General features: G+C 42.5%; 46 protein-coding genes, 3 tRNA genes and 1 riboswitch (1 of these 50 running past the window's edge). Of the genes, 43 read left to right on the forward strand and 6 right to left on the reverse strand.

Annotated elements, in window-relative coordinates:
• From DWY31_RS07265 to DWY31_RS07290, 6 genes are all read left to right on the forward strand, one after another.
• Positions 1 to 141: the 3' end of a thiamine pyrophosphate-dependent enzyme gene (locus DWY31_RS07265; protein WP_118519920.1), read on the forward strand. The gene continues 792 nt to the left of window position 1, outside the view; 141 of the gene's 933 nt are visible here — the last part of the coding sequence; its start codon lies beyond the left edge, outside the window; the stop codon is at positions 139 to 141.
• 62 nt (positions 142 to 203) lie between these two features.
• Positions 204 to 311, forward strand: a riboswitch (TPP riboswitch).
• 147 nt (positions 312 to 458) lie between these two features.
• Positions 459 to 656: a sulfur carrier protein ThiS gene (gene thiS / locus DWY31_RS07270; protein WP_021859597.1), complete on the forward strand. Its 198-nt coding sequence runs from the start codon at positions 459 to 461 to the stop codon at positions 654 to 656.
• 134 nt (positions 657 to 790) lie between these two features.
• A complete protein-coding gene (gene thiF / locus DWY31_RS07275) occupies positions 791 to 1,447 on the forward strand; it encodes a sulfur carrier protein ThiS adenylyltransferase ThiF (RefSeq protein ID WP_408640167.1) in 657 nt (218 codons plus the stop codon).
• A gap of 32 nt (positions 1,448 to 1,479) precedes the next feature.
• Entirely contained in the window at positions 1,480 to 2,253 is a 774-nt protein-coding gene (locus DWY31_RS07280) for a thiazole synthase (RefSeq protein WP_021859595.1), read from the forward strand.
• 39 nt (positions 2,254 to 2,292) lie between these two features.
• Complete coding sequence (gene thiH, locus DWY31_RS07285; protein ID WP_021859594.1) at positions 2,293 to 3,507, forward strand: 2-iminoacetate synthase ThiH; 1,215 nt, start codon at positions 2,293 to 2,295, stop codon at positions 3,505 to 3,507.
• 104 nt (positions 3,508 to 3,611) lie between these two features.
• On the forward strand, positions 3,612 to 4,247 hold the full coding sequence (locus DWY31_RS07290) for a thiamine phosphate synthase (RefSeq protein WP_021859593.1): 636 nt from the start codon (positions 3,612 to 3,614) through the stop codon (positions 4,245 to 4,247).
• Between the two features lie 93 nt (positions 4,248 to 4,340).
• Here DWY31_RS07290 and mgtE read toward each other — a convergent pair whose 3' ends face one another.
• Positions 4,341 to 5,735 carry a magnesium transporter gene (mgtE, locus tag DWY31_RS07295; protein ID WP_118519921.1) on the reverse strand — a complete coding sequence of 465 codons (1,395 nt, stop codon included), beginning with the start codon at positions 5,733 to 5,735 and terminating at the stop codon, positions 4,341 to 4,343.
• 482 nt (positions 5,736 to 6,217) lie between these two features.
• On the opposite strand from mgtE, the gene DWY31_RS07300 reads away from it, so the two are divergent.
• Positions 6,218 to 6,772: a carboxymuconolactone decarboxylase family protein gene (locus tag DWY31_RS07300; protein ID WP_021859701.1), complete on the forward strand. Its 555-nt coding sequence runs from the start codon at positions 6,218 to 6,220 to the stop codon at positions 6,770 to 6,772.
• 261 nt (positions 6,773 to 7,033) lie between these two features.
• On the opposite strand, the gene DWY31_RS07305 is transcribed toward DWY31_RS07300, so the two are convergent.
• A tRNA-Leu gene (locus tag DWY31_RS07305) sits at positions 7,034 to 7,117 on the reverse strand.
• A gap of 131 nt (positions 7,118 to 7,248) precedes the next feature.
• The gene (locus DWY31_RS07310) at positions 7,249 to 8,367 is read right to left on the reverse strand and encodes a DUF4317 domain-containing protein (protein WP_118519922.1); all 1,119 of its coding nucleotides are present in this window, start codon (positions 8,365 to 8,367) and stop codon (positions 7,249 to 7,251) included.
• A gap of 247 nt (positions 8,368 to 8,614) precedes the next feature.
• Here DWY31_RS07310 and sdaAB point away from each other — a divergent pair, with 247 nt between their 5' ends.
• Genes sdaAB through DWY31_RS07325 form a run of 3 tightly spaced genes read left to right on the forward strand, consistent with a single transcriptional unit; the run spans position 8,615 to position 10,873 of the window.
• On the forward strand, positions 8,615 to 9,286 hold the full coding sequence (gene sdaAB, locus DWY31_RS07315; protein WP_118288414.1) for an L-serine ammonia-lyase, iron-sulfur-dependent subunit beta: 672 nt from the start codon (positions 8,615 to 8,617) through the stop codon (positions 9,284 to 9,286).
• Between the two features lie 25 nt (positions 9,287 to 9,311).
• Positions 9,312 to 10,181, forward strand: coding sequence for an L-serine ammonia-lyase, iron-sulfur-dependent, subunit alpha (gene sdaAA, locus DWY31_RS07320; RefSeq protein ID WP_118519923.1), 870 nt, complete (start codon positions 9,312 to 9,314; stop codon positions 10,179 to 10,181).
• A gap of 56 nt (positions 10,182 to 10,237) precedes the next feature.
• Positions 10,238 to 10,873: an endonuclease III domain-containing protein gene (locus tag DWY31_RS07325; RefSeq protein ID WP_021859705.1), complete on the forward strand. Its 636-nt coding sequence runs from the start codon at positions 10,238 to 10,240 to the stop codon at positions 10,871 to 10,873.
• Positions 10,874 to 11,099: 226 nt separating this feature from the next.
• Here DWY31_RS07325 and DWY31_RS07330 read toward each other — a convergent pair whose 3' ends face one another.
• Positions 11,100 to 11,336, reverse strand: a complete 237-nt coding sequence (locus DWY31_RS07330) for a hypothetical protein (protein WP_118519924.1) — start codon at positions 11,334 to 11,336, stop codon at positions 11,100 to 11,102.
• A gap of 259 nt (positions 11,337 to 11,595) precedes the next feature.
• Here DWY31_RS07330 and DWY31_RS07335 point away from each other — a divergent pair, with 259 nt between their 5' ends.
• The gene (locus tag DWY31_RS07335) at positions 11,596 to 14,184 is read left to right on the forward strand and encodes a cation-translocating P-type ATPase (protein WP_021859707.1); all 2,589 of its coding nucleotides are present in this window, start codon (positions 11,596 to 11,598) and stop codon (positions 14,182 to 14,184) included.
• Positions 14,185 to 14,248: 64 nt separating this feature from the next.
• Here the strand turns inward: DWY31_RS07335 and yfcE are convergent, their stop codons facing one another.
• Positions 14,249 to 14,794 (reverse strand): phosphodiesterase, encoded by a 546-nt coding sequence (yfcE, locus tag DWY31_RS07340; RefSeq protein ID WP_021859708.1) that lies wholly within the window; start codon positions 14,792 to 14,794, stop codon positions 14,249 to 14,251.
• A gap of 534 nt (positions 14,795 to 15,328) precedes the next feature.
• On the opposite strand from yfcE, the gene DWY31_RS07350 reads away from it, so the two are divergent.
• The 15 genes from DWY31_RS07350 to DWY31_RS07420 all read left to right on the forward strand — a co-directional run bounded on the left by DWY31_RS07350 (position 15,329) and on the right by DWY31_RS07420 (position 29,314).
• Entirely contained in the window at positions 15,329 to 16,129 is an 801-nt protein-coding gene (locus DWY31_RS07350; protein ID WP_117537877.1) for an SDR family NAD(P)-dependent oxidoreductase, read from the forward strand.
• A 216-nt stretch (positions 16,130 to 16,345) separates the two neighbouring features.
• Positions 16,346 to 17,353, forward strand: a complete 1,008-nt coding sequence (locus tag DWY31_RS07355) for a beta-ketoacyl-ACP synthase III (RefSeq protein ID WP_117537848.1) — start codon at positions 16,346 to 16,348, stop codon at positions 17,351 to 17,353.
• A 199-nt stretch (positions 17,354 to 17,552) separates the two neighbouring features.
• Entirely contained in the window at positions 17,553 to 17,777 is a 225-nt protein-coding gene (locus tag DWY31_RS07360) for an acyl carrier protein (RefSeq protein WP_021859711.1), read from the forward strand.
• A gap of 42 nt (positions 17,778 to 17,819) precedes the next feature.
• Positions 17,820 to 18,758, forward strand: a complete 939-nt coding sequence (fabK, locus tag DWY31_RS07365) for an enoyl-[acyl-carrier-protein] reductase FabK (RefSeq protein ID WP_021859712.1) — start codon at positions 17,820 to 17,822, stop codon at positions 18,756 to 18,758.
• Positions 18,751 to 19,677 carry an ACP S-malonyltransferase gene (gene fabD, locus DWY31_RS07370; RefSeq protein ID WP_117537849.1) on the forward strand — a complete coding sequence of 309 codons (927 nt, stop codon included), beginning with the start codon at positions 18,751 to 18,753 and terminating at the stop codon, positions 19,675 to 19,677. Before fabK ends, fabD begins: the two co-directional genes overlap by 8 nt.
• Positions 19,678 to 19,767: 90 nt before the next feature.
• Positions 19,768 to 20,508 carry a 3-oxoacyl-[acyl-carrier-protein] reductase gene (gene fabG / locus DWY31_RS07375; protein WP_118519925.1) on the forward strand — a complete coding sequence of 247 codons (741 nt, stop codon included), beginning with the start codon at positions 19,768 to 19,770 and terminating at the stop codon, positions 20,506 to 20,508.
• A gap of 79 nt (positions 20,509 to 20,587) precedes the next feature.
• Positions 20,588 to 21,829: a beta-ketoacyl-ACP synthase II gene (gene fabF, locus DWY31_RS07380; RefSeq protein ID WP_118519926.1), complete on the forward strand. Its 1,242-nt coding sequence runs from the start codon at positions 20,588 to 20,590 to the stop codon at positions 21,827 to 21,829.
• Between the two features lie 22 nt (positions 21,830 to 21,851).
• Positions 21,852 to 22,328 carry an acetyl-CoA carboxylase biotin carboxyl carrier protein gene (accB, locus tag DWY31_RS07385; protein ID WP_021859716.1) on the forward strand — a complete coding sequence of 159 codons (477 nt, stop codon included), beginning with the start codon at positions 21,852 to 21,854 and terminating at the stop codon, positions 22,326 to 22,328.
• Positions 22,329 to 22,354: 26 nt separating this feature from the next.
• On the forward strand, positions 22,355 to 22,783 hold the full coding sequence (fabZ, locus tag DWY31_RS07390; RefSeq protein WP_021859717.1) for a 3-hydroxyacyl-ACP dehydratase FabZ: 429 nt from the start codon (positions 22,355 to 22,357) through the stop codon (positions 22,781 to 22,783).
• Between the two features lie 10 nt (positions 22,784 to 22,793).
• Positions 22,794 to 24,143, forward strand: a complete 1,350-nt coding sequence (locus tag DWY31_RS07395) for an acetyl-CoA carboxylase biotin carboxylase subunit (RefSeq protein ID WP_117537851.1) — start codon at positions 22,794 to 22,796, stop codon at positions 24,141 to 24,143.
• A 39-nt stretch (positions 24,144 to 24,182) separates the two neighbouring features.
• Entirely contained in the window at positions 24,183 to 26,000 is a 1,818-nt protein-coding gene (locus tag DWY31_RS07400; RefSeq protein WP_117537852.1) for an acetyl-CoA carboxylase carboxyltransferase subunit alpha, read from the forward strand.
• Positions 26,001 to 26,035: 35 nt separating this feature from the next.
• A complete protein-coding gene (locus DWY31_RS07405; RefSeq protein WP_117537853.1) occupies positions 26,036 to 27,154 on the forward strand; it encodes an NAD(P)H-dependent flavin oxidoreductase in 1,119 nt (372 codons plus the stop codon).
• A 107-nt stretch (positions 27,155 to 27,261) separates the two neighbouring features.
• Entirely contained in the window at positions 27,262 to 27,720 is a 459-nt protein-coding gene (locus DWY31_RS07410) for a MarR family winged helix-turn-helix transcriptional regulator (protein WP_021859721.1), read from the forward strand.
• Between the two features lie 85 nt (positions 27,721 to 27,805).
• Positions 27,806 to 28,525 (forward strand): HAD family hydrolase, encoded by a 720-nt coding sequence (locus tag DWY31_RS07415; protein WP_243060480.1) that lies wholly within the window; start codon positions 27,806 to 27,808, stop codon positions 28,523 to 28,525.
• A gap of 54 nt (positions 28,526 to 28,579) precedes the next feature.
• Positions 28,580 to 29,314, forward strand: a complete 735-nt coding sequence (locus DWY31_RS07420; protein ID WP_330411856.1) for an NAD-dependent protein deacylase — start codon at positions 28,580 to 28,582, stop codon at positions 29,312 to 29,314.
• Positions 29,315 to 29,415: 101 nt separating this feature from the next.
• Here the strand turns inward: DWY31_RS07420 and DWY31_RS14270 are convergent, their stop codons facing one another.
• Positions 29,416 to 29,541: a hypothetical protein gene (locus DWY31_RS14270; RefSeq protein ID WP_021859725.1), complete on the reverse strand. Its 126-nt coding sequence runs from the start codon at positions 29,539 to 29,541 to the stop codon at positions 29,416 to 29,418.
• Between the two features lie 130 nt (positions 29,542 to 29,671).
• Between DWY31_RS14270 and DWY31_RS07425 the strand changes: the two genes are divergently transcribed.
• The 17 genes from DWY31_RS07425 (at position 29,672) to DWY31_RS07505 (ending at position 41,824) form a co-directional block, all read left to right on the forward strand.
• Positions 29,672 to 30,142: a winged helix-turn-helix domain-containing protein gene (locus DWY31_RS07425; protein WP_118519927.1), complete on the forward strand. Its 471-nt coding sequence runs from the start codon at positions 29,672 to 29,674 to the stop codon at positions 30,140 to 30,142.
• On the forward strand, positions 30,129 to 31,172 hold the full coding sequence (locus DWY31_RS07430; protein ID WP_118288424.1) for a molybdopterin-binding protein: 1,044 nt from the start codon (positions 30,129 to 30,131) through the stop codon (positions 31,170 to 31,172). Before DWY31_RS07425 ends, DWY31_RS07430 begins: the two co-directional genes overlap by 14 nt.
• Positions 31,172 to 32,287 (forward strand): XdhC family protein, encoded by a 1,116-nt coding sequence (locus tag DWY31_RS07435; protein WP_243060482.1) that lies wholly within the window; start codon positions 31,172 to 31,174, stop codon positions 32,285 to 32,287. The genes DWY31_RS07430 and DWY31_RS07435 overlap by 1 nt, the downstream gene beginning before the upstream one ends.
• Before the next feature lie 84 nt (positions 32,288 to 32,371).
• Complete coding sequence (gene moaA / locus DWY31_RS07440; protein ID WP_118519928.1) at positions 32,372 to 33,337, forward strand: GTP 3',8-cyclase MoaA; 966 nt, start codon at positions 32,372 to 32,374, stop codon at positions 33,335 to 33,337.
• A gap of 4 nt (positions 33,338 to 33,341) precedes the next feature.
• Positions 33,342 to 34,277 (forward strand): MOSC domain-containing protein, encoded by a 936-nt coding sequence (locus DWY31_RS07445; RefSeq protein WP_118519929.1) that lies wholly within the window; start codon positions 33,342 to 33,344, stop codon positions 34,275 to 34,277.
• 125 nt (positions 34,278 to 34,402) lie between these two features.
• Entirely contained in the window at positions 34,403 to 35,266 is an 864-nt protein-coding gene (gene modA / locus DWY31_RS07450; protein WP_118519930.1) for a molybdate ABC transporter substrate-binding protein, read from the forward strand.
• 105 nt (positions 35,267 to 35,371) lie between these two features.
• Positions 35,372 to 36,067, forward strand: a complete 696-nt coding sequence (modB, locus tag DWY31_RS07455) for a molybdate ABC transporter permease subunit (RefSeq protein ID WP_021859732.1) — start codon at positions 35,372 to 35,374, stop codon at positions 36,065 to 36,067.
• 87 nt (positions 36,068 to 36,154) lie between these two features.
• The gene (locus tag DWY31_RS07460) at positions 36,155 to 36,655 is read left to right on the forward strand and encodes a YcxB family protein (protein WP_118288428.1); all 501 of its coding nucleotides are present in this window, start codon (positions 36,155 to 36,157) and stop codon (positions 36,653 to 36,655) included.
• A gap of 17 nt (positions 36,656 to 36,672) precedes the next feature.
• Positions 36,673 to 37,098, forward strand: a complete 426-nt coding sequence (gene tsaE / locus DWY31_RS07465) for a tRNA (adenosine(37)-N6)-threonylcarbamoyltransferase complex ATPase subunit type 1 TsaE (protein ID WP_021859734.1) — start codon at positions 36,673 to 36,675, stop codon at positions 37,096 to 37,098.
• On the forward strand, positions 37,086 to 37,829 hold the full coding sequence (gene tsaB, locus DWY31_RS07470; RefSeq protein ID WP_118519931.1) for a tRNA (adenosine(37)-N6)-threonylcarbamoyltransferase complex dimerization subunit type 1 TsaB: 744 nt from the start codon (positions 37,086 to 37,088) through the stop codon (positions 37,827 to 37,829). The genes tsaE and tsaB overlap by 13 nt, the downstream gene beginning before the upstream one ends.
• 24 nt (positions 37,830 to 37,853) lie before the next feature.
• Positions 37,854 to 38,327, forward strand: coding sequence for a ribosomal protein S18-alanine N-acetyltransferase (rimI, locus tag DWY31_RS07475; RefSeq protein WP_118519932.1), 474 nt, complete (start codon positions 37,854 to 37,856; stop codon positions 38,325 to 38,327).
• A gap of 96 nt (positions 38,328 to 38,423) precedes the next feature.
• On the forward strand, positions 38,424 to 38,663 hold the full coding sequence (locus DWY31_RS07480; protein WP_117537865.1) for a hypothetical protein: 240 nt from the start codon (positions 38,424 to 38,426) through the stop codon (positions 38,661 to 38,663).
• Positions 38,664 to 38,696: 33 nt separating this feature from the next.
• Positions 38,697 to 39,605, forward strand: coding sequence for a ribonuclease Z (locus DWY31_RS07485; protein WP_118519933.1), 909 nt, complete (start codon positions 38,697 to 38,699; stop codon positions 39,603 to 39,605).
• A gap of 37 nt (positions 39,606 to 39,642) precedes the next feature.
• Positions 39,643 to 40,671: a tRNA (adenosine(37)-N6)-threonylcarbamoyltransferase complex transferase subunit TsaD gene (gene tsaD, locus DWY31_RS07490; RefSeq protein ID WP_117537867.1), complete on the forward strand. Its 1,029-nt coding sequence runs from the start codon at positions 39,643 to 39,645 to the stop codon at positions 40,669 to 40,671.
• Positions 40,671 to 41,414 (forward strand): 2-C-methyl-D-erythritol 4-phosphate cytidylyltransferase, encoded by a 744-nt coding sequence (ispD, locus tag DWY31_RS07495; RefSeq protein WP_021859740.1) that lies wholly within the window; start codon positions 40,671 to 40,673, stop codon positions 41,412 to 41,414. The genes tsaD and ispD overlap by 1 nt, the downstream gene beginning before the upstream one ends.
• 160 nt (positions 41,415 to 41,574) lie before the next feature.
• A tRNA-Ser gene (locus DWY31_RS07500) sits at positions 41,575 to 41,660 on the forward strand.
• Positions 41,661 to 41,735: 75 nt separating this feature from the next.
• Positions 41,736 to 41,824, forward strand: a tRNA-Ser gene (locus DWY31_RS07505).
• The last annotated feature ends 219 nt before the right edge of the window (positions 41,825 to 42,043 follow it).

Below are 42,043 nucleotides of genomic sequence, written 5' to 3' on the forward strand. Positions count from 1 at the left end.
AAACTCCCAATCGAAGATTTCTTAAGACCACAGGGAAGATTCAAACATCTTTTCAAGAAAGGCAATGAGTATCTGTTAGAGGCTTTCCAGAAAGAAGTAGACAGAAGATGGGAAGAACTTCAGTTCAGATGCTCCAGATAAGGATGTGATATAAAATATATTTGACAGATCTGTGAAATATATTTATACTAGAGAAGAACAATCAAATAGAACTGGGGAGCTTATGTGATAGGCTGAGAGGAAGTTTAAAACTTCGACCCATATACCTGATTTGGATAATGCCAACGTAGGAACGCAAGGAATATGTTATGAGCGGAAGATACTTTGGTATCTTCCGTTTTTGTTATTAACAGGTATAAAAGATTGAGAGTGAACAAGAGTTCATGAAGGGGCGCACCACCGCGGGTACGTTTCTTTGTGAACTCTTTTTTTCTAAGATTAAAAGGAGGTGCAGTGAAATGATTACAGTAAATGGAAAAGAGATTCAGATGAAACAGTCAATATCTGTTGCTGCTTATCTGGAAAACGCTGGATATCAGATGAAAAGGATTGCGGTAGAGTTAAATGGAGATATTCTTCCGAAATATGAATATTCCGATACGATGTTGAAAGACGGTGATCGTCTGGAAGTTGTGACATTTGTCGGAGGAGGCTAAAGCGGAAGAAAGAGTAGTCCGGGACAAAAAGAGATGAGCACAGGGATTATGACAGTTGCGTGAGGAAACCGATGAGGAAAAAAGTTCCGGACCAAAAAGAGATGAGCCAGGAAGTTAATGACATAAAGGAGAAAATGATGGAAGGACAGACAACAAAGACATTAACAAAAGAAGAGATCCAGGCGGCGTTGGAAGAACGTCATTCGCCGGAGATCCAGAAAAAATTATCTGCCGGACATGTGACAATTGCCGGACTTGGCGGGCTTGGATCAAATGTGGCGTATGCACTTGCAAGAATTGGTGTCGGGCATTTGCACTTGATTGATTTTGACGTAGTGGATATTACGAATCTGAACCGGCAGCAGTACTTTATGGAACATCTTGGAATGTATAAAACCGATGCGTTGAAATCGCTGCTTTTGAAAATTAATCCATATCTTGATATCCGGACAGACTGCGTGAAAGTGACAGAAGAGAATCTGATTTCTCTTTTTGAAGATGCAGGAATTGTATGCGAAGCGTTTGATAATCCAGAAGCAAAAGCAATGCTGGTAAATGGAATTCTACAGCATTTTCCGAAAAAGAAACTGGTATCGGCAACCGGAATGGCAGGCTATGGGAGCAGTAATACAATTCGCACAGAACATCTGATGAAGAACTTTTACCTGTGTGGTGACCGTGTGACAGAGCCAGGTTATGGAAATGGACTGATGGCGCCAAGAGTTGCAATCTGCGCTGCCCATGAAGCAAATATGATCACACGCTTGCTTCTTGGTGAGGAAGAGATATAAATCAAAAAATAATAAGAAAAGAGGACAAACATATGAGTACAAAAGACACATGGAGTTTGGGAGGACACACATTTACATCCAGATTTATTTTAGGATCAGGAAAATTTTCACTGGATCTTGTAAAAGCATGCATTGAAAAAGCAGATGCGCAGATCATTACACTGGCGCTTCGCCGCGCAAATGAAGGCGGACTGGCAAATATTCTGGATTATATTCCGGACAATGTAACATTACTTCCGAATACATCCGGAGCAAGAAATGCAGAAGAAGCTGTCAGAATCGCAAGATTATCAAGAGAAGTTGGATGCGGGGATTTTGTAAAAATCGAAGTTGTCCGCGACTCCAAATATTTATTGCCGGATAATTACGAAACAATAAAAGCAACGGAAATTCTTGCAAAAGAAGGATTTGTAGTTATGCCATATATGTATCCGGATCTGAATGCGGCAAGAGCGCTGGCAGATGCCGGAGCAGCATGCATTATGCCACTTGGAGCGCCGATCGGTTCCAATAAAGGACTTGCGACGAAAGAATTTATACAGATTCTCATTGATGAAATGGATCTACCGATCATCGTGGATGCCGGAATCGGTCGCCCATCACAGGCATGCGAAGCAATGGAAATGGGCGCAGCGGCAGTGATGGCAAATACAGCAATCGCAACAGCAGGTGATGTTCCGGTCATGGCAGAAGCATTTAAGAAAGCAATCGAGGCAGGGCGCAGTGCTTATCTGTCCGGACTTGGAAGAACAATCGAAAGAGGCGCCAGCGCATCCTCTCCGCTTACGGGATTTTTAGAGGATTAATCTTAACAAAAATTGCAAAAATACAAGAAGGTAAAAAAGATGGAAAATCAACATATCAATGAAAGTATATTAAGTGAGGAGATTCTGGAAGATCAGAAGAAAAACAGAATCGATCATATGACATATTTGCCGGGAATGGAAGATATCGGCTCAGAAGTATTGGATCAGGTTGTAGAAGCTATGCAAGCTTACGATTATGATAAATACACGGCGGCAGATGTAAAGCGTGCAATCGCACACACATCCAGAACACCAGAAGATTTTGCGGCGCTTTTATCACCTGCGGCACTTCCGTTTATAGAAGAAATTGCACAGGCAGCAAAAGATGAGACACGTAGACATTTTGGAAACAGTGTGTATATGTTTACGCCGATTTATATTGCAAATTATTGCGAGAATTATTGTATTTACTGTGGATTCAACTGTCACAATAAAATTAACCGTGCGCAGTTAAATGATCAAGAAATTGAGAAAGAAATGCAGGCAATTGCAGAAACTGGATTACAGGAAATTCTCATTCTGACTGGGGAGAGCAGAAGTAAGTCCACAGTGGAATATATCGGAAATGCATGTAGGATTGCAAGAAAATATTTCAAAGTAATCGGACTTGAAATCTATCCGGTCAATTCAGACGAATATGCATATTTACACGAATGTGGTGCAGATTATGTGACCGTATTCCAGGAAACATACAATTCTGATAAATATGAAACATTACATTTGGCAGGACATAAACGTATTTATCCATATCGTGTTAATGCACAGGAGCGTGCTTTAAAAGGTGGCATGCGTGGTGTCGGATTCGGCGCACTTCTGGGATTGGACGATTTCCGCAAAGATGCATTTGCAACCGGATATCATGCATATTTATTACAGAGAAAATATCCACATGCAGAAATTGCATTTTCCTGTCCACGGTTGCGTCCGATCATCAATAACGACCGGATCAACCCGATGGATGTGCATGAGACACAGCTGTTGCAGGTTGTTTGCGCATATCGTCTCTTTATGCCATTTGCAAGCATTACCGTATCAACAAGAGAGTGCGCACGCGTGCGAGATCATCTTGTGGGTATTGCGGCTACTAAGATTTCTGCAGGAGTCAGCACCGGAATCGGAAGCCATGTGGAAGACATCGAGGACAAAGGCGATGATCAGTTTGAAATTTCTGATGGCAGAAGTGTGAAGGAAGTTTATGATGCATTGCTGAAAAATGATCTGCAGCCGGTCATGAGTGATTATATTTATGTATAGAGAATTATAAGATATAAAAAGATTATATTTTCGTAAAGAAATAAAATGCACGAAGCGATTATATTTTATGTGTGAACAAGTAAAAGATATAAAGAGATTATAGTATGTGTAAAGAAATAAAAAATACGGATGATAGATGTACAAATGAGAAAGTGCAAGGGTTTCATGTAGTTGCAGTGACAAACCGTACATTAAGCAAGAGACCATATTTAGAACAGATCCGAAAAATTTGTGAATGGGGACCGGATGCCATAATTTTGCGGGAAAAAGATCTGACCGAAAAAGAATATAAAGATCTTGCAGAGAAAGTGCTGGCAATCTGCAAAGAGTATCAGGTTCCATGTATTTTGCATACATTCTATCAAGTGGCGATGGAATTGCCGTGTGACGGCCTTCATTTGCCACTGCCATTGTTACGGGAAGTGACGGCTGGGAAAAGTGCATCTGGGCGGTGGAGAGAAAAATTTGCGAAACTTGGCACTTCTGTACATTCTGTAGAAGAGGCCATAGAAGCAGAAAAACTCGGTGCAACCTACATAACAGCAGGGCACATTTACGCTACAGACTGCAAAAAAGGGCTGCCGCCGAGAGGCTTGCTCTTTTTACGAGAAGTCTGTGAAGCTGTGGATATTTCTGTATATGGAATCGGTGGAATAAAATTCCACATGGACCAGTGGATAGAATTGGGAAAATGTGGAGCAATTGGTGGGTGTATCATGTCTGGCATGATGAAAATGTAAAAAACCGCAAAAGGGGACGGGGATTTTCTAAAAAATCCCCGTCCCCTTTTGCGGTTGCACCTGTCCCTTTTTAGAAAATCCCCGTCCCCTTTTCTAACCTGCTAAATGCATCAGGTTGATTAAAAGGATCCAACTAAGTCCGTAATAGGATACGACGGCAACAAGGTCGTTGACGGTTGTAATAAGTGGCCCGGATGCGACAGCCGGATCGACATGTATTTTCTTGAAGAAGAGAGGAATACATGTGCCAACGGCGCCGGAAATAACCATTGCCAATAACAGTGAAGCACCGATACAGCCGGAGACTGCATAGGCGAACAAGAAACTCTTTCCTTTGAAAAGTGCAATATACAATCCGATTAATATAAAGGACAGAACACCAAGGATGAAACCATTGGAAAATGCAATTTTCATTTCTTTTAATACAAGTTCAAATTTTTGTTTTCCGGTTAATGACTCGTCCATGAGGACACGAATCGTAACAGCAAGCGACTGTGTACCGACGTTTCCGGCCATATCCAAAATCAGTGACTGGAAACACATAATTAATGTAAGCTGGCTTACAACTGTTTCAAATAATCCGACAACAGAAGAAACAACCATGCCAAGACCTAACAGAACCAGAAGCCACGGAAGACGCTTTTTAATACTCTCGCGCAATGGCTCTTTCAAATCTTCTTCGGCGGTCAATCCGGCGAACTTTGCATAGTCTTCACCCATCTCGTCATCAACCAGGTCTACCATACTCTGGGATGTGATGACACCTAGCAGTTTGTTTTCATTGTCAAGAATCGGGATAGAATCCTCGGAATAATCTTTTAACTTTTCAATACAATCATCAATCAGTTCATTTCCATATACATAAGGATAAGACGTTACGATCAAGTCTTCCAACGGCTGATCCTGTCTTGCGATGATCAGATCTTTCAGATCCATAGCACCATAAAAAGTCTGTTTGTCTGTCACCATAAATATAGTAGAAATATTATCATTTTTTGCCGCCTGGTCAATAAGGCTGCTCATTGCCTGCTTGACCGTGAGATTTTCACGGATCATAATGCAGTTGGTTGTCATTTTGCTACCGATTTCTTCCTCGTCGAAAGAAGCAATAACGGCGATGTCTTTTCTGGCATCATCATCCATCAGTTCGATAAAAAGATTCTTTTTGTCTTTTGGAACCATCTGCAAAACATCTACAACGGCATCTGTTTCCATTGCAGACAAAATTAATGCCGCTTTTTTGACATCAATTTCATTCAAATATTCTGCTGCTTCTTTTTCATCGGTGTGTTCAAAGATATCAGAAAGCATATCCAGGTCGAGAATACGACAAAGTTTGACACGCTCTTTTACGGTCAGTTCCGGAAAAACTTCTGCGAGATCATTCTCGTGGTAGTCTTCCAGTTTGTTTCGCATAATCCCCGGAGAGGTGTTACTCCGGATGATTTTTAGAATTTCCGGTGTGTAATTCTGTGTTTTATTTTCCATTTTTACCTCCAAGTTGCTGTGTGATTTTCAGTTGTTTAAATATCCTTAAGAAATGAATTTGTGCTGTCTTAAGAAATGAAAATCAGGGCATGGAAAATAGAATCAAAAATTATAGAAAACAACAGCATCGACTGTTGCTTGTTTCCGATTCTATATTCTTACTTCGCCCGTGACTATCACAACCGTCCATACTGTTCACCTGCCTTTAAAATAATTTTAGAAATGATTGTTGGAATTATTGCGAAAATTGCAAAATCTCCCGTAGAATATTATAGCCTTTTCGATAATGAGGCGCAAGTGCTTTTGTATGTAAGAGAGAAAATTTACATCGTTTTAACAGAGATACATTCTTAATAATTCAAAAAAAACAAACAAAAAAGTGAGAAAATGTGATTTATGATTGACGGAAAATGTGGAAAGTAGTATTATGTTCCTATAAACCTACTGAAAGAATATGTTATAAAAATGGAGGGCATTAAGAAATGGCAAGAGTAGCATTTACAAATGAAAAAGAAGCTACAGGAAAAGAACTGGAAGCTTATCTTGAGTTAAAGAATCAGGGAAAATTAACAAATATGAAAGAAGCACTGCTTCAGGATTATGCAACATATGACGCATTTATGGGATGGTATACATCCTGGAACAGACTGGTTGAAATTATTGGACAGCGTGCAGCAATTGTTTATGCACATTCTGTATCTTCAACAAACGGATGCCTTCTGTGCTCCTTATTCTTCGTAAGCGATTTAGCAGAGATCGGAATTGATCCATCTAACTTTGAACCAACTGAGAAAGAAGCACTTCTGAAGAGTCTTGCAGAGCAGATCGTTAAGAACCCTACAAAAGTATCTGACGAGACATTTACAGAGTTAAAGAAATATTACACTGACAAAGAGATCGTAGTTATTGTTGGATTTGCATGCCAGATGATGGCAACAAATAATTTCAACTCTGTATTACAGATCGATGTTGACCAGAGACTGATCCCAATCCAGGACAAGTTTGAGCCTGCAACATGGAGAGATGCTATTAAATAAGTTTCGCAGGAAAATAGTAAGGGAACGAAAAAGACTTCATTTTTGGGCGTGCCCAGGGTGAAGTCTTTTGTTTTGTTCGCCAAATACAGATCCTTGTGCAAGCACAAATCTGTACTTGGCTCATCGTATACACAGAGACAAGATACGTTCTCGAGAATCTTACTCTGATTAGCGGTCGCTAAATGCTGTCATGCAAATATGATGCATTTGCTTCGTTGCAATAAAAAAAACTCTTGATTACTCAAGAGTTCTTATCGCTAGTGCGGAGAAAGGGACTTGAACCCTCACAGGATAAACTCCCACTAGAACCTGAATCTAGCGCGTCTGCCATTCCGCCATCTCCGCTCGCTGACAAAAAGTATAATATCACATTCTGGCAGATAATGCAAATGTTTTTTTGCATTATTTTGAAAAAATATGCAAATTTTTATTTGCACTCAATTGCAAAACGAAAGCCCATACTTTTTATCCCATGCTTAATGGACTTCAATTCCATTGACTTCCAGATGTTCATCAATCGGAATAACGAGACATTTCCGTCCGTCAATTTCTCGGGTTTCAACGAGATCAGACCGCTCCGGGTTTACTTTCAGAACAATATCCGGAGTTTCAATCTGGAAAGTCTTTGTGCTTGCAATATTGGCGGCAAGTAATGTCTGTTTTTCGCCGACCACTTCCGCAAACTCCTCATCGAAAGTTTCGAGATGTTCCTGGGAAGCGCCGCTTCTGGCAAGAAGATTCTTCATTTCCGGTTTGCCGAGTTCTAGCGGTTCCGGTGTTTCTTTGGCTTCTTCGATCATTTCATTCAGATTATCGTGAATATTTCTTACAACTTCATAATCACAATCTTCCCCCAGTGTATCACTGATGATCGTTTGGAAAGATGCTTTCTGATCTTTTGCGGTAAGTGGGATCTGGCTTCCGAGAACATTTTCAATGAAGTCCGGCTGCAGCTCTTCTGGTTTCTTGGAGTAATACAGAACTCCGTGAAGATCACTTGCGCGGTCATTAAATGCCGGGAAGAGGAAACCTTTGACAGGTAATTCCACAAACCAGTCGCGGATACGGTCCTCAATATTGTTCGTCTCTGCATTGTATGTAAGCCCCGCTTTGGTAAGATTTACCGGACAGATACTGCACATGATATGTTCATATACAGTATCGGAAGCATCAAACATCTCCAGACCGTCTGAAGATTTGCCCGGCACATCATAGACCGCATGGATCAGTATGATGTAATAATTTTCCGGGTAAATATAATTTTCAATGACCTTATCGTAAAATTCCTCAACCAGAAGATCATCGGTAAGCTTGCTGTCACGGAGCTTTAAGAGAAATTCCTGCGTTCCACCCGGCATCTCCTGCTCTGTCGGAAATTCCATGTTCATCAGATTTTTCCCAAGTGTTCCGGATAACGTATGTTTGAAAATATCAAAATATTTGAAGGCTTCTTCTTCCGGCATGGAAAGAAAAGCCTTTTTCAATTCTGTCTTTTTTTCTTTCTCGTGATCCACATAGCAGCCGCAAATACGTGTAATTGCACAGTTTTCCGGCGTGAACTGCTTGCGGATTTCCAGTACTTCTTTCTTGTTCATAGGTCATACACTCCCTTTTTCAGACTGACTTCAATGTTAGCATATCATGACTTTGTTTACAAGTTTGCAGTGTCAAAATAGATGAATACAGGAGTGGAAAGTGCGGTGAAAATTATGTGATTTTTATAACAAAAAAGAGAAAGAAAATAAGTAGAACGGCGTACAGAAAAAGATTGTAAAGAGAGGTGAGAAAACGTATAATAAGAAGTAGATATGTGTCAAAAAATAGAAAAGAGAGGGTAAAAAAATGGGAAATATCTTTGACATTTTAGGACCGGTTATGATCGGTCCATCAAGCTCCCACACAGCAGGTGCAGCGCGTATCGGTCTTATTGCAAGACAATTGTTCGGGAGACAGCCAGAGAAAGCTACAGTATATCTGCATGGCTCATTTGCTGCAACGGGGAAAGGACACGGAACGGACAAAGCACTGATCGCAGGATTATTGGGGATGCTGCCAGACGATATGCGGATTCCGGTAAGCTTTGATGTAGCAAAAGAAGAAGGCATGGAATTTACAATTGAGAACAAGGACATTAAAGGTGCACACCCGAATACAGCACAGATTGTGATGGAAGCAGAAGGTGTTCCGACGATGAAGATGCAGGCACATTCCATCGGTGGTGGTCGTATCAAAGTCTGCAAGCTGGATGGAATAGACGTGAATTTCAGCGGTGAGACATGCACTTTGATTATTCGAAATATAGATGAACCTGGACGGATCATGGATGTATCAGCAGCACTTTCCAAAGCGGAGATTAATATTGCGACAATGCAGGTATTTCGCGATAAACGTGGAGGCTGTGCGGTAATGGTTGTTGAGACAGATCAGGTGATTCCGAAGGAAGCAATCGAAGATCTGGAGAGTAAGCCGGGAATTATCCGGGTAAAATTCCTGGATCCGAACGGAGTAGAGTAAGAATAGTAAAAGGAGATAGAAGCGTATGTCATATCAATCAATGGAAGAAGCGCAGCTACGCTGCAAAAAAGATGGCCTTCCATTCTGGAAGGCTGTACAGATAGAAGATGCAAATGAAAGAGGAGTTACACTGGAAAACTCCTGGAAACAGATGACAGGTATGTGGCAGTCTATGCTGGAAAACCTGGATGCCTATGAAGAGAATCTGGTTTCACAAAGTGGAATGGTCGGAAAAGACGGCGGTCAGATGGATGCCTACAGAGAGAATGAGAAACCGTTATGTGGCGATTTTATGGCAAAAGTTATGGCAAATGCATTGAAAATGGGCTGTAATAATGCATGCATGAAGAGAATAGTAGCAGCACCGACTGCTGGAGCATGTGGTGTACTTCCGGCAGTTCTTGTTACTTATTACAGAGAGTATCAGGTGCCGGAGGAAACGATGATAGAAGCATTATATGTAGCAGCAGGTCTGGGACAGATCATAGCCAACAGAGCATATCTTGCAGGTGCATCAGGTGGATGTCAGGCTGAGATAGGTTCCGGCTCCGGAATGGCAGCAGGTGCAATCTGTCATGTACGTGGTGGCAACAGTGAAGTGATCGCCAATGCATGTGCAATGGCGCTTAAGAATCTGATGGGACTGGTATGCGATCCGGTAGCGGGACTGGTAGAAGTCCCATGTGTGAAGAGAAATGTCGGAGGTGCAGTGAATGCACTGGCAGCTGCAGATATGGCGCTGGCTGGAATTACAAGTAAGATCCCGATCGATCAGGTGATTGATGCAATGAAAGATGTTGGAGATAAGATGGATGTTACTCTTCGTGAGACGGGTATCGGTGGTGTCGCAGGCACACCGGCAGGACAGGCTGTTGCAGAAAAACTGGGTATGTAATACATCATTCCAAGATTACAGATGATTAGTGATGGCAGCAAGAAGGAGCAGACAGAATGACAAAAAAACAAAGAGCACTTGAAGTAATAGAACGTTTGAAAAAGAGATATCCGGATGCGGACTGTACATTGGACTATGATCAGGCATGGAAGCTACTGGTAAGTGTGAGACTTGCCGCACAGTGTACGGATGCCAGAGTGAATATAGTCGTTGAAACATTGTATGATAAGTATCCGACGGTGAAAGCGCTGGCACAGGCTTCACCGGAAGAGATTGAAGAAATTGTCAGACCATGCGGACTTGGCAAAAGTAAGGCAAGAGATATCAGCGCCTGCATGAAGATTCTGGATGAACAATACGACGGAAATGTACCGGATGATTTTCAAGCGCTTCTGAAACTTCCAGGTGTTGGGCGTAAAAGCGCAAACCTGATTATGGGAGATGTGTTTGGAAAACCTGCGATCGTTACAGATACACACTGTATCCGGCTGTCTAACCGGATCGGACTGGTAGATGGAATCAAAGATCCGAAGAAAGTAGAGATGGAACTATGGAAGATCATCCCTCCGGAAGAAGGAAGTGAGCTCTGCCATCGTCTTGTATATCACGGAAGAGAAGTCTGTACAGCACGGACAACGCCACACTGTGACAGATGCTGCCTGGCAGATATCTGTAAAAAAGTGGGAGTCTGAAGTGTTATGTCGTTTTTGAAGAATGTCAGTGACAGATTCTTCATATATAGCTAAAAGTCAGACTATAAATGTAGTAATAAAAAACAGCACGGTAATATCTGAAAATGAGGGAATTCCTCAGAAAGATATTGCGGTGCTGCTTTTGTATTGCCCTAATACCCGGAGAAAACTGTCAGCGGCAGGCTTTGTAGCTCACTTTAGCATTGCCCGACAGAAACAACAGGTCTTAAGAGTTCATATTTTTCAAGGTTTCCATTAATTCAAGATCGCTGCTTTTTAATTTTACGTTAGTACAGTAATTTTTTCCTTCTGGTGTAGTTACATTTATTTCAATAATAGTTCCTTCTACAAGAGCATCCTGTGATACGGCATTCAAAAACAATGGGAATTTTGGATGATTCCGGCGAAATGTTTCCATGGCATTTTTCATTTTTGATAACATGGTAATCTGATTGAAATTCATAGATGTTCTGTCTCCTTTTCTATTTGCTTTTACGATTATAACGAAGAATGGACAGATAGTCAAAAGATATTTTGTGATAATATTTTAAAGTATGTTATGATAAAACTAAGAAACTATTCACAGAATCTTTAGATTTGCAAATGGAAAAATGTGCTAAGATGATATAGAAGATTGGGGAGAATTGTAGGAGTATACAGTACGGAACAATTCGTATGGCATTTTTTAATCCTAACATAAAATAAAAGGAGGCAGGGACTAAATGAAAAGAAAAAAGCCCGCCGGTTGGAAATATAAAAAAGAAAGACAGAATTACTATAAAAATAAAGGCTATAAGGACGAACCTTTTGATGAAGGAATAACAGAAACATTTACAAAAACAGGTGTTAGAAAGAGAACTACAGACCGTTACGAGCCGGATTATGAGATCGGGCTTTCAGCGGCACAGGTGGCTAAGCACAGAGCAGATGGCTGGTCGAATATAGCGGTAGATCCGCCGTCAAAGACAACAGGAGAAATAATACATGAGAATGTATTTACTTATTTTAACCTGATTTTTCTCGTACTGGCAATTTTACTTTGCCTTGTCGGAGCGTTCAGGGATCTGACATTTCTTCCGGTTATTATTTTTAATACATTGATCGGTATCATACAGGAAGTCCGCGCAAAAAGAGTACTGGATAATCTGAATATGTTAAATGCACCGCATGCCAGTGTGGTAAGAGACGGTAAGATATCCAGAGTAGATGCACAGGAGCTTGTTCTGGATGATATTGTAATTTTTAAAGCGGGAAATCAGATACCGGCAGATGCGATTGTTGTGGCAGGCGAGGTGCAGGTCAATGAGTCGCTGCTTACCGGAGAATCGGATGAGATTACGAAGCAAAAAGGCGACTCACTGATGTCGGGAAGCTTTGTTGTGGCAGGTCAGTGTCATGCAAGACTGGATGCAGTTGGTGCTGATTCGTATATTTCAAAACTGACTCTGGAAGCAAAGCAGATGCAACAGGGTGAACAGTCGGAGATGATCCGTTCTCTTGACAAACTGGTCAAATTTGTCGGAATTGCGTTGATCCCGATTGGAATTGTTTTATTTGTGCAGAGCTTCTTTATGAACCATGATCCGTTCCGGTCAAGTATTACATCTATGGTAGCAGCTGTGATCGGTATGATCCCGGAAGGTTTATACTTGCTTGCAAGTGTTGCGCTGGCAGTAAGTTCCATGAGACTTGCCAGCAAGAAAGTATTGCTGCATGACATGAAGAGTATCGAGACGCTTGCGCGTGTAGATGTATTATGCGTCGATAAGACAGGAACGATTACCGAACCATCTATGTGTGTGAAGCAACTGGTAGCAGTTACAGCAGATGAAAAAGATAATGAAGAAAAAGAAGAAACCGAAGAAAAAGAAATCGGTGAGAAAAAGTCAGCAGGAAAACCAGATGAAAAAGAGCTCCGTACGTTAATTGGAGATTTTGCAAAAGCCATGAGCAATGATAATGCAACAATGGCGGCACTGAAAGAGTATTTCCAGGATAGAAACGGACGAAACGTGGTGAAGGTATTTCCTTTTACATCCGCAGTGAAATACAGTGCAGTGTGTTTGAAGGAAAAGGATGGCACAGAGAATAATTATGTACTTGGCGCACCGGAACTGGTGCTTCGGAAAGATTATGACCAGTGCAGGGATGAGGTCCAGAAATATGCCGGCAAAGGATATCGTGTGCTATTGTTTGGTAAATACGAAGGAGAACTGGACGGAGAACGTCTGAGAGATAAGGTGATTCCTTACGGCTATATTCTTCTGGCAAATCCAATCCGTCAGGAGGCACCGGAAACATTTGCCTATTTTGCAGAACAGGGAGTAGATGTGAAAGTTATTTCCGGTGATAACCCATTGACGGTTTCTGAGGTTGCAAAAGAAGCAGGAATTAAAAATGCAGATCGTTATATTGATGCGTCTACGCTTCGGACAGAAGAAGAGACAGCGGAAGCGATTGCGGAATATACTGTGTTTGGACGTGTTACACCGGCGCAGAAGCGTCAGTTTGTACAGGCTTTGAAAGCCCAGGGAAGAACCGTAGCAATGACGGGAGACGGAGTAAATGATGTACTGGCATTAAAGGATGCGGATTGTAGCGTTGCAATGGCATCCGGAAGTGACGCGGCGGTACAGGCATCACAGGTTGTGCTTCTGGAATCCAATTTTGCCTGTATGCCATCAGTTGTATTGGAAGGAAGACGTGTAGTAAATAATATCCAGAGATCAGCGAGTCTGTTCCTTGTAAAGAACATATTCTCCTTCCTGTTGTCATTGTTCTCGGTTGTATTTATGATTTCTTATCCGCTGGAACCATCACAGGTTTCGCTGATTAGTATGTTTACGATCGGAATACCGGGATTTTTCCTTGCGTTCCAGCCGAATAAAGATATTATTAAAGGACATTTCCTTACAAATGTTGTATTAAAAGCACTTCCGGCGGGGCTTACTGATGTACTTGCAGTTGGGGCACTGGTTGTGTTTGGGCAGGAATTCGGAGTTGGAGCAACGGCTATTTCGACAGCAGCAACTATGCTGCTTGCGGTTGTTGGATTTATGATATTGTACCGGATCTGTCAGCCTTTGAATCTTCTGCGCGGAATTGTGTGGATTGGGTCCATGACAGGTCTCATCCTCTGCAGTATCTTCCTGCCAAAGCTGTTTGCAATCACAGGGATGTCAGAAAAATGCATTATGTTGTTTGTGATTTTTTCCATTGCAACAGAACCGGTACTTCGTTATCTGACACTGTTAGTCAGTGGAATGCGTAATTTATATAGAAGAGTGTTTAAGAAAGAACAGAAAAATTAAGAAAAAAATAGATCGTGCCAGACAATGAGGTTGGACGCGATCTATTTTTTAATTTAAATTATTATTAAACCTTTTGGAGTGGCATAGGAATCTCTGCCCCATCAAGTTTTTTCCAGTGGAATTCACCGTCATAGATCATATACCCATGTGCAGAATTTTCCTTTGGAATAGAGACAGATCCCGGATTCATGTAAATGAAAGTTCCATTATCCTGGTGTGCAGGAATGTGTGTGTGTCCGTTTAAGAGAATGTCACCTTTTTTTAACATCGGTGGATTCTTCGGATTGTGATGATGACCATGGGTGGCGAAAATCGTATGTCCATCCAGTTCCAGGAAACCGTAGTCGGCAAGGATCGGGAATTCCAGAACCATCTGGTCAACCTCTGTATCGCAGTTCCCACGGACACAGAGCAGATGTTCTTTCATCGGATTCAACATAGCGATACATTCCTTTGGGTTATAATCTTTCGGAAGATCGTTACGTGGTCCATGATATAAAATATCGCCAAGAAGAAGCAGACGGTCTGCTTCTTCTTTTTTATATGCTTCCAGCATTTTTTTGCAGTAATAAGCTGAACCGTGAATATCGGATGCAATCATTAATTTCATTTTGTTACCTCATCTTTTCTTAAATTCTACCCCATATTCGCATATCGTGAAGCTAATGCTTTCTTTTTATGCTCATATCGAGGCGGGTCATAAAGCCATAAAACCGCTCTTGTGTAACATATCGTGTTTTCAGACTTTTGACCCTGACATCATACTTTATTGTAACAAGCTGGGGGACAAATGAAAAGAAAAATAAAGCAGATATTCAGGTGGGGATGGAATAAATAAGTATTCAAATGGCAATTTTCTAACAATAAGAAAGATTAGTAAAAAATTAACAAATATGACTGAAAATAAACGAAATTGTATATTGAATTCGCAGGAGCGATTTGCTATTATACTCTTATACCTTTCGCGCTGGGGAAGCGCAGTTGCCCATTTCGGGAAGTGTGCAGCCAGGATATGAAGCTGCTTAAGGGGAACTCGAAAGGACGAGAAGAAGACCACTCCACAGTGCAGGAGAGATAACTTGCAGGTGCCGTGACAGAAGGTATGGATCAGAAAAGACATAACGCACAGAAAGGAGTTAAAACTATGGGATTTTTAACAGGAAAAACAGCAATCATTACAGGAGGAGGACGCGCTGTATTAAGTGATGGAAGTTGCGGATCGATCGGATATGGTATTGCAACTGCTTATGCAAAAGAGGGCGCTAATCTTGTTATTACCGGAAGAAATGTAAAGAAGCTGGAAGATGCAAAAGAAGAATTAGAGAGATTATACGGAATTGAAGTGCTGCCGGTACAGGCAGATGTGAACGCCGGAGCGGACAATCAGGCGGCAGTTCAGAATGTAGTAAAACAGACAGTTGACAAATTTGGAAGAATTGATGTACTGATCAACAATGCACAGGCATCTGCTTCGGGTGTAACACTTGCAGATCACACAACAGAGCAGTTTGACCTTGCAGTATATTCCGGACTTTATGCAGTATTCTATTATATGAAAGCATGCTATCCTTACCTGAAAGAGACTAAAGGTTCAGTAATCAACTTCGCTTCCGGAGCAGGATTGTTTGGCAACTATGGACAGTGTGCGTATGCGGCTGCAAAAGAAGGTATCCGTGGACTTACAAGAGTTGCAGCAACAGAATGGGGAGCAGATGGAATCAATGTCAATATTGTTTGCCCGCTTGCATGGACAGCACAGTTAGAGAATTTCCAGAAAGCATATCCTGACGCATTTAAGGCAAATGTTAAGATGCCGCCGGCAGGACACTACGGAGACGTTGAGAAAGAGATCGGACGTGCATGCGTACAGCTTGCTTCTCCGGATTTTAAATATATGAATGGTGAGACAATTACATTGGAAGGTGGAATGGGACAGAGACCATAATTGGTTGATGTGTACATACAGTTCAAACCCACCGCCGGTTTTGGAAATATCTCCTGACCGGCGGTGGGGTAATTTTTTAGGATAATATAATTTGAATATCAAAATACTTGACAAACAAAGGAAAAGAATATATACTTTGAAAGTCAAAATAATTCGTCGGAGATAAAATGCGATGTCACGATCTGTCTTCCGGCGGAAATATACAGAGGAATGAACATGATTGGAAGAATAACAGGAACGGGTTCTTATATCCCGTCATATTGTATGGATAATAACGACATTGCAAAATTAGTAGAAACCAGTGATGAATGGATTCAGGAACGCACCGGCGTGGCAAGGCGGCACATTATCACGAATGAGACAACCGTATCAATGGCAGCAGAGGCAGGAAAGCGTGCACTGGAAAATGCAAATGTCAGACCGGAAGAAGTAGATCTGATCCTTGTATCAACAATTTCTTCGAATGTAATACTTCCGTGTGCGGCATGTGAAGTGCAGAAAGAAATAGGTGCGTTAAATGCAACTTGTTTTGATTTAAGCGCAGCATGTACCGGATTTGTACTGGCATATAATACGGCAGCAGCTTATATTGCGGCAGGAATGTACCAGACAGTACTGGTTATTGGAAGTGAGAGCCTGTCGAATCTGACAAATTGGGAAGACCGTGGGACATGCATTTTATTCGGAGACGGAGCGGGAGCGGCAGTTGTACAGGCGTATGACGCACAGAATGAGGAAATAACGACAGACAGAATGTATTTTCCGGTGACACATTCCGATGGGAAAAGCGGAAAAGCACTTACGCTAAAGAGCAGACATGATGCAAATGGCCTTACAAAAAAGATCGATAAGGAAACAGTATTTGATGAAGAACATTTCATGCAGATGGACGGACAGGCAGTATTTAAATTTGCTGTAAAAAAAGTGCCAGAAGTCATAACGGAGACGCTCGAAAAGAACAAATTAAAGAAAGAAAACATCGCATGCTATATTTTGCACCAGGCAAATCGAAGAATCATTGAAGCGGTTGCCAGGAGACTGGATGAACCGATAGAAAAATTCCCAATGAATCTTAAGGAGTATGGCAATACATCTTCTGCCAGTATCCCGATTTTGCTGGACGAATGTAACCGTAAAGGGAAATTAAAGAGTGGCAGTAAAATTGTACTTGCCGGCTTTGGCGCAGGACTGACATGGGGTGCGACAATCATTCAGTGGTCATAGCATTTGGAATAATCAATCAGTGCAGTTTCGGCAGGCGACCGTATAAGGTCGAAATATCACAGAGATATAAAGAGCTGGAAAATTCCACCTTTATATAAAACGCCGGGAGAACATGACATCACAGGGAAGACTGCTTAGAAGATCTCCCAGCAGTATTTATAAGAACAGAAAAATAATGAAGATGAAGGAGAACAGACATATGTTAGAGAAAATTAAAGCGTTAGTAGCAGAAAACCTTGGAGTGGAAGAAAGCAAAATTACAGAGAACTCTTCTTTCAAAGAAGATCTGGGAGCGGATTCTCTTGACCTTTTTGAGATGGTCATGGGACTGGAAGAGGAATTTGAAATTGAAATCCCGACAGAAGATCTGGAACAGATCGTAACAGTTGGAGATGTTGTGAAATATATCGAAGCACATAAATAAAACAAGTGGCACAAAGTACAAATAAGTAAGTGAGGTTGAACTATGCAGACAGAAGTAACCAGATTATTAGAAATCGAATATCCGATTATTCAGGGCGGTATGGCATGGGTGGCAGAATACCATCTGGCGGCTGGCGTTTCAAATGCCGGAGGTCTTGGCATCATAGGTGCTGCATCTGCTCCGGCTGACTGGGTAAGAGAGCAGGTCAGAGAAGCAAAGAAGCTGACTGACAAGCCATTTGGAGTCAATATTATGCTGATGAGTCCATATGCAGATGAAGTAGCCAGAGTGATTGTTGAAGAAGGCGTAAAAGTTGTGACAACAGGAGCGGGCAGTCCTGAAAAATATATGAAAATGTGGAAAGAAGCCGGCGTGAAGGTCATTCCGGTGGTTGCTTCTGTCGCACTTGCGAAGAGAATGGAACGCTGCGGTGCAGATGCAGTCGTAGCAGAAGGATGCGAAGCCGGCGGACATATCGGAGAAAATACAACGATGGTACTTGTTCCGCAGATCGCAGATGCGGTGAAGATTCCGGTGATCGCAGCCGGAGGGATCGCAGATGGAAGAGGAATTGCAGCAGCATTCATGCTGGGCGCAGAAGGTGTACAGATGGGGACGCATTTCGTAGTCACAGATGAGTCGCAGGTACACGATAATTACAAAGAGCGGATTATCAAAGCGAAGGATATTGATTCTCGTGTGACAGGAAGAACGACCGGACATCCGGTGCGAGCGCTTCGCAATGATATGACAAAGAAATATATAGAATTGGAAAATAAGGGTGCAGGCTTCGAAGAACTGGAACATCTGACACTTGGAGGTTTAAGAAAAGCAGTTGTAGACGGAGATGTGAAAAATGGAAGTGTCATGGCAGGTCAGATTGCAGGAATGGTAAAAGAAAGAATGTCCTGTCAGGCATTGATCCAGAAACTGGTGAAAGAGACCGATGAATTGATCGGAGGGAAAGGATTTTATGAGTAAAACAGCATTTATCTTTCCAGGACAGGGAGCGCAGAAAGCCGGAATGGGAGCTGATTTTTATGAAAACAGCGAACTGGCGGCGAAGATTTACGATGAAGCAGCAGAACATCTGGGAATAGATATGAAGGCGCTTTGCTTTGAAAAAAATGAGAAGCTTGACGTTACAGAATATACACAGGCGGCAATGGTGACAACATGCCTTGCTATGGAGAGAGTATTGGAAAATGCAGGTGTAAAACCGGATGTAACAGCCGGTCTGAGCCTGGGAGAATATACAGCCATTGCTGTGGCTGGCGGAATGACAGATCAGGATGCCATCCGTTTAGTCAGAAAAAGAGGAATACTGATGCAGAATACGGTGCCGGCGGGCGAAGGAGCCATGTGTGCAGTGATGGCGCTGGATGCGCAGAAGATTGAAAATGTCATTGCAGACATTTCCGGTGTGACGGTCGCAAATTATAACTGTCCGGGACAGATTGTTATTACGGGCGAAAAAAACAGTGTAGAAAAAGCAGCGGAGAAATTAAAAGAAGCAGGTGCAAAACGGACCATTCTTTTAAATGTAAGCGGACCATTTCATTCGCCGATGCTGAAACCAGCAGGTGAAGAGCTGGAAAAAGAATTAGAACAGACAGAATTACATCCGCTTGCCATTCCGTACTATACAAATGTAACTGCGAAAAAAGTAGAGGACATCAGAGAAACAAAGGCACTGTTAAAGGAACAGGTAAGTGCACCGGTCCGCTGGATGCAGAGTGTAGAGCAGATGATCGCCGATGGTGTCGATACATTTGTGGAGATCGGTCCGGGAAGAACGCTGGCAGGATTTCTTCGTAAGATCAACCGGGATGTTGCCGTATACAATGTAGCGGCATGGGAAGATGTTGATAAAGTTGCAGAAATGCTTTCCGGAAAATAACAGAAAAAAATTGGAACAGGTTTATACAAAAAAACAGACAGAAAAATTTGAAACAGGTTCATATAAAACAGGCAGAAAGCGAGGATATATATGCTGGAAGGAAAAGTGGCGGTTGTCACAGGCGCATCCCGCGGAATCGGGAAAGCGATTGCGTTAAAACTGGCATCCCAGGGAGCAAAAGTTGTGATCAATTACAACGGTTCAGAAGAAAAAGCAAAAGAAGTGCAGGCGCAGATTGAAACAGAAGGCGGAAAAGCAGTGATTTACCGGTGTGATGTTTCAGATTATGGTGCATGTCAGACATTTATACAGGATGTAATAAAGACAGAAGGAAGTATGGATATTCTTGTAAACAATGCAGGAATTACAAGAGATGGCCTGCTGATGAAAATGTCAGAAGAAGATTTTGACAGGGTGATCGATACAAATTTAAAAGGTGCTTTTCACACGATCCGGTTTGCGGCACGTCAGATGCTGAAACAGAGAAGTGGAAGGATCATTAACATGGCATCCATTGTAGGCGTGACAGGAAATGCCGGACAGGCAAATTATGCTGCATCGAAAGCAGGCGTGATCGGACTGACAAAAGCGACAGCAAGAGAACTGGCATCCAGAGGAATCACAGTCAATGCAGTTGCACCGGGATTTATTGAGACGGATATGACAGCAGTGCTCCCGGAAAAAGTAAAAGAAGCATCGGTATCGCAGATTCCACTTGGGAAATTCGGTTCGCCGGAGCAGGTAGCATCTGCAGTCGCATTTCTTGCGTCCTCTGATGCAGCTTATATTACCGGACAAGTGCTCCATGTGGACGGCGGCATGGTGATGTAAGCAGGAAGAAAAAGAGCATGGCAGTGATTACAGACGTGACAAAGATACAAGTGTGTAATGGCATAAAGGAGAAAAGAATTTGAAGAGACGAGTAGTAGTGACCGGACTTGGCGCAGTAACTCCGATTGGAAATACGATAGAAGAGTTCTGGATGGGAATTAAAGAAGGAAAAGTCGGGATCGGAGAGATTACGAAATTCGATACCACAGATTATAAAGTGAAGATCGCAGCTGAAGTGAAAGATTTCGTAGCAAAAGAGCGGATGGATTTTAAAGCTGCAAAGCGAATGGAACCATTTTCCCAGTATGCAGTGGCAGCTGCAAAAGAGGCATGTGAGGATGCAGGATTTGATATTACAAAAGAAGATCCGTTCCGTGCAGGTGTGATCATTGGTTCCGGAATCGGAAGCCTGCAGGAAGTAGAGAAAGAATACGATAAAATCAAAACCCGCGGACCGGGACGTGTGAATCCGTTAATGGTGCCACTGATGATTTCCAATATGGCAGCAGGAAATGTTTCGATTCAGCTTGGATTCCGCGGAAAATGTACGAATGTTGTGACTGCATGTGCATCTGGGACAAACTGTATCGGTGATGCATTCCGCGCAATCCAGTACGGCGATGCAGATGTTATGGTGGCAGGTGGAACAGAGAGCTGTATCTGTCCGACCGGAGTAGCAGGATTTACAAGTCTGACAGCATTGTCTACATCAACAGATCCAATGCGCGCATCCATTCCGTTTGACAAAAATAGGGATGGATTCGTACTTGGTGAAGGCGCGGGAGTGGTGTTCTTGGAGGAACTGGAGCATGCCAAAAAACGAGGCGCGAAGATTTATGCGGAAATCGCAGGATATGGAGCAACTGGAGATGCCTACCACATTACTTCACCGGCAGAAGACGGAAGCGGTGCAGCCAAAGCGATGGAACTTGCAATGGAAGAAGGAAATGTAACGCCGGAGCAGATTGATTATATCAATGCACACGGGACAAGTACACATCACAATGATCTGTTTGAAACACGCGCGATTAAGCTGGCACTTGGAGATGAAGCAGCTAAAAATGTAGTGGTAAATTCGACCAAATCTATGATCGGACATTTATTAGGAGCAGCAGGTGGCGTAGAGTGTGTCGTCTGTGTGAAAACGATACAGGATGGATTTATCCATCAGACAGTGGGAACTACCGAGACAGATGAAGAGTGTGATCTGGATTATGCAGTAGGTGCGCCGGTAGAGAAAGACGTAAATTATGTGCTGACCAATTCACTGGGATTTGGTGGACATAATGCAACACTGTTGTTGAAACGTTATGAAGGATAATACTGGAAAGCGAGAGAATAACATGGAATTTCAGAATCTGATTACATTGATTGAGTCCGTGTCAGCATCTGATCTGACCGAACTGAAATATGAAGAAAATGGTGTGAAGATAAAACTCAGTAAAAAAGAAAGAAAAGTGCAGACGATCCAGGTATCAGAGGCACTGACATCCGAGACGGCAGCTCTTACGGCAGGCAGAAATGAAAAGGATATTCAAAGTACCGGTACAGGCAAAGAAAATGTAAATGAAGAAAACGTGCCGGCGGGAAAAGTAGTTGCATCCCCGCTTGTCGGAACTTTTTATGTAGCACCTGCGGAAGATGCGGAAGCATTTGTACAAATCGGAGATACGGTGAAAAAAGGACAGACGCTGGCGATCGTAGAAGCGATGAAACTGATGAATGAGATTGAGAGTGACTACGATGGAACGGTTGCGGAAGTTCTGGTAGAGAACGGAGCACCGGTAGAATACGGACAGCCATTATTCCGCATTATTTAGGAAAAAGAGTCTCACAGGAGGAACAGATGAAACATTTAGATATAGCAGAAATTCAGGAAATTATTCCACACAGACATCCATTTTTACTTCTGGATTACATTGAAGATTATGAGCCGGGCGAATATGCCATTGGATATAAATGTGTAACTTACAGGGAAGATTTTTTCGCCGGACATTTCCCGGGACAGCCGGTCATGCCGGGAGTATTGCAGATTGAAGCTCTGGCACAGGCAGGTGCGGTTGCGATTTTAAGTGTACCGGAAAATAAAGGAAAGATTGCATTTTTCGGCGGAATAAATAAATGTAAATTCCGCGGAAAGGTACTGCCGGGTGACAAATTAAAATTAGAGACACGGATCATTAAAAAGAAAGGTCCGGTAGGTGTCGGAGAGGCAGTTGCAAGTGTAGACGGTAAAGTTGTTGCAAGTGCAGAACTGACATTTATGATTGGATAGGTGAGCATGTATGATTAAGAAAATTCTGATCGCAAACCGCGGGGAGATCGCAGTTCGCATCATTCGTGCGTGCCGGGAAATGGGAATTGAAACGGTTGCGGTGTACTCAGAAGCAGATAAAGAAGCATTACATACAAAACTTGCAGATGAAGCAGTCTGCATCGGTCCGGCTCCGTCGAAAGACAGTTATCTGAGCATGGACCGCATTATTAGCGCAACTATTATAACCGGTGCAGATGCCATTCATCCGGGATTTGGTTTTTTATCCGAGAATAGTAAATTCGCAAAATTATGTGAAGACTGTGGCATTACATTTATCGGTCCGGATTCCGATGTAATCTCGAGACTGGGAAATAAGCAGGAAGCAAGAAATACAATGACAGCGGCTGGTGTACCGGTGATTCCGGGAAGTACAGAAGCAATTTATGATGTAGAGACAGGCGCAAAAACAGCTGCCGAAATCGGTTATCCGGTCATTGTCAAGGCAGCGCTTGGCGGTGGCGGAAAAGGAATGCGTGTTGCAGATACGCCGGAAGAGTTTGAAAATGCATTTCAGACAGCGCAGAAAGAAACAGAGATGGCATTTGGGGATAACACAATGTATATCGAACATTTTGTGGAAAATCCCAGACACATTGAATTTCAGATCCTTGCAGACAAATATGGAAATGTCATTCATCTGGGAGAACGAGATTGCTCTATTCAGAGAAATCATCAGAAAATGATCGAGGAATCGCCGTCGATTGCACTTAACAGCAAATTGCGGGAAAAGATGGGATATGCGGCAGTTACGGCGGCAAAAGCAGCCGGATATGAGAATGCCGGAACGATTGAATTTCTGCTGGAGAAAAACGGGAATTTTTATTTTATGGAAATGAATACCCGTATCCAGGTGGAACATCCGGTGACTGAATGGGTTACAGGGATTGACCTGGTCAAGGAGCAGATTCGGATCGCATCAGGGGAAAAACTTTCTTATAAACAGGAAGATGTTCACTTAAGCGGACATGCAATTGAATGCCGGATCAATGCAGAAAATCCGGAAAAAGGCTTCCGTCCGTCTCCGGGTACAATTACGGATATGTATCTTCCGGGAGGCAAAGGAATCCGCATCGATTCAGCAATTTACAGCGGATATACGATTCCACCATATTATGATTCCATGGTTGCCAAGCTGGTCGTATGGGCAAAAAACAGAAAAGAAGCCATTCGGAAAATGCAGAGTGCACTGGGGGAAATTATTATCGAAGGAATTGATACAAATGTAGATTACCAGTATGAGATTCTGCATCATCCGGATTATTTAAAAGGCAATATTGACATTGGGTTTATTGAAAATATGCAGGTGAAAGCACAGTAACACAAAGCATAAGGATAGAGATAATAAAGGTGACATTTTATGAAACTGGACAATATGTTTAAAAAGACCAGGCAGATTTCTGGAAGAAAAAATTATATTCATCTGGGTGGCAGAAAACCGGAAGTGCCGGAAGGATTATTGCGCAAATGCAACAAATGCGGCGGTGCAATTATAGCGGAAGATGTAAAAAGAGAGTATTTTATCTGCCCGAAATGCGGAGGGTATTTCCGTGTGCATGCATACCGCAGGATAGAAATGATCGCAGATGAAAATTCCTTTGAAGAGTGGGATATGGATCTTCAGACAGAGAATCCACTTGATTATAAAGGCTATGAAGAAAAAATTGAAAAACTGCAGGAAAAGACAGGACTTAGGGAAGCCGTTGTAACAGGAAAAGCAACGATTCTTGGACAACCCGCCGTACTGGCAGTCTGCGATGGCAGATTTATGATGGCAAGTATGGGAGAAATTGTCGGAGAAAAAATTACAAGAGCAGTAGAACGCGCCACAAGGCAGGAATTGCCGGTTATTATATTTGCATGTTCCGGAGGTGCCAGAATGCAGGAAGGAATCGTGTCCCTTATGCAAATGGCGAAGACATCCGCAGCATTGAAGCGTCACAGCGATGCGGGACTTTTATACATCAGTGTCTTGACAGATCCAACAACCGGTGGTGTAACTGCAAGTTTTGCAATGCTGGGAGATATTATACTGGCAGAACCAAAGGCACTGATCGGCTTTGCAGGGCCGCGTGTGATTGAGCAGACAATCGGACAGAAACTGCCAAAAGGTTTCCAACGTTCGGAATTTCTGCTGGAGCATGGATTTATTGATCAGATCGTAGAACGTCCAAAGATGCGGGAGACATTAGGCAGAATTCTGGAATTTCACGGGAAAGTGCAGACTGACATAGAAGATACAATAGATAAGACGGCAGGGGAGACAGCAAGTCAGACAGGAGATCAGGCGGTAGACCGGGCAACAGGTAAGATGGTAAGTAAGACAACGGTTCATACAGCGGATGAGATAAAGAGTAATGACTCAGAAGATATCGTAGATATGGCACAGACTCAGAAGATAAATGCATGGGACCGCGTCCTTCTGTCCCGTAGGAAAAACCGTCCGGTTGGCAGTGACTACATACGGATGCTGTTCCAGGACTTCACAGAATTTCACGGAGACCGTCTCTATGGAGATGATCCGGCGATCATTGGCGGGATCGCATATTTTAAAGAGCGACCGGTGACTGTGATCGCACAGGAAAAAGGAACAAACACCAAAGAAAATATTATGCGCAATTTTGCTATGCCATCCCCGGAAGGCTACAGGAAAGCATTGCGTCTTATGAAACAGGCAGAAAAATTCCACCGTCCGGTAATCTGTTTTGTAGATACACCGGGAGCATTTTGTGGACTGGAAGCAGAAGAACGTGGACAGGGAGAAGCAATTGCGAGAAATTTATATGAACTTTCCGGTTTAAAAACGCCGGTACTCTCAATTGTGATCGGTGAAGGTGGAAGTGGCGGAGCACTTGCGCTGGCAGTCGCAGATGAAGTGTGGATGCTGGAAAATTCCATTTATTCGATTCTTTCACCGGAAGGATTTGCAAGCATTTTGTGGAAAGACAGCACGAAAGCAAAAGAAGCGGCAAAAGTGATGAAGCTGACAGCAGATGATCTGAAGAAAATGGGCGTGATTGAATGTGTGCTGGAAGAGCCGGAACAATATACGGTACAGACGATGAAACCAGTTGCAGATCAGCTCCGGGGAAAAGTAGAGGCGTTTATAGAAAATTATGAGCAAATGCCGGAGCAAAAACTGACAGAACACAGATATCAGCGTTTCCGTAAGATGTAAGGAAACACAGATATTTGCACATTAAGGAGCAAAATATGGACTATAAACCATTAAAAATAGGAAATTTGACAGCAAAAGTTCCAGTGATACAAGGTGGAATGGGAATCGGGATCAGCCTTGGAAATCTTGCCGGAACTGTTGCAAAAGTGGGCGGCATAGGGATTATCTCTGCCGCCCAGATTGGTTTTAAAGAAGCGGATTTTGATCAGAATCCGGAAAAAGCCAATTTAAGAACGATTCAGAAAGAATACGAGAAAGCGAGAAAGATTGCGCCGGACGGCGTGATTGGTTTTAATATCATGGTAGCAATGCGCCACTATGAAAAATATGTAGAAGCGGCGATACAGGCAGGTACAGATCTTATTATTTCCGGAGCAGGACTTCCGATGGATCTGCCGAAAATAGCAGGAGCAAGTCAGGTGAAACTTGCGCCGATCGTTTCGTCAGAAAAATCCGCACGTGTGATTTTCAGATATTGGGAGAAAAAATATAAACGGCAGCCGGATCTGGTAGTAATAGAAGGACCGCTCGCAGGTGGACACCTCGGATTTTCTGTGGAAGAATTGGAAATGTATGAAGCAGAATGTGGAAATCTGTGCCATGGTTCTGTAAATAGCGGATCTGAAAATCGTGGGAAAAAGAAATATGAAGATGAAGTCAGAAAGATTCTGGAAACAGTGAAAATTTACGAAGAAAAATGCGATCATGAAATTCCGGTTGTACTCGCCGGCGGTATAGATGATGCGTCAAAAGTGAAAGAAGCATTTGCACTTGGAGTGGACGGCGTACAGGTTGCAACAAGGTTTGTGACAACGAAAGAATGTGATGCGGATATTCGTTATAAACAGGCGTATCTGGATGCAAAGAAAGAAGATATTGTAATTGTGAAAAGCCCGGTGGGCATGCCGGGGCGGGCAATATTAAATTCATTTCAGAAAAAGGTGCGTGCCGGTGAGAAAATCCCACACAGTCCATGTCACGGATGTCTGCACAAATGCAATCCAGCAGAAATTCCGTATTGTATTACAGATGCGTTGATCCATGCTGCTAAAGGAGAAGTGGAAGATGCACTTTTATTTTGTGGTGCAAATGCATATAAGGCGACGAAAATAGAAACGGTTGAAGAGGTGATACAAGATTTGTTTAAGGCTTGATTCTGCCTGGAGTGATGGATATAATAAAAGTATGAGAAGTTGCCTGAATGAAGGCAGCCAAGGAAGGGCACGGGAGGAAAGTGCCAGGGAATGAAGAGGGATAAAACATGGAAGATGCTTACAAGGTGATCAATGACACGTTAGTTTCGCTGATCAATGAGATATGGCGCTTAGAGGAAAAAGCCATCATTACCGAAGAATTTAAAGATATTTCGAACAACGATATGCATGTTATTGAGGCAATCGGACTTGGAGAAGGTGGCAATATGTCTTCGATAGCCAGAAAGCTAAATGTAACGGTCGGAACATTAACGACAGCAATGAACAGCCTTGTGAACAAAAAGTACGTGACCAGACAGCGCAGCGAAAAAGACAGAAGAGTTGTATTTGTGAAATTGACAGAGCGTGGAGAACGTGCTTACCATCACCATGCAGATTATCACAGACAGATGACAGAGGCAATTTTGGACAAATTGGATGAAAAAGAATTGCCGGTACTCATCAAGACGTTGGATGCATTGTCAGAATTTTTTAACGGATACAGCGAAGAGCCGGAGAATAAATAATCTCACGGCATGAATTGCTTTGCGCCAGGAGTAATTTCACAGTGTGAAATGCTTTCAGGCAGAAGTAATGAACGAGAGCGTATATATGAGAATAAAACATTCACGAGAACAGGCAGGAAGAAAGAGGCAGAATACAGGCATGATAAAAGGCGTAATTTTTGACATGGATGGCACCATGTTTGATACGGAGCGATTATCCAGCTATTGTTGGAAGAGAACAGGAGAGAATCTTGGAATTAATGTAACAGACGAATTGATGAATGACTGCAGAGGGAAGAACCCTGCAGTCATTCGTAGATTATATATGGAAGCATTTGGAGAGACATTCAACTATGACGCTGCAAGAGCTGCCAAGCATGTAATTTTTAATGAGATTATAGCCGGAGATGGTGTACCGGTCAAAAAGGGATTAGAGGAATTGCTTGGTTATCTTGAAAAACAGGAAATTAAAAAAGCAGTGGCAACATCCACAGAAAAGAAACGTGCAAGCAAACTTTTGCAGGATGCGGGCGTGTATGAGAAAATGGACGCATTTGTCTATGGTGATGAGATTAAAGAAAGCAAACCGGATCCGGAGATTTTCCGTGTAGCGGCAGAGAAAATCGGATGTAAGCCAGAAGAATGTCTTGTATTAGAAGACAGTGAAGCAGGACTTCGCGCAGGAATCGCACTTGGCGGTGCAATTATTTGTATTCCGGATATTGCAATTGTGCCGGAACAAGTGACAGCGAAAGTGACAGAAACACTTGCAGATCTGGGGAAAGTGATTGGGTGGTTGGAAGCACATAGATGTAATGCAAAATGATATCGGTAGTATATGGATACCTTGTGAAAAAGATAAATCAGGAGGTGCATGATTATGCAGGAACAATGGAAAGAACAGATTACACAGTTGCAGAAAATGATTGATGATTCAGACCGTATTGTATTTTTCGGAGGCGCCGGCGTTTCGACGGAAAGTAACATTCCGGATTTCCGGAGTGCAGATGGATTGTATCATCAGAATTATAAGTATACACCGGAGCAGATTGTAAGCCACAGTTTTTTTATGCATAACCCGGAAGGATTCTATGAATTTTACAAAGAAAAGATGATGTATCTGAACGCGAAACCGAATGCAGCACATAAGAAAATCGCAGAACTGGAAGCAGCAGGAAAGCTGACTGCTGTGATCACACAGAATATTGACGGACTTCATCAGGCAGCAGGAAGTAAGAATGTACTGGAACTGCACGGAAGTATACACCGTAATTACTGTATGGAATGTGGCAGATTTTATGATGCAGCATATGTGAAAAATGCGGAGGGGATTCCGCATTGCGAGTGTGGCGGAATGATCAAACCGGATGTGGTCCTTTATGAAGAAGGACTGGATCCGGAAGTAATCCAGAAAAGCATCCGTGCGATCAGTGAAGCTGATATGCTCATTATCGGTGGCACATCTCTGGTTGTATATCCGGCAGCCGGATTTATCGATTATTTCCATGGTAAACACCTGGTTGTGATCAATAAAAGCGAGACAGCGAGATCTGTCGGAGCAGATCTTACCATTGCAGCTCCGATCGGGGAGATCATGGATGCGGTTGTTGTGTAAACTCATTATATATAAATGAATATAGGTAAATAAAAGTAAAGAAAAAAAGACGGTGGTTTGCAGAATAGTACGAAATGCAACTGATCGTCTTTTTTATTTTATTAAAAGTAGTTGTGATACTCAATCTTTTCATAGATAAATATAGAATTACAATGTACTGTATTAAGATAATCCAGGCTGACATCAAATAAATCAACGACATAGATAATCTTTCTGGAAGTTAACATCTTAACCCTTGCCTCATTTTATTTCATATGCTAAAATACAACCGTTATATTTAAAAAAACATAACGAAACTTATAATAAATATATTCATAAAACGATTTTATTAAATGGATTTTTCGGAGAAACACTACTATGAAAGACACGAACACGATAAACAACTGCATCCATCCCAAGATCCGCCTGCGTTTTGACACGCAGGAAAAGTTCTTCGGACCGGGCGTGTGTGAACTTCTGGAATTGATTGATGAGACCGGTTCTGTGCAAAAAGCGTGTGTACGGATGGAACTTTCTTATTCCAAGGGGAGCAAGATGTTAAAAAAACTGGATCAGGTGATTGGTATATCTATAGTAGAACGCTGGACAGGTGGCGCAGGCGGCGGAGGCGCAAGGCTGACAGAAGCCGGTCAAAAGCTGGTCAAAACTTATCGTAAGATGGAAACAGAAGTGCAAAAAGCCGCCGAAGATGCCTTTTATAAGTATTACGGCGAAGATTTTCGGAATGCGATCACAATAAACAGCTCAATCACAGAAGAAAGCGTTATTAGTCTGGAAAAAGCAATCATAGACATACAGACAGGAGGAACTACAGATGAAGCTGATTAAAACGGAAGATGCAGTCGGACATGTATTGTGCCACGATATCACACAGATTATCAAAGGCGTGACGAAGGACGCAGTATTCCGCAAAGGTCATATTGTGACAGAAGAAGATATCCCGGTTCTGTTATCTGTTGGAAAAGAGAATCTCTACGTCTGGGAAAAGGAAGAAGGCATGCTGCATGAAAATGATGCGGCAGAGATCTTACGCCAGATCTGCCAGGGAGAACATATGCATCCATCAGATGTCAAAGAAGGGAAAATTGAACTGATTGCGGATATAGATGGTGTATTGAAGATTGAACGGGAGAAATTACGGAAAGTCAATAGTCTTGGCGAGATAATGATCGCCAGCAGACACGGCGATTTTCCAGTAAAAAAAGGCGATAAATTAGCCGGAACAAGAGTAATCCCATTGGTAATTAGTGAAGAAAAAATGCAGCAGGCAAAAGATGTGACAGCAGGAGGAGTAATTTTCAACATCCTTCCTTATAAAAAGAAGAAAGCAGGTATTGTTACAACTGGAAGTGAAGTTTATTATCACAGGATCAAGGATACATTTACGCCGGTGATCGAAGAAAAACTGGCTGAATACGATATAGAGATTGGTGGACATGAGATTTGCAATGATGATCCGCAGATGATTGAAAATGCAATTCGTAGCTTATTAGCAGATGGATGTAACATGATTGTCTGTACCGGTGGAATGAGCGTAGATCCGGATGACCGGACTCCGTATGCAATCCGGCAGGTGACAGGCGAGATTGTAAGTTACGGCGCACCGGTTCTCCCGGGAGCCATGTTCCTGCTTGCATATTATAGAGAAGAAGGAAAAGAAGTAATTCCAGTCTTAGGACTTCCGGGATGTGTCATGTATTCTAAACGAACGATTTTCGATCTTGTACTTCCGAGATTGACTGTCGGTGAAATATTAACAGCAGAAGATTTAAATACACTTGGAGAAGGTGGTTTATGTCTGAATTGTCCGGAATGCACCTTCCCGAATTGCGGCTTCGGTAAAGGAGGCACCCGGTAATGGTAGATGTAAAAAGCAGAGCGACTGACATGTGGGCATTATTCGAGGCAATCGATCAGTGTGAACCGGATGTGGAAAAACAGGTACTTACAAGCTTGCAAACAGAATATCTGGGTGAGAAGTGTCTTGTGGCAGATCATAAAATTGTATGGGAATCGGATGCACAAGAACGCTATGCCAGATATTTTGGAGAACACCCGGAAGAACTTCATAAGCTGGATATAAGTGGAAAGATACAGCTTTCAGATGAACAAGTATTTTGTGATACATTAGGCAATGAAAAGAAACTTGTCATTTGCGGTGGCGGACATGTTTCCATTCCGGTAATCCGTATGGGACGGATGATCGGCTGTCATGTGATTGTTTTGGAAGACCGACCGAAATTTGCGGATGCGGCGAGAAAAGCAGGAGCAGATGAAGTATACTGCGAAGCATTTGCGGATGGTCTGCAGAGAATCGACGGAGATGCAGACACTTATTTCGTCATTGTGACAAGAGGACATCGCTATGATGAAGAGTGCCTGGAGCAGATTACAAAGAAAAGACATGCATACATTGGAATGATCGGAAGCCGCAGACGCATTGCGATGGTAAAAGAACACTTACTGGAAAAAGGCTGCGATCAGGCTGTGCTGGATGAAATCTATTCACCGATCGGGTTAAATATCGGGGCAGAGACACCGGAAGAAATCGGTGTTGCGATCATTGCAGAGATCATAGAAGTAAAAAATAAGAAGAAACGCACCTACGGCTATTCCAAAGAAATCCGTAAGGCGATAGAAAATGATACAGATTATGGACAGAAAGTCTTAGCAACAATTATAGATAGAAAAGGTTCTGCGCCACAGGGCGTTGGCGTGAAGATGCTGATCTGCGAAAACGGAACCTGTGTTGGCACGATTGGTGGAGGCTGTATGGAAGCCGGAGTTGTGCAGAAAGCAAGACTGCTGATGTCAAAAGCCCGGACATTAACTACTACACAGCCGCAAAGTGGGAAGGACGAAACAGACACAGCCAGCATTTGTTCTGTAGATTTGCAAAATGCAGACGCAGGTGAAGAAGGCATGGTGTGCGGGGGCTCTGTAAAAGTATTGCTAGAACTTCTTGAGGAGTAAGAATGTAAAACAATCATTTATAGACAGCCTTCCCAGAGAACAAAGAGAACAAGAAGGAAGAGAGCAAGGAGCGAGATAGAAGAAATGAAGGATTTATGTGGCAGAGAAATCAATTATATGCGTATTTCAATTACTGACCGGTGCAATTTGCGCTGCCAATATTGTATGCCGGACGGAATAGAGCTCTGCCCTATGAAAGACCTTCTGACTTATGAAGAGATTGTAAGTGTCTGTCAGGAAGCAGTTTCACTTGGCATTCATAAATTCAAAATTACCGGTGGTGAACCGCTTGCGCGAAGAGGCTGTGCAGATCTGATCCGGATGATTTATGAGATTCCAGGTACAGAGGAAGTCACACTTACAACAAATGGTGTGCTGCTTGAAAAATATTTACCGGAACTTTGGAATGCCGGTCTTCGGAGTGTCAACATCAGTCTGGACACATTAGATCAGAAAGTTTATACAGAGATTACCGGATTTCCAATGTTGGATCAGGTGCTGCAGTCGCTGAAAGCTGCAATGAAGATAGGAATGCATGTGAAGACCAACACGATTTTACAAAGAGGGCGAAATGAATCTTCATGGAAGGAATTACTGATTCTGGCGAAAGATATTCCTGTCGATGTCCGGTTTCTGGAACTCATGCCAATCGGAGAAGGAAAAGAAGGAGAAACGATTTCCAATACAACGCTGTTTCAGAAAATAAAAGAAATCTATCCGGATATAAAACCGGATGAAAGAAAACACGGAAATGGACCGGCAATCTATTATAAAATTCCTGGGTTTGAAGGAAGTATAGGATTTATCAGTGCAATACATGGTGTGTTCTGTGATTCCTGTAACCGATTGCGCATGACATCTACAGGCGAATTAAAACCATGTCTCTGTTATGATGAAACGATATCTGTGCGTGACGTAGCAAGATGCGGTGATTCGGAAAAAATCAGAGAAAATATAAAGCATGCAATACAAATAAAACCGAAAAAACATTGTTTTTCAGAGATTGAAAAAGTGTCGGAAAAGAAAAAAATGGCACAGATCGGAGGGTAAATCTATGGGGAAAATTGTCGGAATCTGTACCAGTGAAAAAAGAGGTACAGTCAAAAAAGAACAAAAAGAAGTGAATTTAATAGAAGGCTGGGGGCTGGAAGAAGATGCCCACGGTGGCAACTGGCACAGGCAGGTCAGCCTTCTTTCTTATGAAAAAATACAGAAATTCAGAGAAAAAGGTGCGGATGTAGCACTGGGAGCATTTGGCGAAAACTTGATCATTGAAGGATATGATTTTCGGGATCTTCCTGTCGGAACCAGATTCCGAATCGGAGATGCGATTCTGGAAATGACGCAGATCGGGAAGAATTGCCACAGCCACTGCGAGATCTATAAACGGATGGGTGACTGCATCATGCCGAGAGAAGGTGTATTTGCTGAAGTAGTAAAAGGCGGACACATAAAAGTCGGAGATGAAGTAGAGAAGTTACCGCTGGATGAAAATCGTCCATTTACTGCAGCAGTCATTACGTTGAGCGATAAAGGCTCACGGGGAGAAAGAGAAGATAAGAGCGGTCCGGAGGCGGTAAGCCTTGCTGAAGAGGCTGGATACATCGTAAAAGAAAGCCTGCTTCTGCCGGATGAAAAAGAAGCATTAAAAAAAGAACTGAAAAGACTTGCCGATCAAAGGCAGATCAATGTTGTATTTACAACCGGTGGCACCGGATTCTCAGAAAGAGATGTAACGCCGGAGGCAACCATCGAGGTTTGCAATCGAATGGCAAATGGAATTGCAGAAGCAATTCGTAATTATTCTATGACGATTACACCGAGGGCAATGTTCAGCAGGGGAGTATCGGGAATCAGGGGGAAAACTCTGATCATTAATTTGCCGGGAAGCCCCAAAGCAGTAAAGGAAGCACTGAGATTTCTGCTGCCACACCTGGAACATGGACTTGAAGTACTCCGTGGGACAAGCCGCGAATGTGCGCGGGTATAGCATAATAAGTTCGGCAAAGCTCGTATTATTTATTACCTATGGGTGTAAACTTTCAAAGATTAGATTATAAATTTATAAGAAGAGATTTTTCTTAATTATCAACATCTAATCAAAGGAGAAGACAAATGAAAAAAAGAATTTTAGCAGCAGTGCTGGCGGCTGTTATGGTATTTTCTTTAGCAGGCTGTGCGGGAAACAAAAACGAGAGCAAGGATTCAAAAAAGGAATCCGGGAAAAAGACAGAGATCCAGGTATTTATTGCGGCAAGTCTGAATACAGTCATGACAGAACTTGCAAAAGAATATCAGAAAGATCACCCGGATGTAAAAATCACTTATAATGCTGACAGTTCAGGAACACTTCTGACACAGATTGAAGAAGGGTATGAGTGTGATTTATTCTTTTCAGCAGCACAGAAACAGATGGATCAGCTTGAAGAGGACGGACTGGTTGTAGACGGTACAAGAAAAAATGTAGTAAACAATCAGGTCATTGTTGTAACAAGAAAAGACAGCAAAACAAAAGTAAAAGGTCTGGAAACATTAAAAGACGCTAAAAGTATTGCATTAGCAGGCGGCAGTGTTCCGGTTGGTAAATATACAAGAGCGGCACTGATATCTATTGGTAAGCTGAAAAAAGTGGAAGATCCGGCAACGATTACAACAGAAGAAGTTTCCAAAGCGCTTGGCGATGTGGAAATCAGTGAACAGGATAATGTCAGTAAAGTCCTTTCCGCAGTAGTAGAAGGATCCTGCGAAGTCGGAACCACTTACTATTCAGATACATATGGATACGAAAAAGATCTGGATATCCTGGAAAAAGTAAGCTATGATCTGACAGGGGATGTTATTTATCCAATCGCAGAAGTGAAAAATGATGAAGCTGACAAAGCACAGAAAGCGGCAGCAGAAGACTTCTTAAAATTCGTAACATCAGATCAGTCAAAGAAAGTATTTGACTCTTATTACTTTGACACAAATGTAAAATAAACATGAAATAGATAGAAAACAGATACAGGCTATGCGGGAAGCATAGTCTGTTTTAGAAATAACGGACATAACAAATGATTAAAAAAACACAGGAGGAATGAAAAAATGGCAGAAATTATACGAAATCTGGACTGGAGCCCACTTTATATTTCCATGAAAACAGGTATAGCAGCTACGATTTTCTCTTTTTTTCTTGGCATCTATGCGGCGAGAAAAGTGGTAAAGGCAGGACCTAAGATGAAAGCCATTCTGGATGGTTTTCTGACACTGCCGATGGTACTTCCCCCGACAGTAGCAGGATTTTTCCTTTTGTTGATTTTCAGCAGAAGACGACCTTTTGGAATTTTTTTGTTTGAACAGTTCCACATTAAAGTCGTGCAGACATGGCTTGGCTGTATTATAGCAGCAACAGTTATTGCATTTCCTCTTATGTACCGGAATGCAAGAGCGGCGTTTGAACAGATTGATGTTAACCTGATTCATGCCGGACGCACACTTGGAATGAGTGAGATTACTATTTTCTGGAAAGTAGTAGTTCCGGCAGCAGGTCCGGGAATTCTGTCAGGAACAATCCTTACATTTGCCAGGGCTCTGGGAGAATATGGCGCAACATCCATGCTGGCAGGTAACATTCCGGGAAAAACAGGAACGATTTCACAGAGGATTGCCATGGTTATCCAGGATGGAGACTATGCGACGGCAGGTGTCTGGGTTGCGATCGTAATTTTTATTGCATTTCTGATTATTGTGTTGATGAATCTGGTTTCAAACCGGGGAATGCGTCAGGTGAAACGCTGGTAATAATACCTATTTTTCTATAACAGAAGTGGCACGGAAAAAAAAGATGTGTTACAATGAAATATAATGAAAATTTGGAGGTGCGTGTAAATGGCAGTAAAAGTAGAAGTAAAACTGGATGTCCCATCGGTGACAGACTTTACGATACATCATATTTGTTCCGGTAAGATCGGAATATTCCGGAATGTCCTTGGAGTACTGAACGTAGCACTGGCAGTGGCATTTCTTGTAAAACAGCAGATCGCACTGGCAGTTGTATTTGCGTTGTTTGCAGCGTTTGTTCTGGGCGGATTGAAGATGATCATCCGCAACCGTGTAACAAAACAGATGGAACATTCCAATCGTCTGAGTGTGCCGGTGACTTATGAATTTTCAGAGAAGGGAATCCTGACAACAACAGAATCAGACAGTGGAATGGCATCGTGGGATGCATTTAAGCGTGCAGTGACAACGAAGAAAATATTGATCTTATACAGTAATTCCGGGCAGGCAATTATTCTTCCATTAAACCAGATTGAAGCGGAATACAAAGAAATCGCAGACTTGATTTATGAAAATATGCCGGCACCGGCGGTTCGTGTGCAAAGATAACAGAGAGGACAATATCCATGATAATAGAGACAAACAGTGAGAAAGAAACCTATGCGTTCGGTTTAGAACTTGGTAAGAAAGCACATGCCGGACAGGTATATACGCTGGTCGGTGATCTTGGCGTTGGCAAGACTGTTTTTACAAAAGGTCTGGCAAGAGGCCTGGATATACTGGAGCCGGTAAGCAGTCCGACATTTACAATTGTACAGGTATATGAGGAAGGGCGTTTGCCGTTCTATCATTTTGATGTGTACCGGATTGGAGATGTCGAAGAGATGGATGAGATTGGCTATGAAGATTATATATATGGTGACGGGGTGAGCCTGATCGAGTGGGCGAACCTGATCGAAGAGATCTTACCGGAACATTATACAGAGATTAAGATAGAAAAAGATCTGGAAAAAGGATTTGATTATCGGAGGATTAGTATATGCGAATATTAGCACTGGACAGCTCCGGCCTTGTAGCAGGAGTTGCGGTTCTGGAATCAGAAAATGAAAAGAAAGATGCGCAGACGATTGCCGAATATACTGTGAATTATAAGAAGACACATTCTCAGACTCTTCTTCCGATGCTGGATGAGATTGTGAAAATGACAGAATTAGACCTGGATACGATCGATGCAATTGCAATCGCGAGCGGACCTGGCTCATTTACCGGACTTCGTATCGGTTCAGCAACTGCAAAAGGACTGGGACTTGCACTTAAGAAGCCGTTGGTAGAAGTGCCGACACTGGAAGGACTGGCATACAATCTCTGCGGTACAGAAGGACTGATCTGTCCAATTATGGATGCGAGAAGAGGGCAGGTCTATACAGGTATTTATGCATGTGCAGATAATGAACTTAAAGTTATGGAAGAACAGATGGCAGTTCCGATAGAAGAACTGGCAGAAAAATTAAAAAAATACAATCGGAAAGTAACATTTTTGGGAGATGGTGTACCGGTTTTTAGAGAACATCTGGAAAATGAACTGCTCGCAGATATGAAGATTCAGTTTGCGCCTGCTCACCTGAACCGACAGCGTGCGGCAGCAGTAGGTGCACTTGGCATGAATTATTATAGAGAAGGCAGAACAGTCACAGCAATGGAACACCGCCCGGATTACCTGCGTGTATCACAGGCAGAACGAGAACGTGCAGAACGCGAGAAAAAGGAAAAATCCGGTCAGTAGATTTTGATTGATGAGGTTTCGCAGATGAAGCAGCAAATAGAAGTCCGGATTTTTGATCCGCAGGATGTGTTAGAAGCAATAAATCAGTCAGTATCAGAGATACTGGCAATTGAAAAATGTACATTTCCGGATCCGTGGAGCTCAGGCAGTATAGAAGAGACACTGAAGGCACCGGGATATCGAAATACAGGGGCATGGATAGAAGGAAAACTGGCAGGATATTTATTTTGTTCTTATGTGCTGGATGAGACGGAGATTGTCAAAATCGCAGTTGCACCAAAGTTTCAGAGGCGGGGAATCGCTACAGCACTTATGAATGAATTTACAGAGTGGTGTAAAGCGTCGGGAATCCACAGATGGATGCTGGATGTACGTGCCGGAAATGACTGCGCGGCAGCACTTTATCGGTCTTTTGGGTTTACAGAGGACGGAGTGCGTAAAAATTACTATACAGATCCGGTGGAAGATGCGGTTCTGATGAGCCGGCAGATATCATAATTGTCAGCAGTTTCCACTAGGAATCTGTAAAATGAAAGAATATAATGTAGGCGTAACAAAGAGAAAAAATGTGACAGACACATGCAGGAGGAACGTATGCGCCATTACAGAACACAAAAAATAGAGATAAAAAAATTAGATGAGATTATTTGCAACTGTTGCGGAAAGAAAATTTCGGTAATAAACGAAGTCCCACAGGAAGATATCGTGGAAGTGGAGAAGCACTGGGGGTATTTGTCGAAGAAAGACGGACAGAAAGACGCGTTTGATCTTTGTGAGGACTGCTATGACAGGATCGTATCTGGATTTTCAATACCTGTAACGTGCGACAGTTAAGAAAAAGAGAAGAAACAGAGGTAAAGTAAAAATATGTTAGATGTATGTTTGTTAGGAACAGGAGGAATGATGCCGTTGCCGTACCGGTGGCTTACGTCACTAATGGTGAGATATAATGGCAGCAGCCTGCTGATCGACTGCGGAGAAGGAACGCAAATTGCAATTAAAGAAAAAGGCTGGAGTTTCAAACCGATTGATGTGATCTGTTTTACACATTATCATGGAGATCATATCAGTGGATTACCGGGACTTCTCCTTACAATGGGAAATGCAGACCGGACGGAACCATTGACATTGGTTGGCCCAAAAGGGCTGGAACGGGTTGTCAATGCACTGCGTGTGATCGCGCCGGAGCTTCCGTTTCCTATCAAATATATAGAAATCAAAGATCAGGAGCAGACACTTGAGATGAATGGATACCGACTGAAGGCATTCCGTGTAAATCACAATGTAACATGCTATGGCTATACGATGGAAATAGATCGTGCCGGCAAATTCGATGTGGAACGCGCCAATGCAAATGCAATTCCAAAGCAGTTCTGGGGAATCCTGCAAAAAGGTGAGACTGTAGAAGATGGAGAGCATGTATATACTCCGGATATGGTATTAGGACCGGCAAGAAAAGGTCTGAAACTGACATATTGTACCGATACAAGACCGGTAGATGCTATCCGCAAGAATGCCATGCATTCGGATCTGTTTATCTGCGAAGGTATGTATGGTGAAAAAGATAAGCAGAAAAAAGCAAAAGAATATAAGCATATGACATTTTATGAGGCGGCAAAGCTGGCAAAAGATGCAGAAGTAGCAGAAATGTGGCTGACGCATTACAGCCCATCACTCAGTAAGCCGGAAGAATATATGGATGAAGTGAGAGAGATTTTCCCGAATGCGATTGCAGCAAAAGACAGGCGTTCGGTGGAACTTGTATTTTCGGATTAGAACGTGAATAACAAACAGAGAAAAGAAAGGTAAAACAATGAGTGAAGAAAAAGATATATTAATACTGGCAATTGAAAGTTCCTGTGATGAGACAGCAGCAGCGGTTGTGAAAAATGGCAGGGAAGTGCTGTCCAATGTGATTTCTTCGCAGATTGCACTTCATACCTTATATGGAGGTGTTGTTCCGGAAATCGCATCCAGAAAACATATTGAGAAGATTAATCAGGTAATAGAAGAAGCATTAAAAGAAGCTGAAGTAACACTGGAAGATATAGATGCAATCGGAGTAACCTACGGTCCCGGATTGGTTGGGGCGCTTCTTGTCGGTGTTGCCGAAGCGAAGGCAATCGCATATGCTGCGAAGAAACCACTGGTCGGAGTGCATCATATTGAAGGACATATTGCAGCAAATTTTATTGAACACAAAGATCTGGAACCGCCGTTTTTCTCCCTTGTTGTGTCCGGAGGACATACCCATCTGGTACGCGTAAAAGATTACGGCAAATTTGACATTATCGGACGTACAAGAGACGATGCGGCAGGAGAGGCTTTTGACAAAGTAGCCAGAGCGATCGGGCTCGGTTATCCGGGAGGACCAAAGATTGACAAGGTATCAAAAGAAGGAAATCCAGAGGCAATTGCATTTCCACGTGCACATGTAGAAGATTCACCATATGATTTCAGCTTTAGTGGAGTGAAATCTGCTGTGTTGAATTATATTAATGGCTGTCAGATGAAGGGAATCGAATACAATCAGGCGGATATTGCAGCATCTTTCCAGAAAGCTGTTACAGATGTACTTGTCGCAAATGCCATGCATGCGGTAGGAGAATATCATGTGGATAAATTTGCAATTGCAGGAGGCGTGGCATCAAACAGTGCACTGCGTGCTGCAATGAAGAAAGCATGTGAAGAAAAAGGTGTACAGTTCTACTATCCGTCGCCAATCTACTGTACGGATAATGCAGCAATGATCGGCGTGGCTGCATATTATGAATATATAAATGGAACAAGGCACGGTTGGGATCTGAATGCAGTCCCGAACTTGAAGTTAGGTGAAAGATAATGGGAATCAGACAGAAGAAACACTGTACGGCAATCGTCCTGTCGGCAGGACGTGGAAAACGTATGCATGCTTCTGTAGAGAAGCAGTATATAGAACTTTATAAAAGACCGGTCATCTATTATACACTGGAGATTTTTCAGTCATCATCTATTATAGATGATATTGTTCTTGTAGTAGGAAAGGGACAGGAAGAAGAAGTTTACGAAAAAATTGTACGAAAATATCATTTTTCAAAAGTAAAGGCGGTTGTAGAAGGCGGCGCAGAGCGTTATGCATCCGTCTGGAATGGTCTGCAGGCAATTGCAGATGGAAGAATCGGCGAAGAGAGCAAGACCGGCTATGTATTTATTCATGATGGAGCAAGACCGTTTGTGACAGAAAATATCTTAAGAAGAGGGTATGATACAGTGTGCAAATGTCGTGCTTGTGTAGCTGGCATGCCAAGCAAAGATACCATTAAAATCGTAGACGACAAGACATATTCGACAGCAACACCGGAACGTAAATATGTCTGGGCAGTCCAGACACCACAGATATTTGAAACAGAATTGATTACAGATGCATATTCCAGACTTATGGGGAAACACGCTGTACAGGTGACGGATGATGCAATGGTTTTGGAACAGATGCTTAAGATGCCGGTAAAGTTATTTGAAGGTTCCTATGAAAATATAAAAATAACGACACCGGAAGATCTGGACATTGCAAAAATGTTTCTGCTGGAACGTCGCAGACAGGGATGAGATCTGAATTAAAGAGGCTTTGCAGGTGGTGCTTAACTACGGGAAAGCACAGGAATACAAAAAAATAAAAAAATATGAAAAAAGATATTGACGAAGCGGCATGAAGTGTGCTAGAATACAACATGTCGCTGATACAGAAGCGATAAACAAGTGAATATATGGAGAGGTATCGAAGTGGTCATAACGAGGCGGTCTTGAAAACCGTTTGTCCGAGAGGGCGCGTGGGTTCGAATCCCACCCTCTCCGCTTTAAAACTACTAGTCTGTGCGACGGTAGTTTTTTATATGTTTTGTGATGTGTAAAGCTGTAGATCAGTATTTTGGAGAAATACCCAAGAGGCTGAAGGGGCTCCCCTGGAAAGGGAGTAGGTCGTTAATAGCGGCGCGAGGGTTCAAATCCCTCTTTCTCCGTTTGCTCGAAGTTCTAATGCGGAAGCGATTGAGAATGAGAGCGGATGCATCTGTTAAAAAGATGTAAAAAAGATTTAAAAAAAACGAAAAAAAGTTCTTGACAAAATGTACTAAGAAATGCTATTATAAACAAGCTGATTCGTACATGAGCAGCAAGAAAAGATAAGAACCTTGATAATTAAACAATAGACAACAACCCTGAAAATTCTTAAGAGAATA

The sequence above is a fragment of the Dorea sp. AF24-7LB genome (genome assembly GCF_003478575.1).
GTDB classification, from domain to species: Bacteria; Bacillota; Clostridia; order Lachnospirales; family Lachnospiraceae; genus Dorea_D; species Dorea_D hominis.

Excerpts from the sequence above, each read along its gene's own strand:
- thiS (WP_021859597.1), top strand. The coding sequence starts at position 459 with ATGATTACAGTAAATGGAAAAGAGATTCAGATGAAACAGTCAATATCT.
- thiF (WP_408640167.1), top strand. The coding sequence starts at position 791 with ATGATGGAAGGACAGACAACAAAGACATTAACAAAAGAAGAGATCCAG.
- DWY31_RS07280 (WP_021859595.1), top strand. The coding sequence starts at position 1,480 with ATGAGTACAAAAGACACATGGAGTTTGGGAGGACACACATTTACATCC.
- thiH (WP_021859594.1), top strand. The coding sequence starts at position 2,293 with ATGGAAAATCAACATATCAATGAAAGTATATTAAGTGAGGAGATTCTG.
- DWY31_RS07290 (WP_021859593.1), top strand. The coding sequence starts at position 3,612 with ATGTGTAAAGAAATAAAAAATACGGATGATAGATGTACAAATGAGAAA.
- mgtE (WP_118519921.1), bottom strand. The coding sequence starts at position 5,735 with ATGGAAAATAAAACACAGAATTACACACCGGAAATTCTAAAAATCATC.
- DWY31_RS07300 (WP_021859701.1), top strand. The coding sequence starts at position 6,218 with ATGGCAAGAGTAGCATTTACAAATGAAAAAGAAGCTACAGGAAAAGAA.
- DWY31_RS07310 (WP_118519922.1), bottom strand. The coding sequence starts at position 8,367 with ATGAACAAGAAAGAAGTACTGGAAATCCGCAAGCAGTTCACGCCGGAA.
- sdaAB (WP_118288414.1), top strand. The coding sequence starts at position 8,615 with ATGGGAAATATCTTTGACATTTTAGGACCGGTTATGATCGGTCCATCA.
- sdaAA (WP_118519923.1), top strand. The coding sequence starts at position 9,312 with ATGTCATATCAATCAATGGAAGAAGCGCAGCTACGCTGCAAAAAAGAT.
- DWY31_RS07325 (WP_021859705.1), top strand. The coding sequence starts at position 10,238 with ATGACAAAAAAACAAAGAGCACTTGAAGTAATAGAACGTTTGAAAAAG.
- DWY31_RS07330 (WP_118519924.1), bottom strand. The coding sequence starts at position 11,336 with ATGAATTTCAATCAGATTACCATGTTATCAAAAATGAAAAATGCCATG.
- DWY31_RS07335 (WP_021859707.1), top strand. The coding sequence starts at position 11,596 with ATGAAAAGAAAAAAGCCCGCCGGTTGGAAATATAAAAAAGAAAGACAG.
- yfcE (WP_021859708.1), bottom strand. The coding sequence starts at position 14,794 with ATGAAATTAATGATTGCATCCGATATTCACGGTTCAGCTTATTACTGC.
- DWY31_RS07350 (WP_117537877.1), top strand. The coding sequence starts at position 15,329 with ATGGGATTTTTAACAGGAAAAACAGCAATCATTACAGGAGGAGGACGC.
- DWY31_RS07355 (WP_117537848.1), top strand. The coding sequence starts at position 16,346 with ATGATTGGAAGAATAACAGGAACGGGTTCTTATATCCCGTCATATTGT.
- DWY31_RS07360 (WP_021859711.1), top strand. The coding sequence starts at position 17,553 with ATGTTAGAGAAAATTAAAGCGTTAGTAGCAGAAAACCTTGGAGTGGAA.
- fabK (WP_021859712.1), top strand. The coding sequence starts at position 17,820 with ATGCAGACAGAAGTAACCAGATTATTAGAAATCGAATATCCGATTATT.
- fabD (WP_117537849.1), top strand. The coding sequence starts at position 18,751 with ATGAGTAAAACAGCATTTATCTTTCCAGGACAGGGAGCGCAGAAAGCC.
- fabG (WP_118519925.1), top strand. The coding sequence starts at position 19,768 with ATGCTGGAAGGAAAAGTGGCGGTTGTCACAGGCGCATCCCGCGGAATC.
- accB (WP_021859716.1), top strand. The coding sequence starts at position 21,852 with ATGGAATTTCAGAATCTGATTACATTGATTGAGTCCGTGTCAGCATCT.
- fabZ (WP_021859717.1), top strand. The coding sequence starts at position 22,355 with ATGAAACATTTAGATATAGCAGAAATTCAGGAAATTATTCCACACAGA.
- DWY31_RS07395 (WP_117537851.1), top strand. The coding sequence starts at position 22,794 with ATGATTAAGAAAATTCTGATCGCAAACCGCGGGGAGATCGCAGTTCGC.
- DWY31_RS07400 (WP_117537852.1), top strand. The coding sequence starts at position 24,183 with ATGAAACTGGACAATATGTTTAAAAAGACCAGGCAGATTTCTGGAAGA.
- DWY31_RS07405 (WP_117537853.1), top strand. The coding sequence starts at position 26,036 with ATGGACTATAAACCATTAAAAATAGGAAATTTGACAGCAAAAGTTCCA.
- DWY31_RS07410 (WP_021859721.1), top strand. The coding sequence starts at position 27,262 with ATGGAAGATGCTTACAAGGTGATCAATGACACGTTAGTTTCGCTGATC.
- DWY31_RS07415 (WP_243060480.1), top strand. The coding sequence starts at position 27,806 with ATGAGAATAAAACATTCACGAGAACAGGCAGGAAGAAAGAGGCAGAAT.
- DWY31_RS07420 (WP_330411856.1), top strand. The coding sequence starts at position 28,580 with ATGCAGGAACAATGGAAAGAACAGATTACACAGTTGCAGAAAATGATT.
- DWY31_RS14270 (WP_021859725.1), bottom strand. The coding sequence starts at position 29,541 with ATGTTAACTTCCAGAAAGATTATCTATGTCGTTGATTTATTTGATGTC.
- DWY31_RS07425 (WP_118519927.1), top strand. The coding sequence starts at position 29,672 with ATGAAAGACACGAACACGATAAACAACTGCATCCATCCCAAGATCCGC.
- DWY31_RS07430 (WP_118288424.1), top strand. The coding sequence starts at position 30,129 with ATGAAGCTGATTAAAACGGAAGATGCAGTCGGACATGTATTGTGCCAC.
- DWY31_RS07435 (WP_243060482.1), top strand. The coding sequence starts at position 31,172 with ATGGTAGATGTAAAAAGCAGAGCGACTGACATGTGGGCATTATTCGAG.
- moaA (WP_118519928.1), top strand. The coding sequence starts at position 32,372 with ATGAAGGATTTATGTGGCAGAGAAATCAATTATATGCGTATTTCAATT.
- DWY31_RS07445 (WP_118519929.1), top strand. The coding sequence starts at position 33,342 with ATGGGGAAAATTGTCGGAATCTGTACCAGTGAAAAAAGAGGTACAGTC.
- modA (WP_118519930.1), top strand. The coding sequence starts at position 34,403 with ATGAAAAAAAGAATTTTAGCAGCAGTGCTGGCGGCTGTTATGGTATTT.
- modB (WP_021859732.1), top strand. The coding sequence starts at position 35,372 with ATGGCAGAAATTATACGAAATCTGGACTGGAGCCCACTTTATATTTCC.
- DWY31_RS07460 (WP_118288428.1), top strand. The coding sequence starts at position 36,155 with ATGGCAGTAAAAGTAGAAGTAAAACTGGATGTCCCATCGGTGACAGAC.
- tsaE (WP_021859734.1), top strand. The coding sequence starts at position 36,673 with ATGATAATAGAGACAAACAGTGAGAAAGAAACCTATGCGTTCGGTTTA.
- tsaB (WP_118519931.1), top strand. The coding sequence starts at position 37,086 with ATGCGAATATTAGCACTGGACAGCTCCGGCCTTGTAGCAGGAGTTGCG.
- rimI (WP_118519932.1), top strand. The coding sequence starts at position 37,854 with ATGAAGCAGCAAATAGAAGTCCGGATTTTTGATCCGCAGGATGTGTTA.
- DWY31_RS07480 (WP_117537865.1), top strand. The coding sequence starts at position 38,424 with ATGCGCCATTACAGAACACAAAAAATAGAGATAAAAAAATTAGATGAG.
- DWY31_RS07485 (WP_118519933.1), top strand. The coding sequence starts at position 38,697 with ATGTTAGATGTATGTTTGTTAGGAACAGGAGGAATGATGCCGTTGCCG.
- tsaD (WP_117537867.1), top strand. The coding sequence starts at position 39,643 with ATGAGTGAAGAAAAAGATATATTAATACTGGCAATTGAAAGTTCCTGT.
- ispD (WP_021859740.1), top strand. The coding sequence starts at position 40,671 with ATGGGAATCAGACAGAAGAAACACTGTACGGCAATCGTCCTGTCGGCA.